This window comes from Paenibacillus rhizoplanae (assembly GCF_042684125.1).
GTDB classification, from domain to species: domain Bacteria; phylum Bacillota; class Bacilli; order Paenibacillales; family Paenibacillaceae; genus Paenibacillus_AQ; species Paenibacillus_AQ rhizoplanae.
On sequence record NZ_JBHUKY010000068.1, the window covers coordinates 889 to 58,559 of the forward strand.

The 57,671-nt window shown below is 54.1% G+C and carries 43 protein-coding genes and 9 tRNA genes (1 of these 52 running past the window's edge); 41 read left to right on the forward strand and 11 right to left on the reverse strand.

Annotated elements, in window-relative coordinates; translation table 11 throughout:
* Nucleotides 1-28: 28 nt before the first annotated feature.
* The 11 genes from ACFSX3_RS26320 (at nt 29) to ACFSX3_RS26370 (ending at nt 3,218) form a co-directional block, all read left to right on the forward strand.
* Nucleotides 29-102 (forward strand) — tRNA-Met (locus tag ACFSX3_RS26320).
* A gap of 9 nt (nt 103-111) precedes the next feature.
* Nucleotides 112-189: transfer RNA gene (locus ACFSX3_RS26325), tRNA-Asp, on the forward strand.
* 211 nt (nt 190-400) lie between these two features.
* Nucleotides 401-475, forward strand: a tRNA-Gln gene (locus ACFSX3_RS26330).
* Between the two features lie 26 nt (nt 476-501).
* Nucleotides 502-577 (forward strand) — tRNA-Lys (locus ACFSX3_RS26335).
* Nucleotides 578-593: 16 nt separating this feature from the next.
* Nucleotides 594-677: transfer RNA gene (locus tag ACFSX3_RS26340), tRNA-Leu, on the forward strand.
* Between the two features lie 7 nt (nt 678-684).
* Nucleotides 685-759, forward strand: a tRNA-Gly gene (locus tag ACFSX3_RS26345).
* Between the two features lie 10 nt (nt 760-769).
* Nucleotides 770-846: transfer RNA gene (locus ACFSX3_RS26350), tRNA-Arg, on the forward strand.
* Nucleotides 847-878: 32 nt separating this feature from the next.
* Nucleotides 879-952: transfer RNA gene (locus ACFSX3_RS26355), tRNA-Pro, on the forward strand.
* A gap of 17 nt (nt 953-969) precedes the next feature.
* Nucleotides 970-1,040: transfer RNA gene (locus ACFSX3_RS26360), tRNA-Gly, on the forward strand.
* 206 nt (nt 1,041-1,246) lie between these two features.
* Entirely contained in the window at nt 1,247-2,200 is a 954-nt protein-coding gene (locus ACFSX3_RS26365; protein ID WP_209992221.1) for a helix-turn-helix transcriptional regulator, read from the forward strand.
* A gap of 175 nt (nt 2,201-2,375) precedes the next feature.
* Nucleotides 2,376-3,218, forward strand: coding sequence for a DNA-binding protein (locus ACFSX3_RS26370; protein ID WP_209992220.1), 843 nt, complete (start codon nt 2,376-2,378; stop codon nt 3,216-3,218).
* A gap of 193 nt (nt 3,219-3,411) precedes the next feature.
* On the opposite strand, the gene katA is transcribed toward ACFSX3_RS26370, so the two are convergent.
* Together katA and glgP are read right to left on the reverse strand one after the other, a co-directional pair.
* Nucleotides 3,412-4,866: a catalase KatA gene (gene katA, locus ACFSX3_RS26375; RefSeq protein ID WP_209992219.1), complete on the reverse strand. Its 1,455-nt coding sequence runs from the start codon at nt 4,864-4,866 to the stop codon at nt 3,412-3,414.
* Nucleotides 4,867-5,169: 303 nt separating this feature from the next.
* A complete protein-coding gene (gene glgP, locus ACFSX3_RS26380; RefSeq protein WP_209992218.1) occupies nt 5,170-6,786 on the reverse strand; it encodes an alpha-glucan family phosphorylase in 1,617 nt (538 codons plus the stop codon).
* Nucleotides 6,787-7,078: 292 nt separating this feature from the next.
* Between glgP and rbsK the strand changes: the two genes are divergently transcribed.
* From rbsK to ACFSX3_RS26410, 6 genes are all read left to right on the forward strand, one after another.
* Nucleotides 7,079-8,017, forward strand: a complete 939-nt coding sequence (gene rbsK / locus ACFSX3_RS26385; protein WP_209992217.1) for a ribokinase — start codon at nt 7,079-7,081, stop codon at nt 8,015-8,017.
* Between the two features lie 112 nt (nt 8,018-8,129).
* Nucleotides 8,130-8,894, forward strand: a complete 765-nt coding sequence (gene aroD / locus ACFSX3_RS26390; RefSeq protein ID WP_209992216.1) for a type I 3-dehydroquinate dehydratase — start codon at nt 8,130-8,132, stop codon at nt 8,892-8,894.
* Nucleotides 8,895-9,070: 176 nt separating this feature from the next.
* Complete coding sequence (locus ACFSX3_RS26395; protein WP_209992215.1) at nt 9,071-9,763, forward strand: response regulator transcription factor; 693 nt, start codon at nt 9,071-9,073, stop codon at nt 9,761-9,763.
* Nucleotides 9,760-11,127 carry a sensor histidine kinase gene (locus ACFSX3_RS26400; protein WP_209992214.1) on the forward strand — a complete coding sequence of 456 codons (1,368 nt, stop codon included), beginning with the start codon at nt 9,760-9,762 and terminating at the stop codon, nt 11,125-11,127. The genes ACFSX3_RS26395 and ACFSX3_RS26400 overlap by 4 nt, the downstream gene beginning before the upstream one ends.
* Nucleotides 11,124-11,726: a PepSY domain-containing protein gene (locus ACFSX3_RS26405; RefSeq protein ID WP_209992213.1), complete on the forward strand. Its 603-nt coding sequence runs from the start codon at nt 11,124-11,126 to the stop codon at nt 11,724-11,726. The genes ACFSX3_RS26400 and ACFSX3_RS26405 overlap by 4 nt, the downstream gene beginning before the upstream one ends.
* A 116-nt stretch (nt 11,727-11,842) precedes the next feature.
* A complete protein-coding gene (locus ACFSX3_RS26410; protein WP_209992212.1) occupies nt 11,843-12,403 on the forward strand; it encodes a PepSY domain-containing protein in 561 nt (186 codons plus the stop codon).
* Between the two features lie 60 nt (nt 12,404-12,463).
* Here ACFSX3_RS26410 and ACFSX3_RS26415 read toward each other — a convergent pair whose 3' ends face one another.
* Both ACFSX3_RS26415 and ACFSX3_RS26420 read right to left on the reverse strand, forming a co-directional pair.
* Nucleotides 12,464-13,228, reverse strand: a complete 765-nt coding sequence (locus ACFSX3_RS26415) for a MerR family transcriptional regulator (RefSeq protein ID WP_209992211.1) — start codon at nt 13,226-13,228, stop codon at nt 12,464-12,466.
* 242 nt (nt 13,229-13,470) lie between these two features.
* On the reverse strand, nt 13,471-14,223 hold the full coding sequence (locus tag ACFSX3_RS26420) for an exonuclease domain-containing protein (RefSeq protein ID WP_209992210.1): 753 nt from the start codon (nt 14,221-14,223) through the stop codon (nt 13,471-13,473).
* A gap of 211 nt (nt 14,224-14,434) precedes the next feature.
* On the opposite strand from ACFSX3_RS26420, the gene ACFSX3_RS26425 reads away from it, so the two are divergent.
* From ACFSX3_RS26425 to ACFSX3_RS26455, 7 genes are all read left to right on the forward strand, one after another.
* The gene (locus ACFSX3_RS26425) at nt 14,435-14,854 is read left to right on the forward strand and encodes a hypothetical protein (protein ID WP_209992209.1); all 420 of its coding nucleotides are present in this window, start codon (nt 14,435-14,437) and stop codon (nt 14,852-14,854) included.
* 13 nt (nt 14,855-14,867) lie between these two features.
* Nucleotides 14,868-19,853, forward strand: a complete 4,986-nt coding sequence (locus ACFSX3_RS26430) for a DUF4132 domain-containing protein (protein WP_209992208.1) — start codon at nt 14,868-14,870, stop codon at nt 19,851-19,853.
* Nucleotides 19,854-20,454: 601 nt separating this feature from the next.
* Nucleotides 20,455-20,652, forward strand: a complete 198-nt coding sequence (locus ACFSX3_RS26435) for a DUF4177 domain-containing protein (protein WP_209992207.1) — start codon at nt 20,455-20,457, stop codon at nt 20,650-20,652.
* 243 nt (nt 20,653-20,895) lie between these two features.
* Nucleotides 20,896-23,004, forward strand: coding sequence for a LuxR C-terminal-related transcriptional regulator (locus ACFSX3_RS26440; RefSeq protein WP_209992206.1), 2,109 nt, complete (start codon nt 20,896-20,898; stop codon nt 23,002-23,004).
* Nucleotides 23,005-23,233: 229 nt separating this feature from the next.
* Nucleotides 23,234-24,805 carry a methyl-accepting chemotaxis protein gene (locus tag ACFSX3_RS26445; RefSeq protein WP_209992205.1) on the forward strand — a complete coding sequence of 524 codons (1,572 nt, stop codon included), beginning with the start codon at nt 23,234-23,236 and terminating at the stop codon, nt 24,803-24,805.
* Between the two features lie 15 nt (nt 24,806-24,820).
* Nucleotides 24,821-25,249, forward strand: coding sequence for a chemotaxis protein CheW (locus tag ACFSX3_RS26450; RefSeq protein WP_209992204.1), 429 nt, complete (start codon nt 24,821-24,823; stop codon nt 25,247-25,249).
* Nucleotides 25,250-25,283: 34 nt separating this feature from the next.
* A complete protein-coding gene (locus tag ACFSX3_RS26455; protein WP_209992203.1) occupies nt 25,284-27,809 on the forward strand; it encodes a chemotaxis protein CheW in 2,526 nt (841 codons plus the stop codon).
* On the opposite strand, the gene ACFSX3_RS26460 is transcribed toward ACFSX3_RS26455, so the two are convergent.
* Nucleotides 27,772-28,512, reverse strand: a complete 741-nt coding sequence (locus ACFSX3_RS26460) for a spermidine synthase (protein WP_379257877.1) — start codon at nt 28,510-28,512, stop codon at nt 27,772-27,774. The two genes, ACFSX3_RS26455 and ACFSX3_RS26460, sit on opposite strands and share 38 nt — an antisense overlap.
* A 124-nt stretch (nt 28,513-28,636) precedes the next feature.
* On the reverse strand, nt 28,637-29,989 hold the full coding sequence (locus ACFSX3_RS26465; RefSeq protein ID WP_209992201.1) for an MATE family efflux transporter: 1,353 nt from the start codon (nt 29,987-29,989) through the stop codon (nt 28,637-28,639).
* Nucleotides 29,990-30,122: 133 nt separating this feature from the next.
* On the opposite strand from ACFSX3_RS26465, the gene ACFSX3_RS26470 reads away from it, so the two are divergent.
* Nucleotides 30,123-30,818, forward strand: a complete 696-nt coding sequence (locus tag ACFSX3_RS26470; RefSeq protein WP_209992200.1) for a TetR/AcrR family transcriptional regulator — start codon at nt 30,123-30,125, stop codon at nt 30,816-30,818.
* Between the two features lie 208 nt (nt 30,819-31,026).
* Nucleotides 31,027-33,570, forward strand: coding sequence for a beta-mannosidase (locus ACFSX3_RS26475; protein ID WP_209992199.1), 2,544 nt, complete (start codon nt 31,027-31,029; stop codon nt 33,568-33,570).
* Between the two features lie 247 nt (nt 33,571-33,817).
* On the opposite strand, the gene ACFSX3_RS26480 is transcribed toward ACFSX3_RS26475, so the two are convergent.
* The gene (locus tag ACFSX3_RS26480) at nt 33,818-34,735 is read right to left on the reverse strand and encodes a DsbA family protein (RefSeq protein ID WP_209992198.1); all 918 of its coding nucleotides are present in this window, start codon (nt 34,733-34,735) and stop codon (nt 33,818-33,820) included.
* A 148-nt stretch (nt 34,736-34,883) separates the two neighbouring features.
* On the opposite strand from ACFSX3_RS26480, the gene ACFSX3_RS26485 reads away from it, so the two are divergent.
* The 10 genes from ACFSX3_RS26485 to ACFSX3_RS26530 all read left to right on the forward strand — a co-directional run bounded on the left by ACFSX3_RS26485 (nt 34,884) and on the right by ACFSX3_RS26530 (nt 46,147).
* Nucleotides 34,884-35,228: a winged helix-turn-helix transcriptional regulator gene (locus tag ACFSX3_RS26485; protein WP_209992197.1), complete on the forward strand. Its 345-nt coding sequence runs from the start codon at nt 34,884-34,886 to the stop codon at nt 35,226-35,228.
* Nucleotides 35,229-35,349: 121 nt separating this feature from the next.
* Nucleotides 35,350-35,844 (forward strand): CYTH domain-containing protein, encoded by a 495-nt coding sequence (locus tag ACFSX3_RS26490; RefSeq protein WP_209992196.1) that lies wholly within the window; start codon nt 35,350-35,352, stop codon nt 35,842-35,844.
* A gap of 98 nt (nt 35,845-35,942) precedes the next feature.
* Entirely contained in the window at nt 35,943-37,331 is a 1,389-nt protein-coding gene (thrC, locus tag ACFSX3_RS26495) for a threonine synthase (protein WP_209992195.1), read from the forward strand.
* Nucleotides 37,332-38,362: 1,031 nt separating this feature from the next.
* Nucleotides 38,363-38,518, forward strand: a complete 156-nt coding sequence (locus ACFSX3_RS26500; RefSeq protein ID WP_209992194.1) for a hypothetical protein — start codon at nt 38,363-38,365, stop codon at nt 38,516-38,518.
* Between the two features lie 199 nt (nt 38,519-38,717).
* Entirely contained in the window at nt 38,718-39,704 is a 987-nt protein-coding gene (locus ACFSX3_RS26505; RefSeq protein WP_209992193.1) for a Gfo/Idh/MocA family protein, read from the forward strand.
* Nucleotides 39,705-39,773: 69 nt separating this feature from the next.
* Nucleotides 39,774-40,649 (forward strand): radical SAM/SPASM domain-containing protein, encoded by an 876-nt coding sequence (locus ACFSX3_RS26510; RefSeq protein ID WP_209992192.1) that lies wholly within the window; start codon nt 39,774-39,776, stop codon nt 40,647-40,649.
* A gap of 118 nt (nt 40,650-40,767) precedes the next feature.
* Nucleotides 40,768-41,442, forward strand: a complete 675-nt coding sequence (locus ACFSX3_RS26515; protein ID WP_209992191.1) for a response regulator transcription factor — start codon at nt 40,768-40,770, stop codon at nt 41,440-41,442.
* The gene (locus ACFSX3_RS26520; protein ID WP_209992190.1) at nt 41,439-42,806 is read left to right on the forward strand and encodes a sensor histidine kinase; all 1,368 of its coding nucleotides are present in this window, start codon (nt 41,439-41,441) and stop codon (nt 42,804-42,806) included. Before ACFSX3_RS26515 ends, ACFSX3_RS26520 begins: the two co-directional genes overlap by 4 nt.
* A 123-nt stretch (nt 42,807-42,929) precedes the next feature.
* Nucleotides 42,930-43,868 carry an alpha/beta hydrolase gene (locus ACFSX3_RS26525; protein ID WP_209992189.1) on the forward strand — a complete coding sequence of 313 codons (939 nt, stop codon included), beginning with the start codon at nt 42,930-42,932 and terminating at the stop codon, nt 43,866-43,868.
* 170 nt (nt 43,869-44,038) lie between these two features.
* Nucleotides 44,039-46,147, forward strand: a complete 2,109-nt coding sequence (locus ACFSX3_RS26530; RefSeq protein ID WP_209992188.1) for a class I SAM-dependent methyltransferase — start codon at nt 44,039-44,041, stop codon at nt 46,145-46,147.
* A gap of 73 nt (nt 46,148-46,220) precedes the next feature.
* On the opposite strand, the gene ACFSX3_RS26535 is transcribed toward ACFSX3_RS26530, so the two are convergent.
* On the reverse strand, nt 46,221-46,571 hold the full coding sequence (locus ACFSX3_RS26535) for a nuclear transport factor 2 family protein (protein WP_209992187.1): 351 nt from the start codon (nt 46,569-46,571) through the stop codon (nt 46,221-46,223).
* Between the two features lie 159 nt (nt 46,572-46,730).
* Nucleotides 46,731-47,648 (reverse strand): AraC family transcriptional regulator, encoded by a 918-nt coding sequence (locus ACFSX3_RS26540; RefSeq protein WP_209992186.1) that lies wholly within the window; start codon nt 47,646-47,648, stop codon nt 46,731-46,733.
* Nucleotides 47,649-47,774: 126 nt separating this feature from the next.
* Here ACFSX3_RS26540 and yicI point away from each other — a divergent pair, with 126 nt between their 5' ends.
* Both yicI and ACFSX3_RS26550 read left to right on the forward strand, forming a co-directional pair.
* A complete protein-coding gene (gene yicI / locus ACFSX3_RS26545; protein WP_209992185.1) occupies nt 47,775-50,096 on the forward strand; it encodes an alpha-xylosidase in 2,322 nt (773 codons plus the stop codon).
* 553 nt (nt 50,097-50,649) lie between these two features.
* The gene (locus tag ACFSX3_RS26550; protein WP_209992184.1) at nt 50,650-51,882 is read left to right on the forward strand and encodes an SGNH/GDSL hydrolase family protein; all 1,233 of its coding nucleotides are present in this window, start codon (nt 50,650-50,652) and stop codon (nt 51,880-51,882) included.
* 249 nt (nt 51,883-52,131) lie between these two features.
* Here the strand turns inward: ACFSX3_RS26550 and ACFSX3_RS26555 are convergent, their stop codons facing one another.
* Nucleotides 52,132-53,853 carry a helix-turn-helix domain-containing protein gene (locus ACFSX3_RS26555; RefSeq protein WP_209992183.1) on the reverse strand — a complete coding sequence of 574 codons (1,722 nt, stop codon included), beginning with the start codon at nt 53,851-53,853 and terminating at the stop codon, nt 52,132-52,134.
* Nucleotides 53,850-55,688: a cache domain-containing sensor histidine kinase gene (locus ACFSX3_RS26560; RefSeq protein ID WP_209992182.1), complete on the reverse strand. Its 1,839-nt coding sequence runs from the start codon at nt 55,686-55,688 to the stop codon at nt 53,850-53,852. Before ACFSX3_RS26560 ends, ACFSX3_RS26555 begins: the two co-directional genes overlap by 4 nt.
* Before the next feature lie 132 nt (nt 55,689-55,820).
* Between ACFSX3_RS26560 and ACFSX3_RS26565 the strand changes: the two genes are divergently transcribed.
* The 3 genes in view from ACFSX3_RS26565 to ACFSX3_RS26575 are tightly spaced (at most 59 nt apart) and all read left to right on the forward strand, a layout consistent with a single transcriptional unit that may run on beyond the window.
* Nucleotides 55,821-56,702, forward strand: a complete 882-nt coding sequence (locus ACFSX3_RS26565) for a carbohydrate ABC transporter permease (protein ID WP_209992181.1) — start codon at nt 55,821-55,823, stop codon at nt 56,700-56,702.
* Complete coding sequence (locus ACFSX3_RS26570; RefSeq protein ID WP_036731277.1) at nt 56,702-57,535, forward strand: carbohydrate ABC transporter permease; 834 nt, start codon at nt 56,702-56,704, stop codon at nt 57,533-57,535. The genes ACFSX3_RS26565 and ACFSX3_RS26570 overlap by 1 nt, the downstream gene beginning before the upstream one ends.
* Nucleotides 57,536-57,594: 59 nt before the next feature.
* On the forward strand, nt 57,595-57,671 hold the 5' portion of the coding sequence (locus ACFSX3_RS26575) for an ABC transporter substrate-binding protein (RefSeq protein ID WP_209992180.1). Its footprint extends 1,228 nt past the window's final position; the window shows 77 of its 1,305 coding nt (coding positions 1-77); its start codon is at nt 57,595-57,597; its stop codon lies off the right edge, out of view.

Sequence of the window (57,671 nt, forward strand, 5' to 3'; positions counted from 1 at the left end):
GATTAACCGAATAGATTTTGTTCAATGACGCGGGGTGGAGCAGCCCGGTAGCTCGTCGGGCTCATAACCCGAAGGCCGCAGGTTCAAATCCTGCCCCCGCAATATTACTTTGGAACCGTGGTGTAGTTGGCCTAACATGCCTGCCTGTCACGCAGGAGATCGCGGGTTCGAATCCCGTCGGTTCCGCCATTTTAATGGCGTAAGGGATGAGAATTCCCTGGGTTCGTTGAAGCATAGGCATCGTAAGGAATACTTCGCAATCTCGTAACGGAGTGAAGAGTATCCCGTCGGTTCCGCCATTTTAATGGCGTAAGGGATGAGAAATCCCTGGATTGAGCATCCTATATCTCGAAGTATAGAGTATCCCTCCGATTCCGTAGTATTTTGCTAATTATAATATTGGGGATTAGCCAAGCGGTAAGGCAACGGACTTTGACTCCGTCATTCATAGGTTCGATTCCTATATCCCCAGCCATCTATTTTCGGTTGTTTCTCTTATGAGAGCCATTAGCTCAGTTGGTAGAGCACCTGACTTTTAATCAGGGTGTCGAAGGTTCGAATCCTTCATGGCTCACCATTTTCTTGTAACGTGTGCGCGTGTGGCGGAATGGCAGACGCACCAGACTTAGGATCTGGCGTTTCACGACGTGGGGGTTCAAGTCCCTTCACGCGCACCATGTTTTTGCGGACGTGGCTCAGCGGTAGAGCATCGCCTTGCCAAGGCGAGGGTCGCGGGTTCGATTCCCGTCGTCCGCTCCATATAGATTTTGCGCCCTTAGCTCAGCTGGATAGAGCGTTTGACTACGAATCAAAAGGCCGGGAGTTCGAATCTCTCAGGGCGCACCATTTTTACTTCATGGATTCAACTTTTGTATTAACGGGATGTAGCTCAGCTTGGTAGAGCACCTGGTTTGGGACCAGGGGGTCGCATGTTCAAATCGTGTCATCCCGATATTTTATTTCACCTGTGCGGGTGTAGTTCAATGGTAGAACTTCAGCCTTCCAAGCTGATAGCGTGGGTTCGATTCCCATCACCCGCTTATATCTGTACCACCTGAGTCCGTCAGCCCTATGGGGAAGGCGGACTTTTTTTGCTATTCAGGAAATGTATTAGGGTGATTTTGTTGCATGGGCCGGGATTGCAATAGTATTGGAGGGCGTTATGTTTCTATAGAACTGATATAGTATAACTAATAGATTATTGGATCATAGGCAATATTTACTTGGAAGCTAAGGAGCATTTGTTATGACAGACAAAGTAATACGGATTTTCAGAATCATTAACGCCATTCAGTCGAACCCCGGGATTACCGCAGCAGACCTGGCCTTCCGGTGCGAGGTGAATATTAGGACGATCTACAGGGATCTTGAGGTGATCAGTCACTTTGCTCCGGTTACAAATGAGGGGAGAGGCACGGGATACCGGTTCATGGGGAAGTTCTTTTTGTATCCGCTGGATTTCTCGGAGCAGGAGTCGCTGGCCTTCTCTCTGCTGCCTTCGGTCCTGAATAAGGATAGGATTCCGCCGGGTTTTCATTCTGCGTATGACAAGGTGATGGGTACTCATCTGAAGGAGAAATCGAGGCAGAATGGCCTGCTGGAGAATATCGCGGATATTATTCAAATGGGCACACCGGCCTACCGCAAGGAGAGCCGGAACTTCCTGCAGCCGCTCATTGGAGCGATTCTGGAGCAGCGCAGCATTCGAACGGTCTACCACTCGCAGTCACGCAACGCCACTACAGCGCGGGAGATTGATCCGTATTATCTGATCCCGCGGGATCAGCGCTTTTATCTGATTGGCTATTGCCATCTGAAGGGGGCGATCCGCACGTTCCGGATCAGCCGGTTTGAGCAGGTAGAGATGACGGCGTCCACTTTTGATAAAGGGAATTTCAATATTAAGCAATATCTGAAAAATACCTGGTCGATCAACCGGGGGACCCGGAATATCACGTTCAAGGTACGCTTCCATCCGGATGTTGCCCGTTACATTAAGGAAGAGGAGCTGTTCGTACAGCCCCGGATGAGCGAAGAAGGCGATGGAACGCTGCTGTTCGAAGTCACGGTTAATAATGAGAAGGAGTTCATGAAATGGATTCTGCAATATGGTCCGAATGCGGAGATTCTGGAGCCGGAGTCGGCCAGGGCGCGGTTGAAGGAGCAGCTGGGGCAATGGCTGGATGTGTATAAGCGCTAGTCGCAGACTATTATATTACATATTATGGAATAAAAATGTCGAAAAGGTTAGTTTGAATAGCTCAACTAGAGAATAAAGGGTTTTTTGGCGATATATATGTCGGGAATGAATTGACCGGAGCGAAGAAGCAGAGTATTATTGGAATATAATGGAATGATAGGAGGCAAGATAGAAATTGCTGGAACTGGATGGGATGAATGAAGACTCTTTGACAGATATGCTTAAAGTTTCGTTCTCATGGGAGAACTGGACAGCAATTCTCGAGATTTCAGACAAGCTCTTTGAACTTGCAGTTCTAACCTACGGCTCCCATCAACAGGGTGCAAAGAAGTATTTTTTGAAAAAAAATATAGCGTATTATCTCGGGTACAGTGCGTGCATGAAGGGGATTGCCTATCAAAAGCTCGGTAACCTGGCTGAATCAAGAAAGTGTATAGGCTTGTATTCGGATTTGAGCTGGATCACGGATGTGGATCATGAAGCTGCTGTGGAAGTGGAATACTACAAGAATATTGCGATAGCGAATACCTTCGTCATTGATCTGCTGGAAGGGAAGGTAGAAGTTCTTCCTGATTATGTTGAATTCATTCGCACAGGGGACCAGGAAGAGCTGCTTGCCTGCCTGATTACTGTGCTGGAATCTGCCATTAAGTATAACTTTTCGATCGACTGGGTACTGGATGAGTTCAATGAGCCGTTGCAGGAACTGAGCTGCAGAGCGAAGCAGGAAGACATCAGATACTACATAGACTATATGCATCTTAGTGCAATTTATTTGTATAAAAGGGAAAAAATTCATGATGCAATTAATCTGACTCTCTATATTTTGGTAATAAGTAGTAAACTTTATGATGGGACAGGCTTTAGGAAGATCGTGTCGTTTTATGAACATATCCGAAGCCATGCTTCTGCAGAACAACAAGAATCTTATCAAAATATAATGAAAAATATCTTAGAGAGGGAGTTTTTAAAAGATGAAAAAGGCGATCTCGTTATTAACAGCCGTATTGTTGATTAGCGCAAGCGTAGTGGTAACAACGGCAAGCGCAGGCGGTCATTTATCTGCATCCTCCGGTACTATCTCTGTTAACAATCATGGCGCTGGGCACTAATCTGAATTCTCTCTGTCTTATTATTCTGGAAATATAAGCTGCATAATAAAACAAAGAAGGGGGAAGCGATGCTTATCCCTTCTTTGCTGTGGATAGGGGTTATTCTGTTACAGACAATCCCAGTCCTTCTGCGATTCTTCGTCCAAATTCCGGATCAGCTTTGAAGAAATGACCAATCTGGCGAAGCTTGATCTCATCGGACTGCACTGGAGTCATGGCACCTACAATGTTGCGCACAAGCCGGGCACGTTCCTCTTCACTCAGCAGACGGTACAGGTCACCCGGCTGGGTGTAGTGATCGTCATGGTCATAAGGAACACTGTCCGCCTGGCCGGAGACTTCGAATGCAGCCGGTTTATGCTGCGGTGACTCGGTGGCTCCGCCGGAGCTGTTAGGCTCATAATAGACGGAGCCTCCTCCGTTATTCGTAGCATTCATCGCGCCGTCGCGCTGATTATTGTTGACCTCTGCGATAGGCCGGTTAATCGGCAGGTGGTTATGGTTCGCTCCTACCCGGTAGCGGTGAGCATCCCCGTACGCGAACAGGCGGCCCTGAAGCATTTTATCTGGAGAAGCTTCTATGCCTGGAACGAACGAGCCTGGGGAAAAGGTGGCCTGCTCCACTTCGGCGAAATAATTCTCAGGGTTGCGGTCCAGCACCATGCGGCCTACCTCAATCAGCGGATAATCCTTCTGCGACCACACCTTGGTGACATCAAACGGATCGAAGCGGTAGGTGTCGGCATCCTCCACAGGCATAATCTGCACATGCAGCCTCCAGGCCGGAAAGTCTCCGGTATCAATGGCGTTGAACAAATCCTCCGTATGATAATCCGGGTTGTCAGCGGCAAGCTGTGCAGCAAGTTTAACATCGAGGTTCTTGACGCCTTGCTCTGTCTTGAAATGGTACTTCACCCACACGGCTGCGCCTTCAGCATTGACCCACTTGAAGGTATGACTGCCGAAGCCATGCATATGGCGGAGAGTAGCCGGGATACCGCGGTCGGACATCAGAATCGTCACCTGATGCAGAGACTCGGGGGAGAGGGACCAGAAGTCCCAGACCGCATTCGGGTTCTTCAGATGGGTCTGCGGATGACGTTTCTGGGTATGGATAAAGTCCGGGAACTTAATGGCATCACGGATGAAAAAGACAGGCGTGTTGTTGCCGACCAGGTCGTAGTTGCCTTCTTCGGTATAGAATTTCACGGCGAAGCCGCGCGGATCGCGCACGGTGTCAGAAGACCCGGATTCTCCGGCTACGGTGGAGAAACGGATGAACATCGGGGTGCGTTTGCCGACCCCGGACAAGAAGGAAGCCTTCGTATATTGGGAGAGATCATTGGTGACTTCAAAATAACCATGGGCACCGGCGCCTTTGGCATGGACGACACGTTCAGGAACACGCTCACGGTTGAAGTGGGCCAGCTTCTCCAGCAAGTGGACATCCTGCAGCAAAGAAGGCCCGCGTGAGCCTGCTGTCATAGAATTCTGGTTGTCGCCTACAGGGGCGCCCCAGCTTGTGGTTAGCTTGTTGTTATTGTTTGTGGTCATGAACACAATCACCTCGTATAGGATTTGATTTTAGATTAAGTATAAGTATTATAATAGCAAGAATTTAAATAAAATCAATCCTTTTTTATAATTATTATAATTAACATTATGCGGAAGAAAGCAGGTTCATGCTAGAGCTGGAGGTTACAGACAAGGAAATTTGGCTTAGATGAAGCGGAAGCGGAGAGTGGAGAGTGGGCAAAAAAACTCCCGCCCGCAGCAGCGGACAGGAGGAGAGATTCTTGAACAGTAACGGACCAGCAGCAACGGGGTGCGGGTGACGGGAGCAAGAGCTACTGCATGTTAGCTTGGGATATACATCCGGTTATAGTATTCATCCAGCATGCGCTTGGTGGCGAATTCGGTGCGGGTGGTCTCGATGCTGCGGTGCATCATCTGTACCCACTTGGCCTGATCCTCATAGAAGACCGGGAGGACGCGGTTCAGAAGGGTCTCGTACAGTGCATCGCTGTCATGCTGGTCAAGCACCGTAAAGTCGGTGGTCTCGAAGCCGTCTCCGATCTGCCAGCCGTTCTCGCCGTCGATGCAGGCCTCCGGCCACCAGCCGTCCAGGATGGAGCAGTTCAGGACGCCGTTCATGGCGGCCTTCATGCCTGAGGTTCCGCTTGCTTCCAGCGGTCTGCGCGGATTGTTCAGCCAGATGTCAGAACCGCGGGTCAGCTGGGCTCCGATGGTCATGTCGTAGTTTTCCAGGAAGACTACGCTCTTCGGATATTTGCGCATCATGGCTACAAGGTTGCTGACGATCCGCTTGCCGTTGTCGTCCAGCGGATGCGCTTTGCCGGAGAATACAATCTGGATCTTGCCGCTCTCCAGGTACGGCTCAATAATGTCCGGCTGGGAGAAGATCAGGTCACTGCGCTTGTAGGGAGCCGCCCGGCGGGAGAAGCCGATGAGCAGATGGTCCGCATTCAGGGCGATGCCGGAGCGTTCCTCAATGAAACCGATCAGCTCCTGCTTGATCTCCTTATGCACCGCCCACAGGTCGCCGCCCTCCTCAAAAGCACGGGTCATCCGCTCATCTACCCAGGTAGGGGTATGAATCGCATTGGTGATGCCGATGATCTCTGATCTGCCGGCGACTTCCTTCCACATTTTGTTCGCGGTATCGGCATGAAGCTGGGCAACCGCATTCGAGATCCGCGACAGCCGCAGGCCGGCAACGGTCATGTTGAAGGGTTCTCCGCCGATCCGCTCCATTTGTGCCTGTGTTAAGCCATTAAAGGCCCCCATGTATTCCAGCCGATCCAGCGGATGGGTCTCGTTTCCCTCCTTAATCGGTGTATGTGTAGTGAACACAACCTCTTCCCGTGTAGCCTTCCAGGCTTCTTCAAAGGTACTGCCGCCGCACATCTTCTCCCGGATCAGCTCGATCGCTGCGAGCGCCGCATGCCCCTCGTTGAAGTGATAGACATCGACCTTAATGCCCAGGGCGCGCATGGCTTTGACGCCGCCGATGCCCAGAACGATCTCTTGGGCAATCCGCTCCTCCCCGAACCAGCCGTAGAGCTGGCCGGTAATCCAGGCATCACTGTTCTCCGGGATATCGGTGTCGAGCAAATAGAGCGGCCGGTTGCCGAAATGGTCTGTTTTCCACACTTTGCAGACCACATCGGTCTTTCTGACTTTTACCGTGACCTTGACGCCTGTATCCTCAAGGAAGTCGTACACATAGTTGTGGTAAGAGTCGTAGGGGTTGCCGTCCGCATCAATCTTCTGGTCCGTGTAGCCCTGTTTCCATTTGAGTCCGATGGGGATGATGGGTGCCCCGATATCCTGCGCGCCCTTGATGTAATCTCCGGCCAGAATGCCCAGCCCTCCGGCGTACATTTTGAAATCGGAATGCAGTCCATACTCCATGCTGAAATAAGCTACTGACGGTAAGTGGTTCTCGCTCACGTGATAAGCCTCCTAAATGCGATTTAGATCATAACGAGTTGCTGCAGGCTGTATCTAAGATGCAAACGTTTGCTCCATGAGGCAGGACAGGCTCTGGAAGCGATTGCAACATCATTCTAGCATATTTATCCTTAAAAAGCACAGCGAAGTTTGGTTGACGAATGACCGCCTGCGGACCCGATAAATAAAATTTGATTAACCTGCCGGAAGACCATAAGATAAGGGGAGAATAATTGTACAAGGTTCATCTAAATCATATATTAAACAATAAACCAAGTGGTGGTGTAGAAGGTTGAGTATAGTCGTTATTGGAAGTCTGAATATGGATATGGTCGTGCGGGCAGAGCGCGCGCCGGAGGCCGGTGAGACCCTGTTCGGTCAGGGGTTCGCTCTGTCTCCGGGCGGAAAAGGGGCGAACCAGGCTGTCGCTGCGGCCCGGCTTGGTGCGGATGTTACGATGATCGGCAGAGTGGGCAAGGATGCTTTTGGCAGCGGGCTGCTGGAGATTATGGAGCAGGAGCAGGTTCATACCGCGTATATCTCGCAGAGTGAATCCCAGGCTACAGGGGTTGCTTCCATTGTAGTGGACGGGGCCGGGGAGAACCGGATCATCGTAGTGCCTGGTGCGAATGTGGAGATGAAGCCGGAGGATATTGAAGCGCTTGAGACAGTGATCAGCGGGGCTGGGATCGTGGTGATGCAGCTGGAGACGGATCTGGCGATGTGCGAGTCTGCGGCAGTTATGGCGTTCCGGCATGGGATTCCGGTGATTCTTAATCCGGCTCCGGCCCAGCCGCTGAGTGATGAGCTGCTGCACCATGTCACCTACCTGACTCCCAATGAGACAGAGGCGGGCATTCTGGCCGGTATCTCTGTGGAGAGTGTGGAGGATGCAGAGCGTGCGGCTCGGATCATGCTGCAAAAAGGAGTCCAGCACATGATTGTAACGCTGGGCTCCAAAGGGGCATTAATCGTGGATGCTGCCGGAAGCCGGCATGTCCAGGGGTTCCCGGTGCAGGCGGTAGATACGGTGGCAGCCGGTGATTCCTTCAACGGGGCGCTGGCCTGGCAGCTGACCTGCGGCAGGACGCTGGAGGAAGCGGTCCGCTTCGCCAATGCTGTCGGTGCACTGGCGGTTGGCAAGACCGGTGCGATTGCTTCTCTGCCTAGACTGGAAGAGGTAGAGCTGTTCCTGCGGACAGCTGCTAATGCGGAGTCTCATGAGCAGTAGATGCCTGTAGATTCCGTATGTGAGCTAGAAATAAGCAGATGCTAATAGACAAATTAAGCGGGGAGCGTCAGAGGAAGCTCTGAGACTCCGGGTCCGCTAAGGAGCTGACAGGATGAGCGGTACAGTAACCGTCAAGAATATAACCCTCGGAGAAGGGATGCCCAAAATCTGTGTTCCGCTGGTTGGAACGACGCGGACGGAGCTGCGTGAAGAAGCTGAGGCGCTGATCGCACTGGCGCCGGATGTGGTGGAGTGGCGCAGTGATTTCTTCACGGAGGTGGAAGATATTAATGCCGTAACCCAGGTGCTGGAGGACATTCAGCGCCTGCTGCCGGAGATTCCGCTGATCTTCACCTTCCGCAGCGCCAGGGAAGGCGGCGAGAAGGAAATCTCCTCAGCATATTACTTCCGGCTGATCCAGGCGGCGGTAGAGAGCGGGCTGGTGGATATGGTGGATGTGGAGCTGTTCCAAGAGGAAGCGGAGGTCCGCAGACTGATTGCAGCAGCGCATGGACAAGCGGTGTTCGTGATTCTCTCGAATCATGACTTCGACGGGACGCCGTCCGAGGATGAGATTGTCTCCCGGCTGCGCCGGGCGCAGGAGCTGGGCGGCGATCTGCCGAAGATTGCCGTAATGCCGCAAGGTCCAGCCGATGTGCTGACCCTGCTGGCGGCAACGAACCGGATGCAGGAGCAGTATGCAGACCGTCCGATCATTACGATGTCGATGGCCGGGGAGGGCGTGATCAGCCGGCTGGCCGGAGAGATCTTCGGCTCGGCACTGACCTTCGGTGCGGCGCATAAGCCTTCGGCACCGGGGCAGGTGGCGGTTGCCGACCTGCGCCGGGTGCTTACGCTGCTGCACCGCAGCTTGTAGCGGCTGCCAGTTCAGACGCAGCAGGAATGGGGATAGACAGGGGTGTTTCCGGCCGGTATTACGGTGGAAGCACCCTTTTGCATATAGAGAGAGATAGTAAATAGCGGGCGGAGTTTGAAACTGAAGCTGCCCATGCCCTACAATGGAGGCAACCAAGTAGAAGGGGCGGAGCGCCGATGACAGAATTGATCCTGGTTGTGGAGGATGAGGTGAGAATTGCCCGTCTGCTGCAGATTGAGCTGGAATGCGAGGGATACCGTGTGTGTATTGCCGGCAGCGGCCATCAGGGGCTGGAGATGTACCAGGAGCAGCAGCCGGATCTGTTATTGCTGGATGTGATGCTGCCTGGATTCAGCGGCATAGAGCTGCTGCGGCGAATCCGGGCGGGCGATCCCGATACGCCGGTTCTGCTGCTTACAGCCAAGAGCTCAGTAGAGGATAAAGTGTCGGGCCTGGACCTTGGGGCCAATGATTATATTACGAAGCCGTTTCAAATTGAGGAGCTGCTGGCGCGTGTCCGTGCTGCGCTGCGGCTGGCCTCGGGGCGGAGGAAAGAGGAAGCCGTCAACCTGCTGATGGCAGATGATCTGGAGCTGAACGAAGTTACGCGGGAGGTGAAGCGGGCAGGCCGGAGCATCGAGCTGACTCCCCGGGAGTTCGACCTGCTGGTCTACCTGCTGAAGAATAAGCGCCAGGTGCTGAACAGGGAACAGATCATGGCCGCTGTCTGGGGGTACGATTATTACGGTGATACGAATATTGTGGATGTCTATATCCGCTATGTCCGCAAAAAAATAACGCTGGACCCCCAGCCTGAATTGATTCATACCGTGCGGGGCGTTGGTTATGTGTTGAAGGATACCCCATGAAGCTGCGGAGCACCATTCATCTGTATTCCAGCGTGCTGTTCGCCGTGCTGCTTATCCTCATGAATCTGTTCATCTACGCCGTATTCAGCCGGATGTCACTAGACAGCCAGCTCGGGCAGGCGTCTGCCGAGACGGCCAGAATCGCTGCCGCGATGAGAAAAGCCGGAGCTGGGGTAACGGCACCGGAGCTGCTCCGGGCTTATGTGCCGGTGGAGGGAATGCTGCGGCTGCTCGCTGCGGATGGTAGCGGATCGGCGCCGGTTACCTCAGCCTCCGGGCAGGAGATCAGCCGTATGAAGCCGGTCTACCATTCCGGGAAGGAGGCGGAACGGGTCCGGGTGGACGGACGCTTGTATGCGTTCGTGAGCGTTCCGGTCATCTGGACGGACGGGAACGTGCTGAATCTCCAGATGACCAAAAGCCTGGAGAGCACGATGGATACGTTGCGGGTCCTGCGGCTGGTCCTGGCCGGGGCTACGCTTGCGGCGCTGCTTCCGCTGCTGCTCTCCAGCCGTCTGTTGTCGGGCCTGATTATGCGGCCCATTGTCCAAATGACGGCGACCATGCGGGAGATTCAGCGCAGCGGGAAATTTCGCAGGCTTCCACTGGAAGCACACTCGAAGGATGAGCTTGTGGAGATGGGGCATACCTTCAACGAAATGATTGGCCTCTTGGAGAGCAATTATGTGAAGCAGGAGAAATTCGTGTCGGATGCCTCCCATGAGCTGCGCACACCGCTGACGGTTATTGAGAGCTATGCCAGTCTGCTGAAGCGCAGAGGGCGGGATCACCCGGAGCTGTTCGATGAATCGGTTGAGGCCATCCATTCCGAAGCTGTGCGGATGAAGGAAATGACGGAGCAGCTGCTGCTGCTGGCAAAGCACCCGGAGCAGTGGGATCTGGAGCTAAAGGTGATGGATCTGGAGGCGCTGGCCCGTTCTTCGGCGAAGGCTTTTTATAATGCATACGGGAGAGAGGTCACGATTCAGGTCAAGGGGCCGGCCGAAGGCTACAGCGATGAAGCGAAGCTCCGGCAGCTGCTGTTCATCTTCCTGGACAACGCCCGCAAATACAGCGATGAGCAGATAACCGTGCGTATTGAGGCTTCCGGGCAGGAACGGATGATTGTGATTACCGACCGCGGCATTGGAATTCCGCCGGAGGAGCTGCCGAAAATATTCGACCGTTTCTATAGAGTGGATGAGGCGAGAACCCGTGAGAACGGAGGGGCAGGCCTGGGGTTGTCGCTTGCCGCAGAGATCGCGGGGGCGATCGGAGCGGAGTTGTCCATGGATAGTACGGTAGGCCTGGGAACCTCGGTGACGATCCGTATGGCTGCGGACCGCAGGGGAGGTGGACAATGAAGCGGAAATCAACGAACAAGAGCAAGATATACAAGGCAGTCGTAGGTATGGTTGTCTTCCTGCTGCTGGCTTGGGTTGCCTTCTGGATATTCGGGAACGATTCAGAGCCGCTGTTATCCGGAGATCAGGCGGAGCTGGCTGTGCTGAGCGAATATGCCGGTAAGGTAGACAGTCTGAAGCTGCAAGCCGGAGCTTATATAGCGGTGCTTCAGACGGAGCAAGGACGGTATGAGCTGAAGCTGGACGGAGTTACTGGTGAGATTCTCTCCATCGTGCTGCTGAAGCGCACGGACGAACCCGCGGTGAGGCCTACGTCTGCCGCTACTCCGGTTCCATCTGGCGGAACTGCCACTACCCCGTCACCAGCACCTACCCCGGCGTCGCAGAGCGTAGTCTCCGAAGCGGAGGCTGTCAGGCTGGCTCTGCTTGAGGTACCGGGGGAGCTGGACGATGTGGATACGGGAATCGATGCGGCGGGCGCTTTTTATCTGGTGGAGATCCATACTTCAGACGGGCGGGAGGCCGTAGTTCAGGTCAACGCAATCTCGGGACATATTATGTCTGTGACCTGGGAAGAGCCGGATGGGGAGGATTCCTAGTGTTCTATTTATTTGTTTTCTCAGCGAATTCTAATGTTGCTCCCGCTGTTCTCTCAGATTGTAGCGTTATAGTTACTACAAGAAGCAGCGAAGAATGAACTTAGGAGGCGTTAACATTGAAGACCAAGATATGGAGCAGTATCACGGCGGCAGCACTTATTCTCGGAGGCGCTTATGGTATAGGCGAGCTGAAGGGCAGTACGGCAGAAGCAGCCGCAGCAGTGAAGAGTCAGAGCACAACGTTGATCAGTGTAAGCCAAGCTGAGCAGATTGCCTTGAAGGCAGCTCCGGGACAGGTGGAGAGCATCGATCTGGAGAAGAAGGCCAGCGGCACGTATTACGATATCGAAATCCAGCAGACCAAGCAGGAGATAGATGTCCGGGTAGATGCGTATTCGGGAAAAGTAATCAGCGTGCGCAAGGATGCAGACGATGATGGTTCATACACGGCAGCTCCGGCCTCAGGCGGGAAGTTGATTACCGCAGGCAAGGCGGCTGAGGTGGCTCAAGCTGCTGTGAAGGGGACGGTCACTGAGATTGATCTGGACCGGGATCACGGGGGCGCTGTCTATGAGGTTGAAATCAGGAACGGGCAGGTCAAGACAGAAGTAAGAGTCGATGCGTATACTGCCAAGGTTGTGTACACCGATACGGATTCCGACGAGGATGATGATTGATATGTAAAAGAGAGGCAGCCGGATTGAACGGCTGCCTCTTTGCTATGCCAAACTATTACGTCACGGCTTCGCTCCCGTATACACATGGACAGCATCCCGCAGGAACGCGGCCATGCCCGGGCGGCGCTGGTCGTAATAAGCGGTGAAGCGCTCATCATCGACATACATCTGGGCTACGCCTGCATGGGCTTCCTTAGTGTAGGTGTCCCAGTAGAAGCTGAGCCACTGGCGGTGCAGGTCAGCGGCCTTTTGCGCCAGCTCGCTTGCCGAATCGCCTTCCTCCATCGCCTGCTCCAGTGAAGCGAACATGTCGGCCTCCAACTGCTGAAGGGCAGCGTACTGCTCCTCCGTCATATGGCTCAGCTTGCGGTTCGACTGCTCCACGGCTTCCCCGCCGTATTTCTCCCGGATCTCCTGGCCGTACTTCTGCTCGTTATCGTCAATCAGCTTCTGCTTGAAGCCTGCGAATTTCTCCTGATTGCTCATTATACTTCTCCCTTCTGTGTGTGCAATGGTCTGTTCGACGTTCGCGATGAGCCGGTCCAGCTGCTGTCTCCGCTGGAGCAGCTGGTCATGGTGCTCACGCAGGGCGCGGGCGCCGTCGAAGGAGGGCGAATGGACAATATCCCTGATCGCCGCAAGGCCGAGGCCCAGTTCCCGGTAGAACAGAATCTGCTGCAACAGGTCTACCTCGGCCTGGCCGTAGATCCGGTATCCCGAGGAGCTGAGTCTGGCTGGCTTCAGAATCCCGAATTCATCGTAATACCGCAGGGTCCGTGCACTGATCCCCGCAAGTGTCCCCAGCTTCTGCACCGTATATTCCATGGTCCTATCTGCCTCCAATCTGTCTTGGCGTATACAGCAGAGAACGGGTTCAAGGCGTTCCCGCCGGGTAAGCGGCCGCTTACAGATCTAACTGTATACTTTGACGTAACGGCAAGGTCAACTCTTATTTTGTAGAATAACCAGACAGCGGGGCGGGTAACCGGGGGAGCTGGAAAAGCAAACAGCGGCAACCGCCCGGGCTATGCCTTGGGAGATTGCCGCTGCTGTGCGCGGGTATGGGCCTATTTCTTGCTAAGCTGGGCGGCGAAATACGCCTTAAGCTCTGCCAGCTTCCGGGGGTCCGCCAGGGCATCCTCCGCAGGGAAGTAATGCTCGGCGACCAGCTCCCAGGTAGGGACGATTTTCTGGCCGGTCATCGCTTTGATGGCGATCTTGACTGTCTTGCGCTCCCGCGCGTTTGAGAAGGTATCGACATAATGCTGCGACCGCCCGAAGTCCAGCTCGCTGAAGACTGCGCGGAAGATCTCAGCCGTCATCTTGGCATCGTCCAGCGCGCGGTGGGCGGAGCCGGAAGGCTCCAGGCCGAAGAGGGCCATAGCCCCTTCAACGCTGATGTCGTTACTGAGGCTGCGGGCGCGCAGGACGCCCTTGAGCAGATCGAAGTAGGTGGCTTCCATCCAGTAGGCATCATCCATCTTGTGCATCCGCACATCCTGGATAATCCGCTTCATATCCTCACCGCCCCAGGTCAGCAGCAGTACGCCGTCCGGACTCTGGTCCAGCCAGGCTCTGAAGGCGGTAATCACCTTAGGGAAGCGGCTGGCGACGTCGATATCCTCCTGGGGGATGCCGGTTTTTTTCTTGATGAATGAATTCAGGGTGGAGAAGTATATGGGTCTGATTAAGGCTGAGAATTCATCCTTAACCTGCAATGAAGCGTCTAACCGGACCGCTCCGATCTCAATGACCTCCATGGGATGCTCACTGGCAAATTTGCGGCCGTTGAATTCGATGTCCAGAATAATATAATCCACAGGTAATGCCTCCGTTTCAGTGACTGGCGCCAAGATTGCCCGGAAATGCGCCGACCCTTCTATTTTAGCAAAAAAAGAGCTGTACAGATACCGGATGTCCTGTATCCGCACAAATTTGAATTTTCAGCCGGGAGCGGGTTGGTTTCTGCGAAAATGGGTAATGAACTAGATCATCTGTCGAATAGAGCTATTGAGGTAAGGAGGGAAGGGCATGAAGCTGTATGTAACCGTCAAAAGCCTGGGCAAACGCAGGCCGGTGCTTGAGCGGAGGGAGCTGCTGCTTGCTGATCGTCCGCAGACGCTTCGCGAGCTGATCTCGGAGATTGTAGCCGGGCAGGTGCAGGCGATGCTGGAGCGGCAGGAGCGGGGAGATCTGATCCCTTACCTGACCGCAAATGAAATTGCGGAGCAGGGTGATAACGGCAAGGTCGGGTTCGGCACGGTGTACGGCGAGACGAAGCCTGAGTTAGAGCAGGCTACGGCTGCGGCACTGCTTGCTTTTGAAGACGGATTGTACAAGGTGTTCGTGCAGGAAGAGGAATGCTCCGCGCTGGATGAGCCGCTGAGGCTCGAAGAGGGCGATGAGCTGACGCTGATCCGGTTCACGATGCTGGCAGGAAGACTATGGTGAGGGAGATGACAGGATGAAAATCGGAAATGCAGAGTGGGAGACTCAGTGGTATGCGGATGTTGAGAACAAAGCCAAGGGGCTGAGGGGGGAAGGCGCGGAACTGGCAGGTCTGCTCGCGGAGTTCAGCAAGAACCGCTACCTTCATGAAGGGGAGGATTCGCTGGACCGCTTCCTTGTTATCATGGATGATCGAGCTGCGGCGGCTCAGGCTGACTTTACCGGATACTGGGCGCCGCTGATTGGGGTCATGCAGCAGCTCTACAGCACACATACCGTTGAGCTTGCCCGTTACATAGTTAAACATGCAGTGGAGTACCCTTATTCCATAGGGTATCTGCGCCGGCCGTTCCGGACCCGGGAGGTTCAGCCGCACCGGCTGCAGATTCTCCGCAAAATTAATGCCCTGATCTATATGGAGCTGATTGAATTCTCGTTGCCGGAGTATCTGAAGGGGGATTATGAAAAGGATTACAGTATCTCTTACCGCGTAGATGTTGCCGTTCCCGATGTAGTCGCCTATGAGCTGAACCGCAGCGGCAGCGGAATGGAGGATCTGCTTAAGGAGGCGGTATATGGGGACAATCAGGGGGCAATGCTCAGCCGCAATATGATAAAAGGTACATTCCTCAGCCATAACCAGGCTGCTGTTCAGATGATGGGCGAGCTGCTGCTCGCTGCCCGGCTGCAGGAGGGACTGCGGCAGTCCATTATGGAGACGATGGATGAGGGGACGATAGAGAACAACCTTCATATGCTGAAGGTAATTCTGGACAATGATCTCGTGCGCTACAGCTCGGTGGTGCGGGCCCTGGGCGTATGGACCGGGATGGGCCTGGAAGCCCAGAACCAGCGGGTGGCGAAGCAGTTGATTGACGGAGCCTATCAGGTGCTGACGGATGAAGCGCTGCGGGCTGAGTGGCTGATCAGTGAGAATGCCAACCATGTCTACCTGAGCTTGTGGGGGACGGCTGTCTATGAGGAGAATGAACTGATCGGCAAAGTGGATGTCCTGATGGAACAGGGCCAGTCCTACCAGAAGATCGTAGCCCAGTATGTACTTTCCGGCAGCCAGAACCGGGAGGTGCGCCTGAGCAGCGCCCGGAAGTATCTGACAGAGCAAGAGCCGGAGCTGCTGTACTGGATTCTGACGAACTACAATTATGAGTATAACCGGATGTGGAGAGGGCCGAAGGATAAGGGGCCGAGAATCGAGGTCGTAGCGAGCCCGCAGCTTGAGGATAAAAGCGAGCGGCAGCGCGACTTCAGTCTGCTGATGGGCATCTTCCTGAACCCGGACAGCCGGGAGCTGACCGGCACCTCCAAGGTGCTGGATTTCCTGCAGGTCAGCTATACCCGTGATCTGCCGGTCCAAAAGATGCTCTATTTGATCTCCTATGATATGGACCCGGCCTGGGTGAATGAATTGCTGGCGCTGAAGGACAAGCTCAGCACGGATATACGGGGGGAGCTGCTGAATTACTTCGTGCAGCATACGGAGGATACTGTGCAGCGCGAATTCATTTTCGCGAGTCTCTCCGACAAGAGCATAAAGAACCGCGAGCTGGCGCTGGACCTGGCGCAGGGGCTGACCCTGGCGGAGGATGAGCTGCTGATGGCCGAAGGGCTGCTGAAGCTCAAGACCGGTACGCTGCGGCAGAGCGTGACCCGGATGCTGCTGAATCAGCCGGATGAAGCGCTGAAGGACTCCGTCCGCAGACTGGTGCAGGGCAAGAATGCCCTGCAGCGTCAGGCGGGACTGGAGATTATGACCGTGCTGTTCCAGGATGAGGAGCGTCAGGTGCTCTTTGAAGCGGTACGTCCGCTGGCGGAGGGGCTGGATAAGCCTTCCGACCAGGAGCGCGAGCTGATTGGGAGGCTGAGCCAGAAGAATGAGTATACCAAGGTGAACGGCTTCGGCTTGTTCGATCCGCAGCAGACGGAGGAGTGGCTGACTCAGGGGCCGGTACTTGACGGATTTGCCTGGGATCAGGTGTTCAAGCTGTCCTTGGAGCAGATCAAGACATTCCTTAAGGGACTGGACGACATGATTCACAAGCACCGCGATGTGGAGTATGAGGTCGAATACTACAGCGGATACAAGGATACGCTGCTGATCGGCACTAATCTCAGACCGCTGCAAGGGTACTTAATTAATGATGAGGAGAGCGGCAAATCCGCTCTTGAGCAGTACCCGCTGCATGAAGTATGGACTGAATACTGGGAGAAGAGCGGCTGGAGCGCCCGGGATCTGATAGAGCTGAACTTCTATACCAGCCTGGATGAGCTGGATGAGACCCTGGATAACTATGACGGTTACGATACCTTAGGGATCGATGATCAGGAACTCAACAAGCAGAAGCTGTTGTCCGGCTGGCGCAAGGAATTCGCGGGAGAGATCTACCCGCTGGAGCAGACCCTAGCTGTGGTGAAGCTGGTGGAGAAGCTGAAGTACAGATGGCAGGTAGAGGCGCTCGTGGATGCGTTCCGCGCGGACCACAAGAGCCCGGAGGGCTTCCGTCTTGCCGATGGTGCGGTGAATGCGCTGCTGGCTGGATTCCCGGAGGAGAAGCTCGCGGCGGATTGGCCTTTCCTGTCTGTGCTGGCTGATCCGTGGGTCGATATGGTGCAGAAGCTATGGGACGGAACAGAGGAGTTCAAGGAGATGTTCCGTACCTGCTACAGGTTCGAGAGAATCAGCGGAGAAGGAGAGCGGTCCAGCATCATCGGGCTGAAGCATTATGTCCAGGCCCTTACGGATGGAATCATCGGCGAAGAGACGCTGCTTAAGGAGCTGCTGCTGAGTACGGATGCACGCAACCATATGAGCTGGATCAGCTCACGCCGATACGATTGGATCGAAGACAGTCCGCAGATGGTTGCGCTGCGCGCACGGATCATCGACCGTCTGCTGGCGGTTGAGCTGGGGCGCGGCGATCTGCCGACCGAGGTGACCGGCATGACGATGGGGCTGCAGCGGATTGAGGGGCTGGACTACTGTATCCGCATCCTGTCCGGGCTGAACAAGGATACCTTCATACGCGGATACGTGTACGGTTACGGCAACAATATTACGAAGAAGGAATCCTTCAGCCATCTGCTTAAGGTATGTTATCCGCGCGAGGGCGACAATGCGGAGCGGCTGAAGACCTTGCTGCAGGAATACAAGTTATCCGATCAAAAGCTGCTGGAAGCCGCCATGTACGCCCCGCAGTGGATCGAGATTATTGCCGAGTACCTGGGCTGGGAAGGGCTGCGCAGTGCTGCCTGGTACTTCCACGCCCACATTAACGAGAGCTTCTCGGCCGAAAAAGAGACGGTGGTGGCGCATTACTCGCCGATCACGCCGCAGGAATTCAACGACGGCGCCTTCGATGTGAACTGGTTCCAGTCCGCCTACAAGGAGCTTGGACAAGAGCGGTTCGAGCTGCTCTATGACTGTGCCAAATACATCTCCGCCGGTGCGAACCACCGCCGTTCCCAGCTGTTCGCCGATGCCACGCTCGGCAAGCTGAACCTGGAAGAGATGAAGCAGTCTGTAGAGCAGAAGCGGGGCAAGGATCATCTGCTCAGCTATAGTCTGATTCCGCTGGGAGCAGACCGCGAACAGGATATTCGTGTGCGTTATGAGTTCATCCAGCGCTTCCTGGCGGAGAGTAAGAAGTTCGGCGCACAGCGCCGCGCCAGCGAAGGCCAGGCCGCACAGATTGCCCTGGGCAACCTGGCGCGCAATGCCGGATATGCCGATGTCACCCGCCTGATCTGGGATATGGAGGCACGCAAGCTGGACGATTATGCTGCGTACTTCGAGCCTTATGAGCTGGACGAAGAGACCTTCGTCTCGCTTAGTATCAATGAAGAAGGGCAAAGCGATTATGTAGTCACCAGCAAAGGGAAGGCGCTGAAGTCGGTGCCTGCACGCTTCAAGAAGCATGAGTGGATCGAAGCGCTGAAGGAGGCCAAGAGCGAGCTTACCGGGCAGTTCCGGCGCGCCCGGGCCGAGCTGGAGCGGTCGATGGAGTCCGGCAGCGGCTTCACACCGGCAGAGATTGCCGGGCTGAGCCGGAATCCGGTGCTGGCTCCGCTGATTAGCAAGCTGGTGCTGATGAGCGGCGACGAGCTGGGGTATTACGATGCGGATCAGGGGGCACTGGTCAGTCCTGCGGGTGAATCCACGGCACTGAGCGGGGAGGCTGCGCTGCGGATTGCCCATCCGCTGGACCTATACCGCAGCGGACAATGGAGCCTGTATCAGAAGGATCTGTTCGACCGTCAGCTCCGCCAGCCGTTCAAGCAGGTCTTCCGCGAGCTGTACCTACCGAATGAGGATGAGCTGGCCCAGGGCGTGCTGTCCCGCCGTTATGCGGGCCATCAGGTGCAGCCGAGCAAGACGGTCGCCCTTCTGAAAGGGCGGCAGTGGACGGTCAGCTATGAGGAAGGGCTGCAGAAGGTGTTCTATGCCGAGAACCTGATCGTCCGGCTCTATGCCATGGCGGACTGGTTCTCACCAGCGGATACGGAAGCGCCGACACTGGAGACAGTGCAGTTCTTCGACCGGAAGACCTACAAGGGCGTGCCGCTGGATCAGGTGCCGCCCGTGCTATTCTCAGAGGTTATGCGGGATGTGGATCTCGTCGTCAGCGTAGCCCATGTCGGCGGCGTCGATCCGGAAGCGAGCCTGACGACTGTAGAGATGCGCCGGGTGATCGTCAGTGAGTCGCTGCGGCTGCTGAAGATTGAGAATGTCCGGCTGGACGGCAATTATGCGCGGATTGACGGTAAGCTGGGCGAGTATGCCGTGCATCTGGGCAGCGGCCAGGCGTACAAGCAGGCCGCGGGCGCCCTGTCGATTATTCCGGTGCATTCGCAGCACCGGGGCCGGCTGTTCTTGCCTTTCCTGGACGAGGACCCGCGCACAGCGGAGGTACTCTCCAAGGTCGTGCTGCTGGCTGATGACACGAAGATCAAAGACCCGCAGATTCTGGCACAGCTAAGCAGATGAGCTGCTGGGCAGATGAGATGCTTACAGTAAGTGGTAAGTAAAGGCTAAGCGTCTGCTTAGCCAGGGGATATATGGCACCGGCGCTGGAACTTGAGCGCCGGTGTTTTTTTATAGTTGGTTAGGAGACTCGGATTTTTCGTGGGCCGAATGTAATCAAAAAACCGAATACAATGGGTGCCGCTGCGCGGAGGGAAGGGCCCCATGCATCACAGCCAGTAACATTTTAAGAGGAATCCTGCAAAAATTGCAACAATACTCCCCCAAAGAAGCGGTCTATGCTGAAATCCTGCACGAACTGCAACAAAGTCAGCGCTAACTTGCTCTAAACTCCGAAATTTGTGCAAATAATGCAACATTGTACTGCAACCAGTAAAAGGTATCGAGAAATCCTGCAAGATGTGCAACAATGCTGCTCCTTACAAGCGGTTAGTGAGAGAGGCGCCAGTATCCTTCACCCGTTAGAGTAATTTTGTTTGTCTGCATATGGTCTTAAGCTAACTATATCGATCATTGTGATAAAAATACCTTACATTATGATCCAAATATATTACTGTGTGCGCAGGGGATTCTCATGATTCTACTAAGCTTAGGAGGCTAAATTATGTTCGAATACAAATTTGTGCGGATTGAAAAGAAGAATACTGGATTTCTTCAAGGGCCAACGGAGAACTATCAGGAGATTATACATACTCATGCAGCGGAGGGATGGCGGTTCGTTCAGTTTGTTATCATGCCCAGCGCACAGGCTGTGGGTTTCCCGGAATATTATGATTTGATTTTTGAAAAGAAAGCGGATTAGTCTTCCTCAAAGGATCAAATTCAAATATGTTTTGGCTTGTCCTGAGCTGTCCCAAATGCCTTGAAATTGGCTTGGGATAGCTCTTTTTTTGTAGGAACAAGATGACAGGAATATTTTCGCATATGCGCATTTTTTCACTAAGATTCCTGGGCTATAATGCTATGTTTGTAGAATGAAAGGGTGTAAAAGCAGGGATACAGTCAGGCTATGGCGAATTTTGGAGGGGAAAGCGAGGAATAAGCAATGAAGAACAGGCTCCGCCAAAATCTGCAGTCTTTGCAAGACGCATACGCCTCCTTATGCGGATTGACAATTATTATTACCGATCAAGCGGACAAACGGATAACAGAACCCTCCGGCTTAACCGAGATGGCATCTCTGTTGTTCGGTTCTCCTTGTGCAACCGCTGAACATGCAATTGCGAACCTGCTGGAAAAGGTCAGGAATGTATCGAAAACTATTGTCTATGAAACCCGCTCCGGGCTGAAAATGCTGATTACCTCCATCGGGCTCAGTAAGCAAAGGCCCTATTATATTCTGACAGGCGTCTGGGTGGACGGTTGTACGAAAGAGCTGATTACCGGCAGGATTCATGAAACCGTTCCCTCCGGAGAATGTGAGGACTGGATTCAGGCTCTGGATAAGGTGCCGGTATTGGATCAGGAGGGCGTCGCCAGGATTATCGGCCAATTGGATATACTTGCTGATACCGTGCAGGCTCTGCTTGAACGGGAGCAGGGCGGAGAATATTCTGCGTATGACCTGCAGCTTATGAATCTGATTTATCTGCTGGACCCGGCAAGCCCGGAGTGGCTGCAAGGAATACTGGGCATTGTGGTACGTATTCTTGGAGTAGAATTTGCGGGCTATGCCATGAATGCAACAGACGGGGACCAATTCACAGTGGTTGAGACAACCGGTATGCCTAAGGATAACTCCCTGCGGGGGGCTTCTTTTTTTTACGGAGAAGGATTTCTGGGGCAGGTGGGGCTCTCCAAGCAAATGGGGTATTGGAGGAATGCTGACCGTGATCTGCGGATTTCTTTTTTTGCTGCGCATGGGGTAAGGCCGAAGGTGTTAATCTGCTATCCCATCAAATACAAGGACAAGCTGTATGGATTATTGTATGCCGGAGATCCGGCCCGTCCAGAGCTGACGGAGGAGCAGGCGGATATGGGTATGCTGGTGGCCCATCAGCTCGCTGCTTCCATGTATCATATGGAGAGTGAAGCGCTGTATGAACGTCAAAGGAAGAGGCATGATACCTACAAAGAAATTGTCCAAGGGATTCTGGTTACTCAGGATAAGGAGGATTACCTGCAGCTGTTCATTGAGTTTTTCCAGCAGCAGCTAGGCAGTCCGTTCATGTGCTTGTTATTACATACGCCTGCCGAAGCCGGACTGAGGATCTACTCCTCTTCTTCTGCTCCGAATGAACTTTACACCCTCTACGCTGAAGATGCTGAACAGATCTATTTCGCTGACGGGATACCGGGGTTCAACCTGTTGAACAAGCCGATCCGCCGGGAATGGAAGAGCTGGCAGCTGGTAGAGCATCCTATGGTATTTGAACAAAGGCTGCTGGGGTTATTCACGGTCCAGTTCAGTGATGAGGGGCAGCGGCGGGAATATGAAACGATTTTTCATATGACCAATGTGCTGCTAGTGACCAAGCTGCTTGCCCAGCAGCCTCAGAACACGCCCTCTAGAACTGACTTCATGCGGCTGCTCCAGGATAATCTGCTGATGCAGCAGCCGGTAGTACATAGCAGAGCTGCGGAGATTCAAAGACTTGCACATGACTTGCTGGGGCCGCTAAATCATTCAGCGGAAGAGATCGAATGGATCGGCCAGGCCGCGCTCCTTGCTCCATATCCTATAGGGCTGCTCCGCGAATATTTGGGTGACATCCCGGCGGTATGCATTTTACGTCATATGCAGTATTTCCTGTCGGATTCTGCCGGGGAAGAGGATGTAGGAGAAAGTTCCCATCTGTACTTGGCGAAGGTCTTGCTTTTGCTTACGAAGTACACGGAGCAGGGCGGCAGGCAATGGAAGGAAACACTTCCTATACCCGTACCCGAGCCGCTTATGCGGTCCTTTGAACAACTGATAGCTCCTTCGCGGGTTGCAGCGCAGCAAGAGGGAGGCGTACGTTTTACTACCCGGGAAAAGGATATTCTGGATGGTCTGCTGACCGGCCTCAACAACAAGCAAATTGCGGAGAGGCTGTTTATCAGTACGCATACTGTTAAGAATCACATCACTAAAATTTATGAAAAGCTTGGTGTACATAGCAGATCACAGGCCATCTCTCACATGTATCAAACCACGGGCAACCAGATTCTCTAAAAAGCAATGATTACGCAGGATGTAAGCGTACATTGCTTTTTTTGTGCAAATATAAGAATTTATAGGTTTCACGCTTCGTTTCTACTTGATAAAGGAAAGAAGGCCTGTAGAAAACAGGAAGATTATGTCGAAACTTAGGAACCAGTGGCGATGGCGTAGAGGCCATACGGTATACATAATAGGGGAAGCTTTGTAGGCTCGACAAAATACATATTGAGGAGTGCTTCATTTGAAACTAAACATCCGCACCAAATTGTTGGGAGGCTTTCTGGTTATTGTAGCGTTGCTTGTATTTATCAGCGGGCTATCGATTATGAAAATGGCGGGCATGAACAGTAACTCTCTACAGATGCAGAGCTACAACTTTCCCGCGCTCGTCAATGTTGCCGAGATTCGGACGGAGCTGTACAAGCTGCGTGGTGACTTGTTCAAGCTCCTCCTGGAAACAGATGATGCCATGTTAGAAGAAATCCAGGGAGCTATCAGGGAGGACCAGGCTAAACTGGCCGACCGGATTAAGGCCTATGGAGAGCTCTCACTGACTGCCGATCAACGGGCTACGCTGGAGACGATTAAGGAAAGTGTGGACAGATACAATCAGTTCGTACCCAAAGTCAATGAGCTGCGGGTGAAGGATCAAAATGTACAGGCGTACGGCGTCTTAATCGACGCACTGCCTGATTTGCAGAAGGCTCAGGACACCGCCGATCTGGCCGTCAGTAATGTCATTCAAGGTGCTGATGACCGGATTGACTCTACGGTTGCCAGCTATAGCTCCGGAAGATTGATGATCCTGATCATCTCCAGCATTGCGGCAATTGCAGCCATTGTGCTTGGTGTCGTGATCTCGCAGGGCATCGTTGGTCCGGTATCCAAGCTGCTCGCTGCAATGGTCCGCATGGCAGGCGGTGACCTCAGGGAGGAGGTTGCGATCAAGAACCGGGATGAGTTCGGCCGGCTGGCCGCAGCAGCCAATGAGATGATTACCAGCCTGCGCAAGCTGATTGGCGGGACTGTCGAAGCAGCGCAAAGTGTCGCGGCCTCCTCTGAGGAAATATCGGCAACCACCGAAGAAATCGCCAGCGGCAGCCAATCCCAGGCCCAGGCGGCGCAAAATATCAATCAGCTGGTTCAGGATCTGACCCGGGGCATCGATGAGGTTGCGAAGAATGCCGAGCAGGCATCGGAGCTGTCCCTGCTGACGCGTCAGGGCGCTGAGGAGGGTAGCACTGCAGTAAGAGAATCCGGCCTTGGCATGAGTAATCTGTCGGAAAAGATGGAGCTGCTTGAGCAGGATTCCCAGAAGATCGGCGAAATTATCGAAGTGATTGATGAGATTGCCGAGCAGACCAATCTGCTGGCGCTCAATGCAGCGATTGAGGCAGCGCGTGCCGGTGAGCAGGGACGGGGCTTCGCCGTTGTCGCTGATGAGGTCCGCAAGCTGGCTGAACGGAGCAGTGAAGCGACCAAACAGATTGCCCTGATCATCCGGGTGATGCAGAAGAATACGGTTCTGAGTGTGCAGGCTGTTAGTGACGTATCGGCCCTGTCCGAGCGCACTGAGCGGCTGATCGACGGTATCGTTACCCGCGTCAATGATACAACCCAGCAGATTACAGGCATCGCTGCGGCTTGTGAGGAACAGGCGGCACAGACGAACGAGGTGCTGATCTCGATTGAATCCATTGCGGCCGGAAGCCAGGAATCCGCCGCCGCAGCGGAGGAGACAGCCTCCTCTTCGCAAATGCTCGCCTCTTTGGCGGATGAACTGAATAGCTCTGTCTCGGTGTTCAGATTGTAGAGGGGGAAGTAAGCTATGCTGGCTGTACGAACAGAGCAGTACATCATCTTCCGGCTGATACAGGAGAAGCTGGCCATCGATATCCGGGAGATTGACGAGATTATCAAGATGGAGCCTATCACAGCCGTGCCTAACAGCAAGTCTTTTATTAAGGGCGTGATTAATTTACGCGGTAAAATTATACCGGTGGTCAGTCTGTGCAGGCGGTTTGGCCTGGCAGAATCTCCACCGGATACCCGGTCAAGGATCGTAGTGGTGCATTACCGGCAGGAGGCTATAGGTATTATGGTGGATTCCGTAGAGAAGGTGGCTTCCTTTCATGAGGTGGAGCCGCCTCTGGAATCCCATGAAGTGCAGGGCGTGCAGTACATGGACGGGATCGGCATGTGTGCCGAGGAGCTGATCAGCATTCTGAACATCGGGCGTCTGCTAAGTGACGGGTGAAGGCCAACGCATGAAGGCGGGGAGGAGAATAGAGATGAACGAGTTTCATAATAGTGTGTATTTGGGTGTTTTTCTGGACGAAATGGACGAGCAGCTGCGGTATTTGGATGAGGCCCTGCTCATGCTGGAGAGCAAAGGGTATCAGAATGACATTATTCAGAGGCTCTTCCGGGTCGCGCATACGCTCAAGGGCTCATCAGCGGTCATGGGATTCAAGCAGCTTAACCGGCTGACGCATCAGATGGAAAGTGTGCTAGAGCTGCTCAGGGGCAGACAGCTGGACGTCACCTCCGAATTATTGAACATTCTCTTTGATTGCGTAGATTTCATTAAGCAGCTTCGTCAATCCATTCTGAGCGGTGAGCTGGAGGAGGGGGACACCTCAGAGCTGTTGCGCCGGTTAAAAGAGTTGCAGAAGACAGCAGCCGAGTCGCCCGCCCCTGCTGCAGAGGGGCTTCCGCAGGGAGAAGCGGGGGCTGAGCAGGATATTATCTTCGATGATATCCGTAAAGAGCAGATCCAGGCAGCCCTAGATCAAGGCTCTGCGGCCATGGCGATTCATATTCAACTGGCTGCTGAGGAGCCGATGAAATATGTCCGCGCGAAGCTTGTAGAAGCCAAGCTGCGGGAAACGGGCGAGGTTGTTGCCACCTACCCCGAACTGGAATCCATCGAGAGGGATGCGCAGTTCTCCGGTCCTGTTGTATATATATTGCTTACGCAGCAGTCCCGGCAGGATATGCTGGCCAGTCTGCAGGAAATCTCACAGATTGAAATTATACATACAGAGCTTATTACGAAAGCGAACCAGAGCATCTTCACCGCAGGAAAAGAGGCTCAAAAAAATAGCAGCTATGCGGCCCAGACGGTCCGTGTGGATGTGGAGCGGCTGGAGGGGCTGTTGAATCTGGTAGGAGAGCTGATTATAGATAATACCAGGCTGCACAGTGTCCGTTCCAGATTAAGCGAGCAGTTCAAGAACAACAGTGATGTTCATCTGCTTAATGATATCGCAGGACATTTGAATATGGTCATTAGCGATCTTCAGGAGGGGATGATGAAGACCCGGATGCTGCCAATGGAGCATCTGTTCGGCCGCTTCCCCCGGATGATCCGGGATTTGGCGCAGAAGTCGAACAAGGAGATCAAGTTCATCATCGAGGGCAATGAGACCGAGCTGGACCGCAGCCTCATTGAGGAGATCAGCGATCCTCTGATCCATATTCTGCGCAACGCCGTGGACCATGGGCTGGAGCTGCCGGAAGAACGTGCAGCTCTCTGTAAGCCGCGGAAAGGGACCATTATTCTGCGTGCAAGCCATCAAGGGAACATGATTGTGATTACGATATCCGATGACGGCAGGGGCATTGATACCGGCAAGGTCAAAGAAGCCGCTGTGCGTAAAGGCTTCGTCACCGCTGATGAAGTGAAGCGTATGACGGAAAAAGAGCTGGTGATGCTGATTTTCCGCTCCGGCATCTCGACAGCCCGTACGGTCACCGATTTATCCGGCCGCGGAGTGGGCATGGATATTGTCAAAGCGCATATAGAGAAATTAAACGGCATCATAGATATTGAGACGGTTCCTCATCAGGGGAGTGTATTCACGATCAAGGTCCCGCTGACTCTTGCCATCATCCGTTCCCTGCTGGTTAAGCTGGGGAGCAGTACCTTTGCCATTCCGCTGATTAATGTCATTGAAATATTCAGAATGACGGCGGAGGATATTGTTACCATTCAAGGACAGGAGGTCTGCCGGTTCCGCGATCAGGTGCTTCCGCTTGTCCGTCTGCACCGTATGCTGCAAGTGGAGGAAGAGGAGCCTACGGTGAGCAGCCGGCTGTTCGTAGTCATCGTCGGCTTCGCGGATAAGCGGGTCTGCCTGGTGGTAGATGAGACGATCGGCAATCAGGAGATTGTCATCAAGTCACTGGGTAGCTACATAGGCAGCGTTCCTTATATCGCAGGCTCAACCATACTTGGCGACGGCCGTGTGGCCCATATCCTGGATATAGGTTCGATTGCAAGGGAAACAGGCTCGGCCTGCGATACATTGCTGCAAGAGAACACAGTTACGGCAGGGAATCAGGATAGTAAGAGGGAGAAATATATCACCTTCAAGCTGGAGAAGCTGGATTTCGGGATTCCGATCCGTCAAATGAAGGAGATTGTACCGGTTCCCGAGATTCATTCGCTAGTGTCCGCCCCGGCTCATGTCCTGGGAATGATCAATCTGCGCGGACTGCTGTTCCCGGTTTATGATATACGGCCCAAGCTCGAAATGGACTGCGGGGAACAGACCGCCGGCTCCCGGATTCTGATCTGCGAGGTGTCGGGACAGGAGGTAGGGGTGTGGGTGGATCAGGTGTCGGCGGTGCAGCTGCTGGCAAGGGAGCACATGGATGAGGCGCCGGATCATATTCTCCAGAATCCGGAGGTACTGGATGCCGTCTATAAAGACAACCATCAGTTTATTCACTTGCTGAATTTGGAGAACCTGCTGGACCTGGATGCTTGCGGCATCACCGGTCCCGGATCACATGACCCGGCACTGGTGTGATCTCGCTGAAGCCGGCCATGTGGCGGGACTGGCAGGGGATCGGCCGGGCGCTGGCAGTCATAAGGATATTGCAGAGATCCGCCTTGCCCTCTCCCGGAAGGGCAAAGGTTCTGGTATATGGATACACTTCACGAAGTGTGGCATGGATGGCACTGATGAAGCGGTCATTACCGCTGCGGCCCATCAGATTCATGATGATCTGGCCGTGTCTGTTCAGCTTGGCACGGGTTAGGCGGAAGAACTCCAGCGTGGTGAAATGGGGCGGTGTCCCGGCAGCGGTGAAGGCATCAAGCAGGATGTAGTCATGGCCCTGGTCCGGGGCGGCTTCCAGCAGACTGCGGCCGTCACCGATCAGGATGTTATCCTGTGTGTAGCCAAAGCGGGTTCTACTGTACTCCACTACCTTCGTGTTCACCTCAGCCACCGTAAACTGCTTCTCGGCGAAATAACCGGCAATCGTCCCAATCCCGTGTCCGATCAGGAAGACATGCTCGAAATAAGGATTACCTGCCTCCATCAGATGGATCATCGCCCGGGGATACTCGAAGATCACCCGGCGCGGATGGTCCAGATCCAGTGCACCCTGAACCGCTTCCCCCGAGAATTGCAGAACCCGGAACCGTCCGGTTTCACCATATAGCTCGGTTGTATCGTAGACCTCGATGTCCTGAGAGTCGTGGTTAGTATGGAGTGGTGCGTGCAAGCGGATCAGACTCCTTCTGCAGATGGGATTCGTTACAACCTTCATAGTAACATAAAAGCATAAAGCAGCCGCAGGAAGAGCTTCCTGCGGCTGCTTGTATTTCTCAGGGGCGGCATAAGCCCATTTAATGTACTAGACTCTCAAGTTCGGGCTGTAGCTTGTGCCGCAGGGCGTACAGCATGACGGCACCGACCAGGAAGGCAGCGGCATCGGCAATGACCAGCGACCACACCACTCCATGGAAGCCATTCATCCGGTTGGCGAAGAAGAGCACAGGAATCAGTGTGACCCCTTGAATAATCGACATTACGAACGCGGCCGTTCCCTGCGCGGTAGCCTGGAAGATCCCCATGAACAAGGTGGTCAGCCCTGAAATGAATAAGGATAAGAAGGTGACATGCAAAATGTAGCTGCCCATTTGAATCATTTGCGGGTCTCTGGTGAACAGACCGATCAGATGGTCGGAGATCAGATAGACGACTATGCCGAATACGGCAGCCATGGCGGCCATCGCTTTTACCGTGAATCCGATGGTATGCTTCATGCGCAGCTTATCCGCTGTGAATGAGAAGGCAATGAGCGGCACCACTCCCTCGCACAATCCCATCAGAATAAACTCGGGAAATTGCAGCAATCTTGAGGATATCCCGTAAGCGGCTACAGCCGAATCTCCATATTCGATCAGGAACAGGTTGAAGATCAGCGACATGGCTCCCAGAAAGACACTCATGATAAAGACCGGAACGCCGATTTTGAACACATTGCTGAGAATATCCTTGGTGGCCTTGAACCATTTGAAGGAGATCGTCAGGAATTGGCTTTTGTAGCCCATATGGAAGGCATAGTAGGCACTCGCAACCAAGTTGGCAACAACCGTTGCCGACGCTACGCCAATTACACCCCAGTGGAGCACGAAGATGACCAGTGCATCGAGCAGGATATTAACCACCACGCTGAGCATCATCCCGATCATGGACACGATGGCGGCACCCTCGGAGCGGACCATGTTCTCCAGCGTAAAGAACAACACCACAAACGGAGCGCCAATCAGCATGACAGTGACATAATCCTTCGTGAATCCATAGGAATCCGGTGTTGCCCCCAGACTGTGAAGGATCGGGCCGATCAGCGGCAGACCCACGGCCATCACGAGGAGGCCAAGCACGAGACTGCTGTAAAAGGCGAAGGAAGACACTTGCTTGACTTCATCATATTTGTGCTCACCAAGCAGCCGTGAGATATATGTGCCGCTGCCTATGCCCACCAGATTGCCCAGCGCCATGATGATGGCGAACAGCGGCAGAGTTAAAGCGAGTGCGGTCAGCATCGCCGTATTGTGGAGAGTGCCCAGGAAATAGGCATTCAGAATCGAATAGATGACGTTCATGGATGTGCCTAACATCATGGGCACGGCGAAATGGGCGACGGCTTTGGTGATGGGTGCTTTTTCAAAATAATAAAGGTTTTCGGTATCCATTAGGGATCACTTCTTTCACTGATTTTTGTTAATCTAACGGCGTTAGATTGAACCTTACAGTGTTAGATGATATCATGAACCTAAGAGGCTGTAAAGTATAAACTTACACTGTTAGATAAAAGGGTGGATAGCGATGAAAAAAGCACAACCTCAAATCTCGGAGGACCGGATTCTGGAGGCTTCATGGGAGCTTCTCAGGGAGGAGGGCATCGAGAAATTCAGTATGCGGCGGCTGGCGGACCGGCTGGGGATTCAGGCTCCCTCGCTGTATTGGTATTTCAAGAGCAAGCAGAACCTGTACCAGCGGCTGGCCAACCACATCTCCAGAGTCATCCTGGAGGAGCACCGCCCGGAGGGCGACTGGAAGGAGCAGCTGACAGAATTTGCGGTAACGGTACGGAGTGTGCTCAGCCGGTATTCCTGCTCTACGCAGCTTATGATGATGACACTGCCCCACGAGCCGGATATTATCCGCTTCAACAACCGGATGCTGCACTGTGTGGAATCCACGCCGCTTGAGGAGGCGCAGAAGGTGCAGGTGGTTACTACACTTGTGAACTTCGTGTTCTTCTTCGTGCTGGATGATTATGAGCATGAGCGCAATGTCTCCATGATGGTTAAGGAACAGCAGGAGCCTCCGGGCGAGGAACTGCTTCGCCTGATGGAGTCGATGAGCGAGAATGAGGTCGGGTTATTCCGCAGGATGTTCAAGAACGGACTGTTCGAGCTGCTGGGGACCGATGGGGCCTTTGAATTCGGCCTGAGGCTGATACTGCTTGGGACGGAGCAGGTGATTAAGGAGCATGAAGAGCAGCAGAAGCAGAAGTAAGCGCAGGGGGAAGATAACAAAAATAACAAATGGTAAATCGGTGATTGGGGCTTGATATAGTAGGACATGTGGTTGAGAGGTTTTGATGGGATGATTGTTTTGTTTGTATTGTAGCTGCTTAAAATATTGTTATTGCTAACGTAATTATAACAAAATATAATGAGGGTAGCTAAGCGCCGTAGTGCGCAAAAACAGTATAGGAGGAACTATGAAACAACTACAAATCGACATGTCGAACTGGGAATTCAGAGCCTGCGGAGATGAAGAATGGCTTACGGCTGTTGTACCGGGAACGGTGCATACGGATCTGCTGCGCAATGGCGTTATCGATCAGCCCTTCTATGGAACGAATGAGCATGAGCTGCAATGGATTGATAAAAAGGACTGGGAATACAGAACCGGATTTGTATTAGAAGAGGCATGGCAGACGCTGGCGGTAACTGAGCTGGTGTTCGCCGGGCTGGATACGTATGCCGATGTGTATGTAAACGGAGTTCATGCCTTGTCCGCAGACAATATGTTCCTGTCCTGGACCGTGAATGTGAAGGGGCTGCTGCGGGCGGGTGAGAATGAGATCCGCATCGTCTTCCGCTCGGTGGTGACGGAGGATCTGCCGAAGCTGGCGGCGCTGGGCTACGCTCTGCCTGCACCTAATGACCAGTCTGAGTTAGGTGGTCTTCAGGAGCAGCGGATCAGTGTATTTGCCCGCAAAGCACCGTATCACTACGGCTGGGACTGGGGTCCCCGATTCCTGACCAGCGGGATCTGGCGGGAAGCTATGCTGACAGGCCGTAACGTTACGGCGATTGAGGATCTGTACATTCGCCAGCATGCGGTGAATGAGCAGGAGGCCCGGCTGACGGCCGTGATTGAGGCGGACGCGCCGGAAGCATGGAACGGGATGCTGCGCGTGAGCACTGAAGGGCAGGAATGGATGAAGGCGGTTACGCTCGTTCCGGGCAAGCAGATGCTAGAGCTTGAGCTGGTAATTGACCGCCCGCGCCTGTGGTGGTGCAATGGCCTGGGCACACCGGAGCTGTACGATTTCCGTGCAGAGCTGCTGCAAGGAGCGGAGGCTGTAGCGGTATCGGAGGTAACGACGGGACTTCGGGAAATTAAGCTGGTGCGTAAGCCGGATGCGCAGGGGGCTTCGTTCCATTTTGAGCTGAACGGGGTGCCGGTCTTCGCCAAGGGTGCCAATCATATCCCGAACGACAGCTTCATTACAGAGGTTACGGAAGAACGTTACCGCCATGAGATTGCCACGGCCGTGGCATCCAATATGAATATGCTGCGGGTGTGGGGCGGCGGCTTCTATGAAGAAGAAGTGTTCTACCGGCTGTGTGATGAATACGGGCTTCTGGTCTGGCAGGACTTCATGTTCGCCTGCAGCATGTACCCGGGCGATGAGGCGTTCCTGAATAATGTCCGCGCAGAAGCGGTATATAATGTCCGTAAATTGCGTAACCACCCTTGTATCGCGCTCTGGTGCGGGAACAATGAGATTGATTCGGCCTGGTCGCAGTATGAGGAGAACATGGGCTGGGGCTGGAAGGAGAAGCTGAATGCTGAGCTTCGCCAGAGCTTATGGACTGCCTATGAGGAAATCTTCCACCGGATTCTGCCGGAAGCCGTGGCTGCGAACCATCCGGGTATGGACTACTGGCCGTCCTCACCGCTGCGCGATCTCACCGGTGGCCAGGATCAGCATGCCACGCGGATTATGGGCGATGGGGATATCCACTATTGGGGTGTCTGGCACGCCAAGGAGCCGTTCGAGAACTATAATCTCAAGGTCGGCCGCTTCATGAGCGAATACGGCTTCCAGTCCTTCCCGGAGCTGAAGTCGGTGCTGAGCTATGCAGAGGAAGAGGAGCTGGCGCTGGAATCGAAGGTAATGCTGGCCCATCAGAAGAACGGATCGGGCAATCAGCTGATTAAGGAATATATGGATATGTACCTGCCGCAGCCGAAGGATTTCCGGGGCTTCCTGTACATGAGCCAGGTGCTTCAGGCCGAGGCGATCCGCATGGCTATGGAGAGTCACCGCCGTAACAAGCCTTATTGCATGGGCACACTGTACTGGCAGATGAATGACTGCTGGCCGGTAGCCTCCTGGGCGGGCATGGATTATTACGGGCGCTGGAAGGCGCTGCAATATACGGTGCGCCGCAGCTTCCAGGAGGTGCTGCTGTCTGTAGACAGCACAGATGGGGAGAGCGTCAAGGTCTATGGGGTATCTGACCGGCGGGAGGCATTGGACGCAGAGCTGGTGCTGCGGCTGCATGATATCAGCGGCGCGCTGCTGCGCGAATGGTCACAGCCGGTAACCCTCGCTGCGGATTCGTCGGCTGTGGTCTTCACGCTGCCGCTGGCCGAAGTGTTGGAGGGCCGCGAACCGGCTCAGGTGCTGCTGATAGCTTCCCTGCTGGAGAGCGGGCAGGTGCTGGAGCGCAAGGAGCATTACTTCGCGGCTGCCAAGGATATTCCGCTGAGCCAGCCGGTTATCACAGTGAGTGAGGTACCAGGAAGCGGCGGGCAGAGCTTCACGCTAAGCAGCGATGTGCTGGCGCGGGGCGTGCACCTGACGGTGGAAGAAGAGGGTATCTTCTCCGATAATTACTTCGATCTGTTGCCGGGCGAGCCGAAGACGGTCGAGTTCTCGCTTAGAAGCAGCGGCAATGGAGGAGGCGACTTCATCCCGGCAGCGCCGACAGGACTCGTAGTCCGTTCGATGGCGGATTATATCTAATCACGAACTTTCACGCAGATGCAGACACTTCCGCAACCGTGGACTTGCCCGCACTGTGATTCCGCCGCAGCGTGGAATCACCTTTGGAGCCATGGCTCCCCTCACCCACAGCCGGTTTGCGGACTCAGTCCGCATGGGCATCATAATTCAGTATATGGGCATCATGATTCAGTATAATCAAACAAACAGCGGTCCTCCGATGAAGGGGATCGCTGTTTGTTGATTGTAAATGAAAGGATGGCCGTCTTCAGGCTGGTTCGATGAACATCTCACCCAGGATCTGCCGCGTGCGGTAAGACTGCTCGGGAAGTGCAGCGTCGGTGAAGGCCTCCACTTCCTCTGGATTGATATCGTACATGGCTTCAATTTCTCTGGAGAAGAGCAGATGTCCTTCGGCCAGCAGCTCAGGCATAGCCGGGACATCAGCAGGAGCAAGCGGCTCAGGGATAAGCTGCTGCAGTGCATCTACGTAGTTTTGCAGTGTCCGGGAACCGACGAGCTTGAGGCCTTGGTTCTCTTCATTGACCATGACAAGGGTCGGGAAGCCGCGTACGCCGAGCTGGGCCACCTTTTGGAAATCTGCTTCCAGCAGCTCCTGTGCTGCTTCCAGACCTGCGGCCTCAACGATCTCATCGCCGGGTAATCCCAGACTATCCACAATATCCGCGAGGACCTCGTCTTCCCCGATATTCCGGTTGAAGACGAAGACAGCTTCTCTGGCGCTCCGCAAGTAGGCCAGTTCCTTCCCCGGATGTCTCTGCTGGATAACCTTGAACACTCGGGAGGGCGGATAAGAGGACATGATCGGATTGTTCAGCCATAGGGTACCGTCAATAGGCATGCGGTAATGCTCTCCGACTTCCTTCCAATGTCCCGCTACATCGGAGGGCTGCTGTATTCCATTTGCCTTGTCAGCAAAGCCGTTCCACCCCGCTAATAATCCGCCCATCAGAGGCTGTAAATGAAAGTACTTGCCATATTGCTGGATAAACCGGTTCAGGGTAGGCTCGATGGCCCAGCAGTGTGAACAGATCGGATCAGTCGCATAATAGAGAGTAACTTTGGGCTGCGGCTGCGGATTGAAATCTATAATTTGTGTAGGCTCATCGTCGCTGACCCCGCATACACCTGTCTTAAGATCACAGATCATTGGATTTGTATTCATAGCTGTTTACCTCACTTTCTTTTTCGTCCTTTAAAAGGACAGCAAAGCCGTTTCTACTTGTAGTATGATTATAATATCTGGAATCAGATTAACAAGTACTATTGTTTTTAATACCTGGTATATAAAATATACTAATGGAGGAATCCCTATGAAATATGAGGTTGACTTAACGCAGATGTGCCCCGCCACCTTTGCTTTTCATGTCATCGGCGGAAAATGGAATCTGCCTATCCTCGCTTTACTGAGCGAAGAGGGGCCGATCCGGTATAACGAACTAAAAAGAAGGCTGAACGGCATCACCGGAACCACCCTGACCCATTGTCTGAAGGATCTCATCGACTACGGGATTATCCACCGTGAGCAATATCATGAGGTGCCTCCGCGCGTCGAGTATTCCCTTACTCCCTCCGGGCAGGAATTGGTTCCGTTAATTGAAGAGATCGTGGCTTGGGGAGCGAATAACATTCATGCCTTAGGCGGACAGAAGGTATAGGATTTTTTTCCCGGTGAATCCGTTCCCTCTGGTTGACTTGCGTATGACCCGCCCCTATGATGATAAATAATATGTAACATTAACGCTCGCATAAAGCTCGCACACAGAGGAGAGAAACAGCATGGCTATGGAGATTGAACGCAAATTCCTGCTGCCGGAATACCCGGAGCGGCTGATTGAAGAAGGACAGCTGAAGGTGCTGACCCGTCACAGTATTGACCAGACGTATCTTGCGATTGAGGACGGGCAGGAGCTGCGGGTGCGGAAGATCACGGATCTGGACACAGGTGAGGTTACTTACACGCATACGTTCAAGGATGGCAAGGGCATCAGCCGCCAGGAGATTGAATATTTCATTTCCGCAGGCTTGTATAACCAGATGATTGAGGCTGTGAAGGCGATCCCGCTGGTCAAAACCCGCATTACAGGCGTATGGAACGGCACAACGGTCGAGATTGATCTCTACACCCAGCTGGAGCTTACCGTGCTTGAGGTCGAGTTCGATTCGCTGGAGGAGGCGGAAGGCTTCGTGGCCCCGGAATGGTTCGGCCTGGATGTCAGCACAGAGAAGAAGTACAGCAACAAAACCGTCTGGAAAGAGCTTCAGGGCAAATAGCTCCGGAGGCCTTAATCTTATAGAATCAGCGGACTTTAACGCGTAAACGTGGTACTATGTACATTAAATAAAGAGGGGTTCAGGAGGATGAGACGGGTATGGAGTATATAAGCACAAGAGGCAAGGTAGCGGCCAGAGGCTTTATTGATACGGTTCTGATGGGGCTGGCGGATGACGGCGGGTTGATGGTGCCGGCTGAGATTCCGGTGATTTCCCCGGAGAAGCTGGAGGAATGGAGAAGCCTGAGCTTTCAGGAGCTGTTCCTTGAGATTTTCTCCTACTATACCAATGATGAAATTCCCTATGATGACTTGAAAAAAATGGTCTACACCAGCTATGGCAACTTCCGCGCTCCGGAAGTCACGCCGCTGCACCGGGTGAACGATTCTCTGTACGTGCTGGAGCTGTTCCATGGACCGACGTTTGCCTTCAAGGATGTGGCGCTGCAGTTCATGGGCGAGCTGTATTCCTATATTGCCAAGGTGCGCGGTGAGATCATCCATATTCTCGGGGCGACCTCCGGCGATACCGGTGCTGCGGCCATTCAGGGTGTGCGTGGCAAGGAAGGCATCAAGATCTGTATTCTTCATCCGCACGGCAAGGTCAGCAAGGTGCAGGAGCTGCAAATGACCACGGTTGATGACAGCAATGTGCTGAACCTGTCTGTAGAGGGCAACTTCGACGACTGCCAGAAGATTATCAAGGAGCTGTTCGCCGATCTCGACTTCAAGGGACGGTATCACCTGCGGGCAATTAACTCGATTAACTTCGTGCGCATTCTGGCGCAGACGGTCTATTATTTCCATGCTTATCTGCAGCTTCCGGGAAGCGATCAGAAGAAGGTGAATATCAGCGTGCCTTCGGGCAACTTCGGCAATATTTTCTCAGGCTTCCTGGCGCAGCGAATGGGTCTGCCGATCCATAAGCTGATCATAGCTACCAATGAGAACAACATCCTCGAACGGTTCGTGGTCACCGGCGAATACAAGCCAGGCAGCTTCACTGGCACCTACAGCCCGTCGATGGATATCCAGGTGGCGAGCAACTTTGAACGCTATCTGTATTATCTGCTGGACGAGGATGCGGAGAAGCTGTCCCGGTACATGGGAACCTTGCAGAGCGAGGGCGCGATTACGGTGGACGGCGAGCTGCTGGCCCGGGTACAGGCGGATTTCTCCGCGCTGGGCGTGAAGAACGCACAGTGTCTGGAGATCATCAGCAAGTACCAGCAGGAATCCGGCTATCTGCTCGACCCGCATACGGCGTGTGGCGTAGCCGCTTACGAGAAGTTCAGTGCGCCGGACGAGATAAGCATTGCTTACGCTACAGCGCATCCGGCCAAGTTCGATGAGGCGATTGCCTTGACCGGCATCAAGCAGGAGTTCCCGGCGCCGATCGCCGCCCTGTTCGAGCTGCCGCAGCATCAGGTTGTAGTGGATCATGATAAGGCGGAGATTGTTCGCCAGCTTGTGGCTTTTTACGGGTAAAATAGCGAGCCGGGGCCAGTCTGGCCCGTCCGCATTATGGAGACAGCCCCCGCCGGGATGAGCGGGGGCTGTTTGCTGTCGCTCGTATTGTGGGACACTGGATGGTATGTGCGCTGTTTGCTGTCGCTCGTATTGTGGGACACTGGATAGTACGCGCGCTGTCCGCTGTAGCCAATCAGATGTGAATTTGTGAGAAGGACGTTAACTAATCGCTTACTGAGGGTTTGCGTGCCACGGTTAAGGTGCAAGGGGGATGCTGAGTTGCAGTATGTACAACTAAATAGCCAGATGTGCCGCCGAATATCTGTTTAGCTGTATTTGGTGCAATTAAAATCCTACTATAACTGGGTTCTCGCCCATTCGGGGAGATTTAGTTGTACAGACTACAGTTAGAAAATGAAATCCTTCATATTCGCTGTTTTTAATTGCACAGACTACAACTATCTCCAAATGTTTGCTCTGTGCACAGCCAGTACCCAACTGCCCACTGCCATTGCGCTCTGCTCATTGCGCACAGCCACAGCCACAGCCCAACTGCCCACAGCCTAACTGCCACTGCTATTTCGCTCTGCTCACTGCTCACTACCCACTACGCATAACCTGCCCCCACCAGTCGGGTGATTGCATTTTGTGCAGTAGAACTTCCCAAAAACACCTCTAAAATCGATTCTAATGTATTTGATACAGCAGATTTATGGGGGAAGGCCTGCTACAGGCCCAAACTCCGAATTCTGTTGTACGAAATACAGAAGAATAGCAAAAGAGGAGCTTTACACCGGATTCTATTGTACGAAGTACAATTGCAGGGTCGACTGTGGGCGATGTAAGGCTAGGTTGGAGTAGAATGGCTCGATGGGAGGAGATGCAAGGCTAGGTTGGAGTAGAATGGCTCGATGGGAGGAGATGCAAGGCTAGGTTGGAGTGGAATGGCTCGATGGGAGGAGATGCCAGGCTAGGTTGGGATTGGAACGGCTCGATGGGAGGGGATGCAAGGCTAGGTTGGAGTGGAACAGCTCTGTGGGAGTATATGCATGGCTCCATTGTGGGGGATGATTCTGCCTGAGATTAATGCATGGCCCCCAAGAGGTAACGGCTGGACGAATGGCCTCGTGGCCGAGGGGAGTTGGCCGAATCAAGGTGAATCCTGTGCTTATCCGCAGGTGCTTTTTTTCACAAGCGAAATCTAGCGGAATTTGTCGGAAATTACGGTATATAAGTGGACATACCTATCATGGAATGAGAAAATAACAGTTATAGCTTATACTTCAAGTGGAAACGGCTTTGCCTTACTTTTAAAGGACGGTACCGTTTCGGAGAGAAATAGAAGGATAATGCATAGCGTGAAACATATAAATTCTTATATTTGGGAAAAGGACGGGATCATTCATGACTATTCGTTTCGGGGTTGTAGGAACTAACTGGATTACAGACCGCTTTATACAGGCGGGACTTGAGCATGAAGAGTTTCTGCTTACGGCCGTGTATTCCCGCACAGAGGAGAAGGGACAGGCTTTTGCCGCTAAGTATGCCGGGGCTTCGATCTATACGGATCTGGAGGCGATGGTAGCAAGCGCAGAGGTGGACGCGGTCTATATCGCCAGCCCCAACTCGATGCATGCGGAGCATTCATTGATCTGTCTGAACCATGGCAAGCATGTGATCTGCGAGAAGCCGGCGGCCTCCAACAGCCGGGAGCTGAAGGCGATGATTGAAGCAGCGCGCAGCAATGATGTGCTGTTCATGGAAGCGATGAAATCCACGTTCATGCCGAATTTTGGCGTGATCCGGGATAACTTATATAAGCTGGGTCAAGTCCGGCGCTACTTCGCAGGCTATTGTCAATACTCTTCGAGGTATGATGCTTACCGCCAGGGGACGGTGCTGAACGCATTCAATCCTGAATATTCCAATGGCTCGCTGATGGATCTGGGCATCTATTGCTTATATCCGATGGTCGCTTTGTTCGGCAAGCCGGATTCGGTCAAGGCCGTTGGGCTGATGCTCGCTTCGGGAGTGGACGGGGAAGGCAGTATGGTTATGCGTTACCAGGACATGGACGCGGTGGTCATGCATTCCAAGATTGCCGATTCCTATCTGCCTGCTGAGATTCAGGGCGAGAACGGAACGATGGTCATCGACAAGATCAACCAGCCTTATCAGGTCAAAATCCACTACCGCGACGGAACCGTCGAGGAGCTTACGCTGCCTCAGGTGTTCGAGCCGATGTATTATGAGGTACAGGAGTTCATCCATCTGCTGAAGAGCGGGCAGCGGGAGAGCGCGACCAACAGCCATGCCAATTCCCTGGCGGTGGCAGAGCTGATGGAAGAGGCGAGAGCCCAGATCGGTCTGCGTTACGCCTCGGATCTGTAGGAGCACGGGCAGTTTGGCCTTATAATATTGAAGCTGAAGCTACACTTTGGATGAAATGGGGAGCGGAACTTGAAGACGTTCAAAAAGGTATACATCGAGATCACAAGCGTCTGCAACCTGGCCTGCAGCTTCTGTCCGCCCACGGAGCGGCAGAAGAATTTCATGAAGCTGGAGACGTTCAATACCATTCTTGATGAGATCAAACCGCATAGCAATCATATCTATCTGCATGTCAAAGGCGAGCCGCTGCTGCATCCGAAGCTGGGCGAGCTGCTGGATGCCGCGCATGCCAAGGGCTTCAAGGTCAATATTACGACCAACGGCACGCTGATCCGTAAAGCAGGGCCGAAGCTGCTCGGCAAGCCGGCACTGCGGCAGATGAACTTCTCGCTGCACAGCTTCGACGGCCATGCAGGCTCGGAGAACCGTGAGGGCTATCTTACAGAGATTATCCAGTTTGTCCGGGAGATCTCTGCTCAGGGCGTCATTGTCTCGTTCCGGCTCTGGAACCTGACGGAGGACAACCGGACCAACCTGGAGAAGGAGCGTAACCGCGAGACGCTGGCTCTGCTGGAGGAGGCCTTCGGACTCGACTACAGGATTGAGGAGAAGGTGGTGCCCGGCAGCGGCGTGAAGATTGCTCCGCGCGTGTACCTGAACCAAGATCATGAATTCAGATGGCCCGCGCTGCATGAGCCGGAGGATGACGGCAAGGGCTTCTGCCATGCGCTGCGCAGCCAGGCGGCGGTTCTGGTAGACGGGACCGTTGTGCCGTGCTGTCTGGATGGCGAAGGGGTGATCAACCTCGGCAATATTCATGAGCAGCCATTCTCCGAGATTGTCGAGGGGGAACGGGCGAATAATCTGTTCTATGGCTTCTCACGCCGGGAAGCGGTTGAGGAGCTATGCCGTAAATGCGGCTACCGGCAGCGGTTCGGCACCTAGCCGGAGCGCGAGGCCGGAGTGGGTGTTGATGCCGGTGCATACCGTCAAGGCAGCAGGGTGATGCTAGAGGGTAGAGAGATATATTTATAAGGCTGGATCATACGAAAAGAGGGAATAGATGCCTACTATACTTGTTGCAGACGACGATGCGAATATCCGCGAGCTTGTCTGCCTATTTCTGCGCAATGACGGATTCGATACCGCTGAAGCGGCAGACGGCCAAGAGGCGCTGGCGGTCTATGCCAGAACACAGGTGGATCTGGTCATCCTGGATATTATGATGCCGGTGATGGACGGCTGGGCGCTGTGCAAGGAGCTTCGCAGAGCGGACCCGGAGCTGCCGCTGTTAATGCTGACGGCAAAAGCGGAGACCTGGGAGAAGGTGAAGGGATTCGATCTGGGGACCGATGATTATCTGACCAAGCCCTTCGATCCGCTGGAGCTGACGGTCCGCGTCAGGGCTTTGCTGAAGCGCTTCGGAATCGGAAAATCACATATAATCCGTATCGGAGAGGTAACGCTGGACCGGCAGACCTACAAGGTGATGAACGGGACAGAAGCGCTGTCCCTGCCGCTTAAAGAGTTCGAGCTGCTGTATAAGCTGGCCGGAACACCAGGTCAGGTCTATACCCGCGAGCAACTGATCGACCAGATCTGGGGCATTGACTACTCAGGGGATGACCGGACGATAGATGTACATATTAAGCGCCTGCGTGAACGGTTTGCGGCTTCGCCGGATTTTCGAATCGAGACTGTACGGGGGCTTGGCTACCGGCTTGAGGTTACTGAATGATCAAATCGCTCTATACCCGTGTGGTCCTGACCTATCTGATCTCCGTAATCGGGGGGACAGTGATCTCCTTCAATCTGGCGATCTGGATATACAAAGATGAATTGAACGAGAATCTGCAGGTTCAACTGATGCGCTTCGCACAAGATGTCGTACAGATCTATGATGCCTTCCCGCTGACTGAAGCCGACAAGTTCGTAAGCGGCATGAAGCAGCTTGAGACCTACCATGTGCGGATTTACGATGCGAACGGCGGGGTTAAGTCTTATGGCGGGCCTGCCGGAATGAAGCTGGAGACCGTGACCGCCGAGCAAGTGAAGCAGGTGCTGGCCGGAACCATCGTTCAGGTCAATCCGACGGGCATCTCCATCAGCCTGCTGGGGCTGAAATTAACTACGGATACGGGAAAAAAAGCGTTGTTCGTAGAGCCTGTCGGCGCCCCCTCTTCCGCCTTTGTGCTGAAATGGCTGGTGAATTTCGTGGTGTATTCGCTGTTATCCGGGAGTCTCGTGATCTTGGTGGCGGCCATGTTCGTGGTCCGGCCGATTAAGAAGCTGACCAACGCGACGCGCAGGATCGCAGCCGGGGACTTCAACGTGAAGCTGAATATCAAGCAAAAGGGAGAGCTGGGCGCCCTCGCGCGCAGCTTCGAGGAGATGACGCATGATCTGCAGCAGCTGGAGCAGATGCGCCGTGACTTCGTGTCGAATGTATCTCATGAGGTGCAGTCGCCGCTGACCTCCATCTCCGGCTATGCCCTGGCGCTGAAGCAGATGAATATTCCAGAGAGCGAGCGGGGCCGCTATATCGATATCATCATCGGGGAAGCCGAACGGATGTCCAAGATGAGCGACAGCCTGCTGAAGCTGAGTCTGCTTGAATCGCAGTCCCAGCAGCTCCGGTTCACCACCTTCAGCCTGGATGAACAGATCCGGCGCGTGATTGTTGCTCTTCAGCCGCAATGGTCGGCCCGGCGCATCAACTTCGATCTTCAGCTGACGGCTGCCACGCTGACGGCGGATTATGACCTGTTGAGCCAGGTATGGACGAACCTGCTGGGCAACAGCATTAAGTTCTCCGGGGATGGGGGAGTAATCAGTGTCCATACGAAGCAAGATAATAAAAGTGTAACCGTTCGTGTATCCGACACCGGCATCGGGGTCGCTCCCGAGGACCAGAAGCGGATCTTCGAACGCTTCTTCAAGGCGGACCGCTCCCACAGCAACAAGTATAACGGCAGCGGGATGGGGCTGGCCATCGTGAAGCAGATCGTCCTGCTTCATCAAGGAGATATCCGGGTCGAGAGTGAGCTAGGCGCAGGCACAAGCTTCATTGTAACGCTGCCGCTGAATACACCGGCAGATTAGATTATTACACCGTTCATCTTCCGTTCATATTACCGTCACGGGGAGTACATTTTCATTGTATAAGCTATCCTTAGCAGTTGATTAAGGCAGCTCATTCGATTCATAAGGACAGGTGATTGTATAATGAAAAAAGGACTCAGAATCCTGCTTAAGTCTATAGCGGCATTGATGATTGTGATCGTATTGTTTTTTGCCGTAGTATTTGTGGTCAATATCATCAGCAGCAAATCGGAGCTGAAGAAGATTGAACCCTATGGCCAGTTGGTGCCTGTAGACGGCAAGAAGATGAATGTACTCATCCAGGGATCGGGTGAGAAGACCGTGGTGCTGCTGACGGGGTATGGCACCGGGGCACCGGCGCTTGATTTCAAACCCCTGGTAGACGAGCTGTCTCCCTTCTATAAAGTAGTCGTGGTGGAGCCGTTCGGCTATGGCTTAAGTGATCAGACGGATAAGGAACGGACCTCGGACAATATCGTCAGTGAGATTCATGAAGCGCTGCAGCAGCTTGGAATCAAGCGTTACACGCTCATGGGGCATTCCATCGCCGGAATCTACGGGCTGGATTATGTGAACAAGTATAAGGATGAAGTGACGGCCTTTGTAGGAATCGACAGCAGTGTGCCGAACCAAGGGGGCTTGGACGATGAAATACCAGTGGGAACGCTTAAGTTCCTCGATAAATCCGGCATTGTGAGATTGTTCCAAAAGATAGGCGGCGACCCGTATGCCGGGCTTTCGTTCGACGAACACACCAAGCAGCAGATGAAAATGATCGCCACAAAGAACTCAAACAATGACACTGTCGTAAATGAGAGTAAGCATTTCAAGGAGAATTTCACAGCAGCCCAGGCGCTGAGCTTCCCGAAAGAGCTTCCGGTGCTGCTCTTCGTACAGTCGAATAATACCGATGTGGAGGGCTGGTTGAAGCTGCATGAGGAGCAGGTGAAGGATTCGGTGTACGGTAAGCTGGTGCCGCTTGAAGGCGGGCATTATCTGCACCATACGCTATCAAAAGAAATTGCCAAGGATTACAAAGAGTTCATGGCAGGTGTGAAATGAGGGGAGTCTGATCCCCGGCCGACTATCTGATCAATTGAATAAGAGCTCTACGCCGCCGCAAGCTTCTATCCAGAAGCTTGCGGTTTGTTTAAATCTAAGGAGCTTCTGATTCAAACCCTATGCACACGGGCTATTGTATAGAGATTGTTATTACATAGGGAGGCATGCAAATGCTGAAATCATTACGGGCTATAGAGGCGTATCGTGAAGGAGGATGGCCTGCCGGAGAAGTCTATCCGTGGCTGGAGTACATCGTGCAGGCAGAGCAGACGATTGTGAACCTGGAGCGGGTAGAATCGCTGCAGTCGCTTGCGCAGCAGAATCCGGTGCTGGATTATGTAGAGCGGAGTCTGCGGGTGCTGGACAGTCTGCCGCTGTCGTATTGGATCAAGGAGCTGGCCGAGGAGACGCTGATCTGGTCGGAGACGGCCAAGGGCGGGACTCTCCGTCAGCGCCGGAGCTGGCAGGAAGAGGGCGTGAATATCTTCGTTCATAATATTGGCTCCGCGGAGTTGTACCAGCGATATGCGGAAGGTGTGGAGCAGGAGGAGGCAGGCTCTGCGGAGAAAAGACGGGTTATACATACGCTGATCGAGACTCATGGGCTGATTGGGCAGCAAATCCGCGGTGAGGTTCCGCCTTCTGTCAATCTTCCGTTGTCCTCACTGGTGGAGCAGGGACTGCTGGGCGCAGAGGAGCTGGAGCGGCTGCTGTTCGCACTGAATCACTGCATCATTGCTGCGGTGTCCCCGGAGCTGTGGCAGGAGGTCCGCCTGCAGGTAATGGAGCTGATTGCTGTAATTGCTTCAGGAAATCTGCAGCCTGAGATCCCGATGAAGGAGCGTCTGCGGAGAATGCGCGCCGGGTCCATTGCGCAGGGGGAGGATTATGAGACGGAGTGGGACGGACTGGTGCAGGAGGGCTTCCTGCCTGCTGCCCTGGAGCCGCTGCAGCCTGCCACCTTCTGGTATGTGGAATCGGCGCTCCAGACCTTCTCGCTGGAGCAGTTCCTGAAGGTCATGAGTCTGGTTGCCGGCAGCAGCCCGCTTCAGCTAAGCCATCTGAGCCATCTCAGCCATCTCAGCTTCGAGGCGGTCATGAACAGTATTCATTATGACTATAAAGGCAGCAAGAAGATCAACGTCTATAAGAAACGGATTATTGAGAAGTATCTCTCGGAGCTGAGCTGGGAGGAGATCTACAGCGGCGTGAAGCCTTCCGGCAGCAACCCGCATCTTACGCACCGGCTGCTGGGCAAGGAGCATCTGCCGGATACGCTATTCTTCCAGTTCGAGTTCTCAGCGGCAGCGGAGAAGCTGATTGAGTTCTGTATGGAGGCGGAGAAGTCAGCACTGTATGAACGGGCAGTCCTGCTGCTGTTCGACCTGTTCGATCTGCGGCGGGATGCCTTCGACCGCTTCCACAATGAAGACACGTACCTAAGCCAGATGAATGATACGGCAGATTATAAGGCGGTCATTCTGGACTATGTCACTGGACGGAAGGTGCTGGATATCGGCCCTGGCGGCGGGGTGCTGCTTGATCTGATTGAGGAGCGGATGCCGGAGGTGGTGCCAGTGGGGATTGATATCTCCAGCAATGTGATCGAAGTGCTGCGGCAGCGCAAGCAGCGGGAGGACCGCCGCTGGGAGGTGCTCCAGGGCGATGCGCTGAACCTGAAGGATTACGTGGAGCCGGGCACGGTGGACACGGTGATTTTCTCATCGATTCTGCATGAGCTATACTCCTATGTGCCGCTGGAAGGCCGGAAGTTCAATCACGGCACGGTGGCGGCAGCCCTGACCAGCGCCTTCGATGTGCTGGCAGACGGCGGGACGATCATTATCCGCGACGGGATTATGAGCGAGCCGGAGGAGGAGCGGCGCAGAGTGCGGTTCCTGGAGGCGGACGGCTTGGCGTGGCTGGAGCGGTACGCGAAGGATTTTGCCGGACGGAATATCCGTTATGAACAGCTGGGCGGACAGGAAGTCCAGATGCCGGTGAACGATGCGATGGAATTCCTCTATACCTACACTTGGGGGGAGGAAGCCTACATTCATGAGGTTCAGGAGCAGTTCGGCTATTTCACACCCTCGCAGTACGCCGCATTCATTCAGCAGACGCTGGGGGGCCGGGCCAAGATAGAGGTCTTCCGTCATTACTTGCAGGAGGGATACACGGAAGCGCTGGAGAACAGGGTTGAGATTATGGATGAGAGCGGAGCGCCTGTGCCGCTGCCGGACAGCACTTGTTTCATTGTGGTTCGTAAGGCGGGTTGAACAAAAAAAGGCTGTCCCTAGTCATCTCTGACTTACGGGACAGCCTCTTTTGTTAGGGAGGAACACAATTCGCTTATTTAAGCGTGATGATCAGCTCGCTGATTGTACCGCCGTGTACTTTGAATTCATGGGTGAACTGCTGCGGGGCGGGAACACGGTTCTTATTGAACTCCCCCTCCATCTCGGCGGTCACCGCAATGCGGCCCTGGATTTCTTCAATTTCCATAATAGTAAAGCGGACTTTAGCAGAGAATAGCTCGGATTCTGCCCAAGCCGCGATGGCTTCTGTGCCTTCGGCCGGCTTCCCGTTATCCTTCACAGTAGCGCTGGGAGCGAACAATTCGATCAGAGTGTCGGGCTGGTATTGGTTCACTGCATTGTAGAAGTCCTGTACCTCAATTGGCAAGGTAACATGTTGATTCATGAGTATCTGCCTCCTGTAAGTAGATTAGTGGGGACGGCATGTCCACCGGAATGAGCCATTAGGCCACCGCTGAAGCGGCAGGTGCCGTGGTCATCCATACACTACCTTAAACGTATCCGGGCATCCGTAAGCAGGAAAAAGTATGCGGCGGGGTTCAGCCTACGGATAAAGCTGGTTCTGCCCGGCGAAGGGACCGGCGTCCTTGCGAAATTCCGAAGGTGAGCAATTCATGACTCTGCGGAACACTTTGATGAAGTAGCTGACGTTGTCGAAGCCGACATCCATGGCAATATCGGAGATTTTGCGGTCTCCCTGCTTCAGCAGGGCTGCGGCCTGGCGGACCCGGTAGGAGTTGATGTAATCGACGGGGGTCTTGCGGGTCATGCTTTTGAAAAAACGGCAGAATTGCCCTTCGCTCATCGGAATCAGCCCCGACAGGTCTCGGGTGCGGATCGGCTCCTGGTAGTTGTCCTGGATATAGAGAATCACCCGTTTCAAGCGGTCAATCTTCGTGGGCTCGGCGCCTACGGACTGGCTGTGGTTGACGAAGCGCCCCGGCTGCGCAAGCTGTGAGAGCATAATCAGCAGGGTTCCTTTCATAAAGGCTTCGAATCCGGGCATTTGTTGATCATAGGCCTTCATCATGTGGTTCAGATGCAGCAGCAGCTCCGCCTGCCAGGGAACGGAAGGGGTGAGGTGGCGCGGAAAGCTCTGGCGTTTCTCCTGAAGCGGCAGAATAACACTCTGCTGGATGGTATCATATTGGGCGCTGGCCAGCAGGTCGGGGTGGAAGACAAGGGCGCAGAAGCGGCAGGGGGTCTCCGTAAGCGCGTATGCGGCATGGATATCCCCGGATTCAATGAACACAGCCTCACCGGGGCGAAGCGTGAAATAGTCGGTGTCCACCTGAAACAGAATCTCGCCTTCCAGCAGCAGGAAGAACTCGGCTTCCTCATGCCAGTGGGTGTCCAGGACATGTGCTCCGGCGGGAAGGTCGATCCAGTAGGCAGCCAGGGGGAACATGATATCCCCGTGTTCGCGGTCTTCTTTGAGCAAGCGCTGCGAGGTACGGTCCATTAGGGGCCTCCTTGTCTGATGACATCAAAATAGTGTTATAAATGAGCTGTATATTATTAGTTTTGGGATTTTATTATCGGTATAATGCAACTATATACACCAAATCGAAGGGTGGCAAGTGCGCATATGAAATTTACAGACGGCTTATGGCTGGTTCGTGACGGAATTACAATCAATGGTGCAGTGCAGAACTATGTGGTAGAAAAAACAGAGGAAGGCCTGACCGCCATCACACAGACGACTCCCATCACGGGACGTTCGGCGACACTCAACTCCACGCTGCTGACTGTGAAATTCCATTCCCCGCTTCCGGGCGTGGTAGGAGTCAAAATCATTCATAACGACGGCGTTATTCCACGCGGACCTTCGTTCGAGCTGACTGAGGGAACCGGTGATCATGTGGAAATCGAGGAGACAGAGGCGCAGACGGTGCTGATCAGCGGCGGACTCCGCGTGGTCATCAACAAGGGTACACACTGGTCTGTGGACTTCTACCGCGGCGATGAGCGGATTACCGGCAGCGGTTACAAATCGATGGCCTACATCACGGATCAGGACGGCAACACGTTCATGCGTGAAGAGCTGGATATCGGCGTTGGCGAATTCGTGTATGGTCTGGGCGAGCGCTTCACGGCTTTTGTGAAAAATGGACAGGTGGTCGATCTGTGGAACAAAGACGGCGGTACAAGCTCTGAGCAGGCGTACAAGAACGTTCCGTTCTATGTGACGAGCAAGGGGTACGGCGTCTTCGTGAACCAGCCAGAACTTGTATCGTATGAGATTGCGTCTGAGAAGGTGAAGAAGGCCCAGTTCAGCGTAGCCGGAGAGAGCCTGGAATACTTCGTGATTGAAGGACCGACGATTAAAGAGGTTATTACTAAATACACTTCCCTGACCGGCAAGCCTGCGCTGCCACCGGCCTGGACCTTCGGCCTGTGGCTGACGACTTCATTCACTACAGACTACGATGAAGCTACGGTGAACTCCTTCGTGGAAGGGATGGCGGAGCGCGATCTGCCGCTGCATGTGTTCCACTTCGACTGCTTCTGGATGCGTGAATATCAATGGACGGATTTCCAGTGGGATTCCCGTGTATTCCCGGACCCGGTGGGTATGCTGAAGCGTCTTCATGACAAAGGCCTGAAGATTTGCGTATGGATCAACTCCTATATCGGACAGCGCTCCCCGCTGTTTGAAGAAGGCCGCAAGAACGGTTATCTGCTCAAAAAAGCCAACGGCGACGTCTATCAGACGGACCTCTGGCAAGCAGGTATGGGACTGGTGGACTTCACGAACCCTGCGGCTTGTGAATGGTATGCCGGTTACCTGCGTGACCTGGTGGATATGGGCGTAGACAGCTTCAAGACCGACTTCGGCGAACGGATTCCGACCGATGTTGTATACTTTGACGGCTCCGATCCTTACAAGATGCATAACTACTATACCCAGTTGTATAACAAGGTTGTCTTTGAAGTGCTCGAAGAGAAGCTCGGTAAAAATGAAGCGGCCGTGTTCGCACGTTCCGCTACCGCTGGCGGCCAGCAGTTCCCGGTTCACTGGGGCGGTGACTGCTATGCCGACTATGAATCGATGGCAGAAAGCCTGCGCGGCGGCCTGTCACTCGGCCTCTCCGGCTTTGGCTTCTGGAGCCATGATATCGGCGGGTTCGAGAACACCGCTCCGGCGCATGTGTTCAAGCGCTGGCTGGCCTTCGGCCTGCTCTCCAGCCACAGCCGCCTGCACGGCAGCACCTCGTACCGTGTGCCTTGGGCTTACGATGACGAAGCTGTGGATGTTACCCGCTTCTTCACCAAGCTCAAATGCAGCCTGATGCCGTACCTGTATGATGTTGCCGGACAGGCGCATGAGCAGGGCTGGGCCTCGATGCGGGCCATGGTAATGGAATTCCCGGAAGATCCGACCTGTGAAGTGCTGGACCGCCAGTACATGCTGGGCGATTCCCTGCTGGTGGCTCCAATCTTCCAGGAGAACGGCGAAGTGAAGTACTACCTGCCGGCTGGCCGCTGGACACACCTGTTGAACGGTGAGACTGTACAGGGCGGATCATGGCGCAAGGAGAAATATGACTTCTTCAGCCTGCCGCTGTTCGTCCGCCAGAACTCCCTGCTTGCCGTAGGCAGTGAGGACAGCCGCCCGGATTATGATTTTGCCGAAGGCGTGAAGTTCGGCCTGTACTCCCTGGAGGACGGGAAGTCTGCTGCGGCGACTGTACGCGATATCCACGGCGCTCCTGAGCTGAAGGTAAAAGCTGTACGCAGCGGCAGCACTGTAAAAGTAACTGTCGAAGGCAGCGGCAAAGCATTCACCCTGTCGGTGAAGGATCTTGGCGCTATCGCTTCTGTAGAAGGTGCGGAGCAAGCAGATGAGACTACAGTGACAGTGGGCGCGGGCGAGAAGTCCGTATCGTTCACGATTACGCTGAAATAAGTGAACTATAGACGGAATTAACACACCCGCAAGACTGAATTAACACACCCGCAAGACTAAATTAACACAACTATAGACCAAATTAACACACCCGCACGCTGGCTTAGTAGCCTATGGCTGTGCCCTTAAGTAACCAAGCTCTCTGATGACAGGGGACATTCGTCTCCTGGATCGGGGAGCTTTTTGGGGATTGGCGGCACGGTGTCTGGTTGTTGCGCACATTGACCCACAATGGACTAAATCCTGCACGAAATGTAACAATCCCCGCAGCAGGAGCGGGGTTATGGCAAATTGTTGTCAAAAAAGCAGCATTTCGGCTTACCTGAACGAATCAGCGGCGAAATTACTGCATTTTGTGCAACATTGCAATGGAATAGCCGATTTTACAGGCATCATTGTTGCAGAGAATGCAAGATTAGTGGTGCCAAAGGAGTGCTGAAGGGATGCTTAAGGGTTGCCAAGTTACTGTTAAGTTACTGTATAGCATCAGCTGTACCACCCGCCGCAGCCCATCAGCCAGAGAAGCAGTACCAGAATAAAGGAGTGGATGACTATGAACAATATTGAGGATAGTGGGACAGTGAACGGTGGAGAGGAGAATTGGGAGAACAGTCCAAACGGAGTGCTGAGCCAGCCGGAGTTCACCTCTGCTACTGCGCTGTCCACCGCCGCTAATTATATTATGAACGCGGCGGAGCCGTTCACTCATACGTACCGCACCTATATCCGTCTGCGGGAGAACGGGAAGCTGGCGCTGAAGTTCTGGCACAGCAATGCGGTGGATTCGACCTGGGACCTGGGCGCGGATGCCGTAGCCAGTGAACCGGGGGGCGAGTGGAGCATCGAAGCGGCATATGTTGCCGATGGCGGAGCGGCGCCGGATGGCAGTATTGTGCCTGGCTCGCAGGTGCCGGTTACCTTCAGCGGCGAACTCTCGCGGCGCGTGAAGCCGGACGAGATGTTCTGGAGCGACGAAGCGCTTCTGGAGCTGCCGGAGGACCATATGCTGGCCTTCACCTGGACCTTGAAGACGGCTGGCGCAGGCAAGTCTTTCCCCTTCAATGTGGAGGGAATGCTGGCCTCCGGTTACGATGTGTCGGGCATACTGGCAGCGCAGGAGTCAGCGGCGGGGTTCAGCGAATCGGATAAGCTGCAGGTGCTTCCAAGCTTCCTGGGCTACAAGAAACAAGTGGCGAAGAGACTGGTATTCCTGGGCGACTCGATCACGCAGGGGGTACGGACCGCCAAGGATCAATACACACACTGGGCGGCAAGAATTGCGGAGGGGCTGGGAACACAGTTCGGAGTGTGGAATATCGGCTCCGGCTGGGGCCGGGCTTACGATGTAGCCACGGACGGACCTTGGCTGCATAAGGCGCAGCAGGGCGATGAGTTGCTGATCGTGCTGGGCGTGAATGATCTGGATATCGGCCAGCGTTCGGCAGATGAGTTGCTTCTGGACTTGGCGCACATTATCTCCAGGATCAAGGAAGCACAGCCGGAGGCAGCGGTAATTCTAAGCACGGTGCCGCCTTTCAATTTCGAGGGCGAGCGTGAGACCCATTGGCGCAAAGTGAATGAATGTATCCGCACAAGCCCTCCGGCTGGGGTGGACCGCGTGTTCGACATCGCTGCTTTACTCTCTGTTGCGGCCCCCGCTGACCATAGAATTAAGCCGGAATACATGAGCGACGAGTTCGACCCGCATCCGAACGGTGCGGCGGGCAAGGCGGTGGCGGCGGCTTTTCTGGCGTGGTACGGGGAATCTGCAACAGGCAGACCGTAATACTGCCACACTGCCATACTGCCGCGGCATGGAAATTCTGCCTCGACAGGGCAGTTGGCAGAAATGTTGTACATTATGCAGCTTGATTGCTGATAAGCGGGGGTTAAAGGAAGAATGTTGCAAAAAATACAATAATAGCTCCGCAGAACCACCGGGAGGTGGAGAAATGCTGCCTTTCCTGCAACAATGCTGAATTAATGCGCCAACAGGAAGGAAATGTTGCATTTCGTGCAGGATTCCATCATTCCCTTAATGCGCCGCCTGATCCCGGTAGTCTTTCGGTGAATGGCCGGTGTGCTTTTTGAAGACCTTGCTGAAGTATTTGACGTCGTGGAAGCCGATCATTTCCGAGATTTGGGCCAGCTTGAGGCCCGGATTCTGCATCAGCAGCTTGGCCTTCTCGATGCGGACGCTGACGATGTAGTCGGAGAAGTTGATCCCGTATTCCTGCTTGAAGCGGCGTGAGACATACTCGCGGCTGACCTGGAATTTGCCCGCCACCTCCTGCAGGGAAAGATCTGACGGGTAGTTCTGCTCGATGTATTTTACGATCTCCGTCATCGGGTTCCGCTCTTTCTGCTGTCTGTCCGTGAGCACCCGGGATAACTGCTGCATGAAGGCAAGGGACCAGTCGCGCCAGGCGAACAGGGAGAAGGAATAGCCGCTGGGCTGCGGAGAGGGGTTCTGCTGGTCCCCGTGCTCAAGCTCAGCCAGCACGTTAGCCGCCTGGCTGCCAAGCGCTTCCCGGACCAGACGGGAGCGCAGCAGCAGCGCATCGGCCTTCCAGTCGTTCAGCATCTGCGGGGTAACAGCGCCTCGGCGGCTAAGCTCCTGGGTCCAGTGCTGCGCCGCCGCGGTCAGGGCTTCGGGCGTCCCGCTGATGACCGCCATCCGCCAGTCCTCCTGGACATCGGCGAAGCTCAGCGGAACCGCGTTCTCCCGCTTATCAAGCTGCTTCCCGCCGAGCATCGCCCCCGGCCCCTTGCGAGTCCCCGCGCCCGCATCAGTCCCCCCGCCTGCTGACGCCCCCGCACCCCGGCCGCTTTCAGCTCCCGCATAATGGCAGTAATCCTCATGCCTGAGCAGATTCCGCCGCAGCAGGGCTTCGGCGGCTTCGGCGCGTCCTGCCGGCAGATGAGCGGGGAAGGCTCCCGGCGTGCTGATTCCGAAATGCATGCGGAACTGCAGCGTAAGGAAGATCCCCTGATTCATCCGGCTGATCAGCGAGGTAACGGATTCATGCGGCTCCCAGAGCAGGATGGCAATCTCCGGCGGACCGCCCCAATAGCGGAAGGCGATGCCTGTTCCCTGCTGCTGCAGAAATTCGTTGCAGATGTTCACAATGGCGTAGTAGAGCAGCTCGCTGTCGCCGCCGAAGCGCCGCAGCAGCGGATTATTGCCGCTGTCCGTCTGCACGAGGATCAGGCGCGAAGTCTTGATGTCCGGCGGAATGATGCCGTCATGGATCAGGCGGCGCAGCGAGGCCTCGGCGTTCACCCTGTCATCGATCAACGCGGAGAGCAGCTTCTCCCCGAAGATCGGCTTGATCTCATTCAGCCGCAGGCTCTGGCGCTGGCGGAGATTGCGTTCCGCCTCCTCGGCTCGCCAGGCGGATACCGCCTTGGATACCGCGCTGTTAATCATATCCGGCTCAATCGGCTTCAGGATATAATCGATGCCGCCGTGGCGGACGGTCTGGCGGACGAAGTCGAAATCATTATGCCCGCTGACCACAATGAATTTGGTGCTGCCTGCGAATTCATCGACCCAGGTCATCAGCTCCAGGCCGCTCCCCGACTCCATCATCATATCCATAATGACCAGCGCGGGCTTCTCCCGGCGGATCAAGGCGATGGCCTCGTTGCCGTTGCCGGCCTCCAGAATCTCCTCAATCTGATGGGCCTCCCAGTCCACCAGCAGGCGGACCGCCTTCCTGACTCTTGCTTCGTCGTCTACAATCAGTGCCTTCATATCCGTTCACTCTCCACTACGATATCGATTTCCAGGCGGATGATTACTCCGCCTTCCTTCAGATTATCCACCGTCAGCAGGGCATTATCCCCGCAGACCAGCCGCAGCCTGGCCAGCACATTCCCTAGGCCGATGCCCGTGCCCGGAGCATCGCGTCTGCTAGGGCTGTCCTGTCCGGCATTCTGCAGCAGCTCCCGTTCCTCAGCGGTGCTGGACTGCTCCAGCTCCTTGCGCAGCGCCTCCAGCCTGCCTGCCGGAATCGGGAGGCCATTGTTGGCGATGCTGATCTCCATCCGCTCCGGGGTTAGTCCAGTTACGTTAATCTCCATATATCCGTCCTGCCGGTCAAGCTGGAAGCCGTGCTTGAAGTAATTCTCCACAATCGGCTGGAGGATCATTTTGGGCATCAGCGCCTGAAGCAGCGGCTCCTCCACCTCACAGCGGAAGCTGAACTTGTTCTCAAAACGCTCCTTCTGCAGCTGGATATACGCTTTGACATGATCCATCTCATTCTGGACCGTCACCACCTTCTCATCATTGTACATGCTGTAGCGCATCATTTTGGCCAGAGCCGACAGCAGGCCGTAGATCTGCGGCACCTTCAGCTCCAGGGCCAGCGTACCGATAATCTGGAGAGTGTTGTTCAGAAAATGTGGATTAATCTGGGACTGGAGCGCCCTCAGCTCATTGGTCCGGCTCGCCAGCTCCAGTCTGTACTCCCGCAGAATGAGATTGTTGATCGTGTCCATCATACTGCGGAAATGCTCGGTGACCACCCCGATCTCGTCGTTGCCCGCCGGGCGGATCTCAATGTTGAGATTTCCGGTCTGGACCTGATTCATATACCGGGTCAGCTGCTTGATCGGCGCGGTAATCCGGAAGGAGACGAGGATCGTCAGAACAATGATCGTCACCAGCAGCAGCGCCAGCAGCAGCAGGTTGATCGCGGCGGCCTCCTTGGCTTCGCGGAACAGGTAGGAGACAGGAATCTGCTTGACGAGCGTCCAGCCGAGGCCGATGCTGTCGATTTTTTGATAGATAAATACAGAGCTGTCCTGTTCAAAATAACCCTGCATCTGCGTGCTGTCCGCAATCTGGCTGTTATACCAGGCGGCATTCAGCGGTTTGCCGAGCAACCCGGTAGTCTGGCTGTAGACCAGCCTGCCGCTGCTGTCCACAAGATAAAGCTTCTCCTGATCCTGCTCGTACAACTGGTCTACAATCTCACTGAGGGCAGCCAGCTTGACATCAATCGACAGATAGCCGAGTGCCTGCGAGGTAGGGATGCGCTCGATTCTGCGGTGCAGCGTAAAAACCGGCTCCGGTATGAACTGCGTTAATGGCAGCCTTAGCCCGTAAGCATTGCTCAGATGCGTACTCTGCACGCTTACCGGAGAGCTTCCGCTCAGACTGGACTGGTGGTAGGGTGCAGCAGCCAGCCAGCGCTTGGGTGTTGTGTTGTCGGTAATCAGCGTAGCCTTCGAGTCTTTCACACTGTACAGGTACACCTGCGAGAGGTGGGGCAGCGAGGTAGAGATATAGCTGAGCGAGTTATAGATGGCAATATCGGAGGACAGATCGTCGTACCCTGCTTCAAGCAGCCGGTAGAAATCGCCGTCAGAATACACGTTCAGCGACATACGGTTGATCTCCTGCAGCAGACTGTTAATGTTCTTGTAGCCCTGATAGAGCAGATTCTTGTTCTCATCGACCGCCCGGTCCCGCAGCGACTTGGTGGTGTGGGAATAGCTGACATACATCGTAGCCATAATGCAGATTAAGGTGGGCACAAGCAGGAAGACGATCAGCTTCGTGCGGATACTGGTCCATTTCATGGGGCGGGTCACATCCAGGTCAATATTTTACACCCTAAAGATCACTTGCGTAGGTGTAAGAGGCTCTGCAAAAAACAGATAATATCTTTAGATCATAAACAAGTGAGTGAGTAAAAGAAAGGGGGGCCATACATGCGCGGCAATAAATTGTCCCAGTTTGGTCAGCAGGTATTTTTCGTTGGCCCGGCATTATTGTTTTTTACCTTGATCATGATTGTTCCGTTTCTGATGGGGATGTACTACTCCTTCACGGACTGGAACGGCGTATCCGGTAATGTAAGCTGGGTCGGCTTTGAGAATTTTAAAAGTATTTTTACGAATGATCACGACTTCTGGTCATCCTTCTGGTTTACCGTGAGGTTCACCGTGCTGGGTGTGATTTTGACTAACGTAGTAGGCTTCTTCCTGGCCTATCTGTTGACCAAACCTTTGAAGACACGCAATATGCTCCGGACCATTTTTTTCATGCCGAATGTGATCGGGGGCCTGCTGCTCGGGTTCATCTGGCAGTTCATCTTCATCAAAGGCTTCGCCACTATGGGCGATCTTACCGGCCTGTCCTTCTTCAACCTTCCCTGGCTCGGGGATGCGACAACCGGCTTCTGGGCAATTGTCATGGTCTTCATCTGGCAGTCCTCCGGCTATCTGATGGTCATCTACATCGCTTCGCTCAGCAACGTCTCCAAAGAGGTGCTCGAAGCTGCCGAGATTGACGGTGCCTCCCGGATGCAGGTGCTGCGTAATATCATCCTTCCGCTGATTATGCCTGCGGTTACGATCGGACTGTTCCTGGCGATCTCCTGGTCCTTCAAGATGTTCGACCTCAACCTCTCGCTGACCAAAGGCGGACCGTTCAAATCGACGGAATCTGTAGCGATGAACATCTATAACGAAGCCTTCCTGAACAACCGTTATGGTCTGGGTACGGCGAAGGCGCTGTTATTCTTCCTCATTGTAGCGCTGATCACTGTCATTCAGGTTCGTATAACGAAGAGCAAGGAGGTAGAAGCTTAATGAATGCCAAGACCAAAAGCAGATGGAATATCGGCATTGAAGTGATTATGATCCTTCTGGCGCTTCTGTTCCTCTCTCCGTTCTACTTCCTGCTGGCGAACTCGGTGAAATCCTTCGGCGAGATTCTGAGCGACGCGGCAAGCTGGCCGCAGACCTTCATGTGGTCGAACTATGCGAATGCCTGGAAGCTGGCCCGGTTCTCCGAGGCCTTCCGCAACTCGCTGATCATTACGATCATCAGTGTAGCGCTTATCTCGCTGTTCAGCGCGATGGCGGCGTACCGTATGGTACGTGCCAATAACCGGTTCAACCAGATTCTCCTGCTGCTGATGGTAGCGGCGATGGTGGTTCCGTTCCAGACGATTATGATTCCGATCCTGAAGGTTGTGAATGTCCTGGGCGTGAACAACTCCTTCACAGGTCTCATTATCTCCCATCTGGGCCTTAGCATTCCGATGGCGATCTTCCTGTTCCACGGCTTCATCAAGTCCGTGCCGCTGGAGATTGAAGAGGCGGCTACGGTAGATGGCTGTAACCCGATCTCGGCGTTCTTCCGGATTGTATTGCCACTGCTGAAGCCGATGCTGATGACTATTATCGTGCTGAATGCCCTGGGAATCTGGAATGACTATCTGCTGCCGTCCCTGATTCTTCAGGCACCCGGACTGCGTACGATTCCGCTGGCGACCTTCTCCTTCTTCGGCCAATACACGAAGCAGTGGGATATGGCGCTTCCGGCACTGACCATCGGGATTGCCCCGATCGTCATCTTTTATCTGTTCATGCAGCGTTACATTGTTGAGGGAATAGCGGCTGGCTCGGTGAAGGGTTAATTCACCGGGCTCCCGTTCCACATAAGAAGCAGTTAAATTATTCAAGGGGGAAATATCAAATGATGAAGAAACATTCTGCACTGATGTTGTCATCCGTAATGCTAATGTCAGTAGTGCTCGCGGCTTGTGGCGGCAA

What these genes read in the sequence shown, in the direction of transcription:
- ACFSX3_RS26540 (WP_209992186.1), bottom strand. Translation starts at nt 47,648, where the DNA reads ATGGACCGTACCTCGCAGCGCTTGCTCAAAGAAGACCGCGAACACGGG.
- ACFSX3_RS26570 (WP_036731277.1), top strand. Translation starts at nt 56,702, where the DNA reads ATGAATGCCAAGACCAAAAGCAGATGGAATATCGGCATTGAAGTGATT.
- ACFSX3_RS26440 (WP_209992206.1), top strand. Translation starts at nt 20,896, where the DNA reads ATGAAGAACAGGCTCCGCCAAAATCTGCAGTCTTTGCAAGACGCATAC.
- yicI (WP_209992185.1), top strand. Translation starts at nt 47,775, where the DNA reads ATGAAATTTACAGACGGCTTATGGCTGGTTCGTGACGGAATTACAATC.
- ACFSX3_RS26435 (WP_209992207.1), top strand. Translation starts at nt 20,455, where the DNA reads ATGTTCGAATACAAATTTGTGCGGATTGAAAAGAAGAATACTGGATTT.
- ACFSX3_RS26550 (WP_209992184.1), top strand. Translation starts at nt 50,650, where the DNA reads ATGAACAATATTGAGGATAGTGGGACAGTGAACGGTGGAGAGGAGAAT.
- ACFSX3_RS26530 (WP_209992188.1), top strand. Translation starts at nt 44,039, where the DNA reads ATGCTGAAATCATTACGGGCTATAGAGGCGTATCGTGAAGGAGGATGG.
- ACFSX3_RS26565 (WP_209992181.1), top strand. Translation starts at nt 55,821, where the DNA reads ATGCGCGGCAATAAATTGTCCCAGTTTGGTCAGCAGGTATTTTTCGTT.
- ACFSX3_RS26490 (WP_209992196.1), top strand. Translation starts at nt 35,350, where the DNA reads ATGGCTATGGAGATTGAACGCAAATTCCTGCTGCCGGAATACCCGGAG.
- ACFSX3_RS26505 (WP_209992193.1), top strand. Translation starts at nt 38,718, where the DNA reads ATGACTATTCGTTTCGGGGTTGTAGGAACTAACTGGATTACAGACCGC.
- ACFSX3_RS26555 (WP_209992183.1), bottom strand. Translation starts at nt 53,853, where the DNA reads ATGAAGGCACTGATTGTAGACGACGAAGCAAGAGTCAGGAAGGCGGTC.
- ACFSX3_RS26520 (WP_209992190.1), top strand. Translation starts at nt 41,439, where the DNA reads ATGATCAAATCGCTCTATACCCGTGTGGTCCTGACCTATCTGATCTCC.
- ACFSX3_RS26465 (WP_209992201.1), bottom strand. Translation starts at nt 29,989, where the DNA reads ATGGATACCGAAAACCTTTATTATTTTGAAAAAGCACCCATCACCAAA.
- ACFSX3_RS26395 (WP_209992215.1), top strand. Translation starts at nt 9,071, where the DNA reads ATGACAGAATTGATCCTGGTTGTGGAGGATGAGGTGAGAATTGCCCGT.
- ACFSX3_RS26455 (WP_209992203.1), top strand. Translation starts at nt 25,284, where the DNA reads ATGAACGAGTTTCATAATAGTGTGTATTTGGGTGTTTTTCTGGACGAA.
- ACFSX3_RS26405 (WP_209992213.1), top strand. Translation starts at nt 11,124, where the DNA reads ATGAAGCGGAAATCAACGAACAAGAGCAAGATATACAAGGCAGTCGTA.
- ACFSX3_RS26430 (WP_209992208.1), top strand. Translation starts at nt 14,868, where the DNA reads ATGAAAATCGGAAATGCAGAGTGGGAGACTCAGTGGTATGCGGATGTT.
- ACFSX3_RS26485 (WP_209992197.1), top strand. Translation starts at nt 34,884, where the DNA reads ATGAAATATGAGGTTGACTTAACGCAGATGTGCCCCGCCACCTTTGCT.
- ACFSX3_RS26450 (WP_209992204.1), top strand. Translation starts at nt 24,821, where the DNA reads ATGCTGGCTGTACGAACAGAGCAGTACATCATCTTCCGGCTGATACAG.
- katA (WP_209992219.1), bottom strand. Translation starts at nt 4,866, where the DNA reads ATGACCACAAACAATAACAACAAGCTAACCACAAGCTGGGGCGCCCCT.
- ACFSX3_RS26400 (WP_209992214.1), top strand. Translation starts at nt 9,760, where the DNA reads ATGAAGCTGCGGAGCACCATTCATCTGTATTCCAGCGTGCTGTTCGCC.
- ACFSX3_RS26535 (WP_209992187.1), bottom strand. Translation starts at nt 46,571, where the DNA reads ATGAATCAACATGTTACCTTGCCAATTGAGGTACAGGACTTCTACAAT.
- ACFSX3_RS26475 (WP_209992199.1), top strand. Translation starts at nt 31,027, where the DNA reads ATGAAACAACTACAAATCGACATGTCGAACTGGGAATTCAGAGCCTGC.
- ACFSX3_RS26560 (WP_209992182.1), bottom strand. Translation starts at nt 55,688, where the DNA reads ATGAAATGGACCAGTATCCGCACGAAGCTGATCGTCTTCCTGCTTGTG.
- ACFSX3_RS26415 (WP_209992211.1), bottom strand. Translation starts at nt 13,228, where the DNA reads ATGGAATATACGGTGCAGAAGCTGGGGACACTTGCGGGGATCAGTGCA.
- ACFSX3_RS26470 (WP_209992200.1), top strand. Translation starts at nt 30,123, where the DNA reads ATGAAAAAAGCACAACCTCAAATCTCGGAGGACCGGATTCTGGAGGCT.
- ACFSX3_RS26365 (WP_209992221.1), top strand. Translation starts at nt 1,247, where the DNA reads ATGACAGACAAAGTAATACGGATTTTCAGAATCATTAACGCCATTCAG.
- ACFSX3_RS26525 (WP_209992189.1), top strand. Translation starts at nt 42,930, where the DNA reads ATGAAAAAAGGACTCAGAATCCTGCTTAAGTCTATAGCGGCATTGATG.
- aroD (WP_209992216.1), top strand. Translation starts at nt 8,130, where the DNA reads ATGAGCGGTACAGTAACCGTCAAGAATATAACCCTCGGAGAAGGGATG.
- ACFSX3_RS26425 (WP_209992209.1), top strand. Translation starts at nt 14,435, where the DNA reads ATGAAGCTGTATGTAACCGTCAAAAGCCTGGGCAAACGCAGGCCGGTG.
- thrC (WP_209992195.1), top strand. Translation starts at nt 35,943, where the DNA reads ATGGAGTATATAAGCACAAGAGGCAAGGTAGCGGCCAGAGGCTTTATT.
- ACFSX3_RS26500 (WP_209992194.1), top strand. Translation starts at nt 38,363, where the DNA reads ATGGCTCCATTGTGGGGGATGATTCTGCCTGAGATTAATGCATGGCCC.
- ACFSX3_RS26515 (WP_209992191.1), top strand. Translation starts at nt 40,768, where the DNA reads ATGCCTACTATACTTGTTGCAGACGACGATGCGAATATCCGCGAGCTT.
- ACFSX3_RS26480 (WP_209992198.1), bottom strand. Translation starts at nt 34,735, where the DNA reads ATGAATACAAATCCAATGATCTGTGATCTTAAGACAGGTGTATGCGGG.